At 71.2% G+C, this 56,033-nt stretch carries 59 protein-coding genes; 35 read left to right on the forward strand and 24 right to left on the reverse strand.

The window, feature by feature from the left end:
- Positions 1–8: 8 nt before the first annotated feature.
- From ACZ619_RS42410 to ACZ619_RS42435, 6 genes are all read right to left on the reverse strand, one after another.
- Positions 9–1,427 (reverse strand): ATP-binding protein, encoded by a 1,419-nt coding sequence (locus tag ACZ619_RS42410; protein ID WP_469611139.1) that lies wholly within the window; start codon positions 1,425–1,427, stop codon positions 9–11.
- 130 nt (positions 1,428–1,557) lie between these two features.
- The gene (locus tag ACZ619_RS42415; protein WP_469611140.1) at positions 1,558–3,000 is read right to left on the reverse strand and encodes an SCO6880 family protein; all 1,443 of its coding nucleotides are present in this window, start codon (positions 2,998–3,000) and stop codon (positions 1,558–1,560) included.
- A 2-nt stretch (positions 3,001–3,002) separates the two neighbouring features.
- Complete coding sequence (locus tag ACZ619_RS42420) at positions 3,003–4,598, reverse strand: hypothetical protein (protein ID WP_469611142.1); 1,596 nt, start codon at positions 4,596–4,598, stop codon at positions 3,003–3,005.
- On the reverse strand, positions 4,595–5,359 hold the full coding sequence (locus tag ACZ619_RS42425; protein ID WP_469611144.1) for a hypothetical protein: 765 nt from the start codon (positions 5,357–5,359) through the stop codon (positions 4,595–4,597). The genes ACZ619_RS42420 and ACZ619_RS42425 overlap by 4 nt, the downstream gene beginning before the upstream one ends.
- A gap of 4 nt (positions 5,360–5,363) precedes the next feature.
- Positions 5,364–5,654, reverse strand: a complete 291-nt coding sequence (locus tag ACZ619_RS42430) for a hypothetical protein (RefSeq protein ID WP_469611146.1) — start codon at positions 5,652–5,654, stop codon at positions 5,364–5,366.
- Between the two features lie 14 nt (positions 5,655–5,668).
- Complete coding sequence (locus tag ACZ619_RS42435; RefSeq protein ID WP_469611148.1) at positions 5,669–5,911, reverse strand: hypothetical protein; 243 nt, start codon at positions 5,909–5,911, stop codon at positions 5,669–5,671.
- Between the two features lie 313 nt (positions 5,912–6,224).
- Here ACZ619_RS42435 and ACZ619_RS42440 point away from each other — a divergent pair, with 313 nt between their 5' ends.
- Both ACZ619_RS42440 and ACZ619_RS42445 read left to right on the forward strand, forming a co-directional pair.
- Complete coding sequence (locus ACZ619_RS42440) at positions 6,225–6,758, forward strand: helix-turn-helix domain-containing protein (RefSeq protein WP_469611150.1); 534 nt, start codon at positions 6,225–6,227, stop codon at positions 6,756–6,758.
- An 11-nt stretch (positions 6,759–6,769) separates the two neighbouring features.
- Positions 6,770–7,759 (forward strand): C40 family peptidase, encoded by a 990-nt coding sequence (locus ACZ619_RS42445; RefSeq protein WP_469611152.1) that lies wholly within the window; start codon positions 6,770–6,772, stop codon positions 7,757–7,759.
- An 82-nt stretch (positions 7,760–7,841) separates the two neighbouring features.
- Here ACZ619_RS42445 and ACZ619_RS42450 read toward each other — a convergent pair whose 3' ends face one another.
- Entirely contained in the window at positions 7,842–8,144 is a 303-nt protein-coding gene (locus tag ACZ619_RS42450) for a hypothetical protein (protein WP_469611153.1), read from the reverse strand.
- Between the two features lie 332 nt (positions 8,145–8,476).
- Between ACZ619_RS42450 and ACZ619_RS42455 the strand changes: the two genes are divergently transcribed.
- The 4 genes from ACZ619_RS42455 (at position 8,477) to ACZ619_RS42470 (ending at position 12,352) form a co-directional block, all read left to right on the forward strand.
- Entirely contained in the window at positions 8,477–9,232 is a 756-nt protein-coding gene (locus ACZ619_RS42455; protein ID WP_469611155.1) for a hypothetical protein, read from the forward strand.
- On the forward strand, positions 9,229–9,570 hold the full coding sequence (locus ACZ619_RS42460) for a hypothetical protein (RefSeq protein WP_469611157.1): 342 nt from the start codon (positions 9,229–9,231) through the stop codon (positions 9,568–9,570). The genes ACZ619_RS42455 and ACZ619_RS42460 overlap by 4 nt, the downstream gene beginning before the upstream one ends.
- Before the next feature lie 163 nt (positions 9,571–9,733).
- The gene (locus ACZ619_RS42465) at positions 9,734–11,227 is read left to right on the forward strand and encodes a hypothetical protein (protein WP_469611158.1); all 1,494 of its coding nucleotides are present in this window, start codon (positions 9,734–9,736) and stop codon (positions 11,225–11,227) included.
- Between the two features lie 189 nt (positions 11,228–11,416).
- A complete protein-coding gene (locus ACZ619_RS42470) occupies positions 11,417–12,352 on the forward strand; it encodes a hypothetical protein (RefSeq protein WP_469611160.1) in 936 nt (311 codons plus the stop codon).
- Positions 12,353–12,400: 48 nt separating this feature from the next.
- On the opposite strand, the gene ACZ619_RS42475 is transcribed toward ACZ619_RS42470, so the two are convergent.
- Genes ACZ619_RS42475 through ACZ619_RS42490 form a run of 4 tightly spaced genes read right to left on the reverse strand, consistent with a single transcriptional unit; the run spans position 12,401 to position 15,461 of the window.
- Positions 12,401–13,249 carry a hypothetical protein gene (locus ACZ619_RS42475; protein ID WP_469611162.1) on the reverse strand — a complete coding sequence of 283 codons (849 nt, stop codon included), beginning with the start codon at positions 13,247–13,249 and terminating at the stop codon, positions 12,401–12,403.
- Positions 13,230–14,132: an aldo/keto reductase gene (locus ACZ619_RS42480; RefSeq protein ID WP_469611164.1), complete on the reverse strand. Its 903-nt coding sequence runs from the start codon at positions 14,130–14,132 to the stop codon at positions 13,230–13,232. Before ACZ619_RS42480 ends, ACZ619_RS42475 begins: the two co-directional genes overlap by 20 nt.
- Positions 14,129–15,301 (reverse strand): cupin domain-containing protein, encoded by a 1,173-nt coding sequence (locus ACZ619_RS42485; protein WP_469611166.1) that lies wholly within the window; start codon positions 15,299–15,301, stop codon positions 14,129–14,131. Before ACZ619_RS42485 ends, ACZ619_RS42480 begins: the two co-directional genes overlap by 4 nt.
- A 19-nt stretch (positions 15,302–15,320) precedes the next feature.
- A complete protein-coding gene (locus ACZ619_RS42490) occupies positions 15,321–15,461 on the reverse strand; it encodes a hypothetical protein (RefSeq protein WP_469611168.1) in 141 nt (46 codons plus the stop codon).
- Positions 15,462–15,627: 166 nt separating this feature from the next.
- On the opposite strand from ACZ619_RS42490, the gene ACZ619_RS42495 reads away from it, so the two are divergent.
- Positions 15,628–16,944, forward strand: a complete 1,317-nt coding sequence (locus ACZ619_RS42495) for a hypothetical protein (RefSeq protein ID WP_469611170.1) — start codon at positions 15,628–15,630, stop codon at positions 16,942–16,944.
- A 108-nt stretch (positions 16,945–17,052) separates the two neighbouring features.
- Here the strand turns inward: ACZ619_RS42495 and ACZ619_RS42500 are convergent, their stop codons facing one another.
- Positions 17,053–17,271: a DUF397 domain-containing protein gene (locus tag ACZ619_RS42500; protein WP_469611171.1), complete on the reverse strand. Its 219-nt coding sequence runs from the start codon at positions 17,269–17,271 to the stop codon at positions 17,053–17,055.
- Entirely contained in the window at positions 17,268–18,152 is an 885-nt protein-coding gene (locus ACZ619_RS42505) for a helix-turn-helix domain-containing protein (RefSeq protein WP_469611173.1), read from the reverse strand. Before ACZ619_RS42505 ends, ACZ619_RS42500 begins: the two co-directional genes overlap by 4 nt.
- 488 nt (positions 18,153–18,640) lie before the next feature.
- On the opposite strand from ACZ619_RS42505, the gene ACZ619_RS42510 reads away from it, so the two are divergent.
- The 6 genes from ACZ619_RS42510 to ACZ619_RS42535 all read left to right on the forward strand — a co-directional run bounded on the left by ACZ619_RS42510 (position 18,641) and on the right by ACZ619_RS42535 (position 23,187).
- Complete coding sequence (locus ACZ619_RS42510; protein ID WP_469611175.1) at positions 18,641–19,162, forward strand: hypothetical protein; 522 nt, start codon at positions 18,641–18,643, stop codon at positions 19,160–19,162.
- Entirely contained in the window at positions 19,159–19,761 is a 603-nt protein-coding gene (locus tag ACZ619_RS42515; RefSeq protein ID WP_469611177.1) for an ATP-binding protein, read from the forward strand. The genes ACZ619_RS42510 and ACZ619_RS42515 overlap by 4 nt, the downstream gene beginning before the upstream one ends.
- Positions 19,739–20,638 (forward strand): hypothetical protein, encoded by a 900-nt coding sequence (locus ACZ619_RS42520; RefSeq protein ID WP_469611179.1) that lies wholly within the window; start codon positions 19,739–19,741, stop codon positions 20,636–20,638. The genes ACZ619_RS42515 and ACZ619_RS42520 overlap by 23 nt, the downstream gene beginning before the upstream one ends.
- Before the next feature lie 95 nt (positions 20,639–20,733).
- On the forward strand, positions 20,734–21,468 hold the full coding sequence (locus ACZ619_RS42525; protein ID WP_469611180.1) for a hypothetical protein: 735 nt from the start codon (positions 20,734–20,736) through the stop codon (positions 21,466–21,468).
- Between the two features lie 123 nt (positions 21,469–21,591).
- Positions 21,592–22,329, forward strand: a complete 738-nt coding sequence (locus tag ACZ619_RS42530; protein WP_469611182.1) for a hypothetical protein — start codon at positions 21,592–21,594, stop codon at positions 22,327–22,329.
- 90 nt (positions 22,330–22,419) lie between these two features.
- Positions 22,420–23,187: an SAM-dependent methyltransferase gene (locus ACZ619_RS42535; protein ID WP_469611184.1), complete on the forward strand. Its 768-nt coding sequence runs from the start codon at positions 22,420–22,422 to the stop codon at positions 23,185–23,187.
- Positions 23,188–24,303: 1,116 nt separating this feature from the next.
- Here the strand turns inward: ACZ619_RS42535 and ACZ619_RS42540 are convergent.
- From ACZ619_RS42540 to ACZ619_RS42555, 4 genes are all read right to left on the reverse strand, one after another.
- Positions 24,304–24,639 carry a hypothetical protein gene (locus ACZ619_RS42540; protein WP_469611186.1) on the reverse strand — a complete coding sequence of 112 codons (336 nt, stop codon included), beginning with the start codon at positions 24,637–24,639 and terminating at the stop codon, positions 24,304–24,306.
- Positions 24,636–24,914 (reverse strand): hypothetical protein, encoded by a 279-nt coding sequence (locus ACZ619_RS42545; RefSeq protein WP_469611188.1) that lies wholly within the window; start codon positions 24,912–24,914, stop codon positions 24,636–24,638. Before ACZ619_RS42545 ends, ACZ619_RS42540 begins: the two co-directional genes overlap by 4 nt.
- Before the next feature lie 83 nt (positions 24,915–24,997).
- Complete coding sequence (locus ACZ619_RS42550) at positions 24,998–25,807, reverse strand: hypothetical protein (RefSeq protein WP_469611190.1); 810 nt, start codon at positions 25,805–25,807, stop codon at positions 24,998–25,000.
- 69 nt (positions 25,808–25,876) lie between these two features.
- Complete coding sequence (locus tag ACZ619_RS42555) at positions 25,877–26,416, reverse strand: hypothetical protein (RefSeq protein ID WP_469611192.1); 540 nt, start codon at positions 26,414–26,416, stop codon at positions 25,877–25,879.
- Positions 26,417–27,054: 638 nt separating this feature from the next.
- Here ACZ619_RS42555 and ACZ619_RS42560 point away from each other — a divergent pair.
- Positions 27,055–27,915, forward strand: coding sequence for a recombinase family protein (locus ACZ619_RS42560; RefSeq protein WP_469611194.1), 861 nt, complete (start codon positions 27,055–27,057; stop codon positions 27,913–27,915).
- A 9-nt stretch (positions 27,916–27,924) separates the two neighbouring features.
- Here the strand turns inward: ACZ619_RS42560 and ACZ619_RS42565 are convergent, their stop codons facing one another.
- Entirely contained in the window at positions 27,925–28,668 is a 744-nt protein-coding gene (locus ACZ619_RS42565) for an AbiV family abortive infection protein (protein WP_469611196.1), read from the reverse strand.
- 590 nt (positions 28,669–29,258) lie between these two features.
- On the opposite strand from ACZ619_RS42565, the gene ACZ619_RS42570 reads away from it, so the two are divergent.
- From ACZ619_RS42570 to ACZ619_RS42580, 3 genes are all read left to right on the forward strand, one after another.
- Positions 29,259–30,437 carry a hypothetical protein gene (locus ACZ619_RS42570; RefSeq protein WP_469611197.1) on the forward strand — a complete coding sequence of 393 codons (1,179 nt, stop codon included), beginning with the start codon at positions 29,259–29,261 and terminating at the stop codon, positions 30,435–30,437.
- 434 nt (positions 30,438–30,871) lie between these two features.
- A complete protein-coding gene (locus ACZ619_RS42575; RefSeq protein ID WP_469611199.1) occupies positions 30,872–31,447 on the forward strand; it encodes a P-loop NTPase family protein in 576 nt (191 codons plus the stop codon).
- Positions 31,448–31,545: 98 nt separating this feature from the next.
- A complete protein-coding gene (locus ACZ619_RS42580) occupies positions 31,546–32,151 on the forward strand; it encodes a DNA-binding protein (RefSeq protein WP_469611200.1) in 606 nt (201 codons plus the stop codon).
- Positions 32,152–32,192: 41 nt separating this feature from the next.
- Here ACZ619_RS42580 and ACZ619_RS42585 read toward each other — a convergent pair whose 3' ends face one another.
- Positions 32,193–32,423, reverse strand: coding sequence for a hypothetical protein (locus ACZ619_RS42585; protein ID WP_469611202.1), 231 nt, complete (start codon positions 32,421–32,423; stop codon positions 32,193–32,195).
- Between the two features lie 895 nt (positions 32,424–33,318).
- Between ACZ619_RS42585 and ACZ619_RS42590 the strand changes: the two genes are divergently transcribed.
- From ACZ619_RS42590 to ACZ619_RS42655, 14 genes are all read left to right on the forward strand, one after another.
- Positions 33,319–33,762, forward strand: a complete 444-nt coding sequence (locus tag ACZ619_RS42590) for a hypothetical protein (RefSeq protein ID WP_469611204.1) — start codon at positions 33,319–33,321, stop codon at positions 33,760–33,762.
- A 247-nt stretch (positions 33,763–34,009) separates the two neighbouring features.
- Positions 34,010–34,306 carry a hypothetical protein gene (locus ACZ619_RS42595; protein ID WP_469611206.1) on the forward strand — a complete coding sequence of 99 codons (297 nt, stop codon included), beginning with the start codon at positions 34,010–34,012 and terminating at the stop codon, positions 34,304–34,306.
- A gap of 80 nt (positions 34,307–34,386) precedes the next feature.
- A complete protein-coding gene (locus ACZ619_RS42600) occupies positions 34,387–34,677 on the forward strand; it encodes a hypothetical protein (protein WP_469611208.1) in 291 nt (96 codons plus the stop codon).
- A gap of 193 nt (positions 34,678–34,870) precedes the next feature.
- Positions 34,871–35,701, forward strand: a complete 831-nt coding sequence (locus ACZ619_RS42605) for a hypothetical protein (protein ID WP_469611210.1) — start codon at positions 34,871–34,873, stop codon at positions 35,699–35,701.
- Between the two features lie 309 nt (positions 35,702–36,010).
- Positions 36,011–36,616: a helix-turn-helix domain-containing protein gene (locus ACZ619_RS42610; RefSeq protein ID WP_469611211.1), complete on the forward strand. Its 606-nt coding sequence runs from the start codon at positions 36,011–36,013 to the stop codon at positions 36,614–36,616.
- A 79-nt stretch (positions 36,617–36,695) separates the two neighbouring features.
- The gene (locus ACZ619_RS42615; protein ID WP_469611213.1) at positions 36,696–37,214 is read left to right on the forward strand and encodes a hypothetical protein; all 519 of its coding nucleotides are present in this window, start codon (positions 36,696–36,698) and stop codon (positions 37,212–37,214) included.
- A gap of 133 nt (positions 37,215–37,347) precedes the next feature.
- Positions 37,348–37,533: a hypothetical protein gene (locus tag ACZ619_RS42620; RefSeq protein ID WP_469611215.1), complete on the forward strand. Its 186-nt coding sequence runs from the start codon at positions 37,348–37,350 to the stop codon at positions 37,531–37,533.
- A 71-nt stretch (positions 37,534–37,604) separates the two neighbouring features.
- The gene (locus ACZ619_RS42625; protein WP_469611217.1) at positions 37,605–37,892 is read left to right on the forward strand and encodes a hypothetical protein; all 288 of its coding nucleotides are present in this window, start codon (positions 37,605–37,607) and stop codon (positions 37,890–37,892) included.
- Between the two features lie 583 nt (positions 37,893–38,475).
- Positions 38,476–39,372 (forward strand): hypothetical protein, encoded by an 897-nt coding sequence (locus ACZ619_RS42630; RefSeq protein ID WP_469611219.1) that lies wholly within the window; start codon positions 38,476–38,478, stop codon positions 39,370–39,372.
- A gap of 308 nt (positions 39,373–39,680) precedes the next feature.
- Positions 39,681–39,965 carry a hypothetical protein gene (locus tag ACZ619_RS42635; protein ID WP_469611221.1) on the forward strand — a complete coding sequence of 95 codons (285 nt, stop codon included), beginning with the start codon at positions 39,681–39,683 and terminating at the stop codon, positions 39,963–39,965.
- Between the two features lie 340 nt (positions 39,966–40,305).
- The gene (locus tag ACZ619_RS42640; RefSeq protein ID WP_469611223.1) at positions 40,306–42,666 is read left to right on the forward strand and encodes a zinc finger domain-containing protein; all 2,361 of its coding nucleotides are present in this window, start codon (positions 40,306–40,308) and stop codon (positions 42,664–42,666) included.
- Between the two features lie 367 nt (positions 42,667–43,033).
- Positions 43,034–44,158, forward strand: coding sequence for a hypothetical protein (locus ACZ619_RS42645; RefSeq protein WP_469611225.1), 1,125 nt, complete (start codon positions 43,034–43,036; stop codon positions 44,156–44,158).
- Positions 44,155–45,726, forward strand: a complete 1,572-nt coding sequence (locus tag ACZ619_RS42650; protein ID WP_469611227.1) for a hypothetical protein — start codon at positions 44,155–44,157, stop codon at positions 45,724–45,726. Before ACZ619_RS42645 ends, ACZ619_RS42650 begins: the two co-directional genes overlap by 4 nt.
- Complete coding sequence (locus ACZ619_RS42655) at positions 45,723–46,223, forward strand: hypothetical protein (RefSeq protein ID WP_469611229.1); 501 nt, start codon at positions 45,723–45,725, stop codon at positions 46,221–46,223. Before ACZ619_RS42650 ends, ACZ619_RS42655 begins: the two co-directional genes overlap by 4 nt.
- 365 nt (positions 46,224–46,588) lie before the next feature.
- Here ACZ619_RS42655 and ACZ619_RS42660 read toward each other — a convergent pair whose 3' ends face one another.
- The 3 genes from ACZ619_RS42660 to ACZ619_RS42670 all read right to left on the reverse strand — a co-directional run bounded on the left by ACZ619_RS42660 (position 46,589) and on the right by ACZ619_RS42670 (position 48,867).
- Complete coding sequence (locus tag ACZ619_RS42660) at positions 46,589–47,701, reverse strand: hypothetical protein (protein ID WP_469611231.1); 1,113 nt, start codon at positions 47,699–47,701, stop codon at positions 46,589–46,591.
- 169 nt (positions 47,702–47,870) lie between these two features.
- Entirely contained in the window at positions 47,871–48,452 is a 582-nt protein-coding gene (locus tag ACZ619_RS42665; protein ID WP_469611233.1) for a hypothetical protein, read from the reverse strand.
- A gap of 76 nt (positions 48,453–48,528) precedes the next feature.
- A complete protein-coding gene (locus tag ACZ619_RS42670; RefSeq protein WP_469611235.1) occupies positions 48,529–48,867 on the reverse strand; it encodes a hypothetical protein in 339 nt (112 codons plus the stop codon).
- Positions 48,868–49,172: 305 nt separating this feature from the next.
- Between ACZ619_RS42670 and mobC the strand changes: the two genes are divergently transcribed.
- The 4 genes from mobC to ACZ619_RS42690 all read left to right on the forward strand — a co-directional run bounded on the left by mobC (position 49,173) and on the right by ACZ619_RS42690 (position 53,516).
- Entirely contained in the window at positions 49,173–49,577 is a 405-nt protein-coding gene (gene mobC / locus ACZ619_RS42675; protein ID WP_469611237.1) for a plasmid mobilization relaxosome protein MobC, read from the forward strand.
- The gene (locus ACZ619_RS42680; RefSeq protein WP_469611238.1) at positions 49,574–51,796 is read left to right on the forward strand and encodes a relaxase/mobilization nuclease domain-containing protein; all 2,223 of its coding nucleotides are present in this window, start codon (positions 49,574–49,576) and stop codon (positions 51,794–51,796) included. The genes mobC and ACZ619_RS42680 overlap by 4 nt, the downstream gene beginning before the upstream one ends.
- A gap of 127 nt (positions 51,797–51,923) precedes the next feature.
- Positions 51,924–53,030: a hypothetical protein gene (locus ACZ619_RS42685; RefSeq protein WP_469611240.1), complete on the forward strand. Its 1,107-nt coding sequence runs from the start codon at positions 51,924–51,926 to the stop codon at positions 53,028–53,030.
- Positions 53,031–53,054: 24 nt separating this feature from the next.
- On the forward strand, positions 53,055–53,516 hold the full coding sequence (locus ACZ619_RS42690) for a hypothetical protein (RefSeq protein WP_469611242.1): 462 nt from the start codon (positions 53,055–53,057) through the stop codon (positions 53,514–53,516).
- Positions 53,517–53,578: 62 nt separating this feature from the next.
- On the opposite strand, the gene ACZ619_RS42695 is transcribed toward ACZ619_RS42690, so the two are convergent.
- Both ACZ619_RS42695 and ACZ619_RS42700 read right to left on the reverse strand, forming a co-directional pair.
- A complete protein-coding gene (locus ACZ619_RS42695; RefSeq protein WP_469611244.1) occupies positions 53,579–54,184 on the reverse strand; it encodes a DUF4913 domain-containing protein in 606 nt (201 codons plus the stop codon).
- Positions 54,181–55,950: a type IV secretory system conjugative DNA transfer family protein gene (locus tag ACZ619_RS42700; RefSeq protein ID WP_469611246.1), complete on the reverse strand. Its 1,770-nt coding sequence runs from the start codon at positions 55,948–55,950 to the stop codon at positions 54,181–54,183. The genes ACZ619_RS42695 and ACZ619_RS42700 overlap by 4 nt, the downstream gene beginning before the upstream one ends.
- Positions 55,951–56,033: the final 83 nt, after the last annotated feature.

Here is a 56,033-nt window from a genome sequence, read left to right on the forward strand (position 1 = left end):
GTTGTCGTTCACTCGCTCACCTTCCGCCGCATCGCCTTGTCCGTGTCGTACAGCTCGATTTCCGCCTCGGTCAGGTCGAGGCGGGCCGGGGCCCCGGCCCGGGTGCCGATCTTGATCAAGTACTTGCCCCGGCCGGGGTGGCGCTGGTTGGTTCCGTCCACGCCCGTGATGCTCGGCGCGGACCAGGAGGCCACGAGGCTCTGTTCCTCGGAGGTGAGGGGCCGTTGGGCGTTGACGCGCTCCAGCTCGCCCGCCGACAGCGCGCCCAGGATGAGCGAGTCGCACCGGTCCATCAGGCCCAAGGCCTTGGCACGATCCTCCGGGTTCGGCAGCGACTCGGGGTCGCGCAGACTATGCGTGACCATGATCGTCACCTCACCTTTGTTCCGGTTGAGGCGGGTCATGCCGTCCATGGCCTCCACCATCCCCGGCCCGGCCCGCAGGGCTCTCCACATCTCATCGAGCGGCAGCACCAACGGGCGGTCCATCATGCCCAGGGCCCTGGCGGAGTCGATGGCGCCGTACGCGTACGACCAGGTCGCCAACAGGCCCGCGGCCACGACCTGATCACCGGCCGTCAGGAGCGCTGACAGGTCCACGCTCACGGCCGGGGCGTCCAGGTTGAGCGGCTGTGTGGTCGGGCCGTCGAACAGACCGGCCAACGGGCCCTGACACAGGTTCTCCAGCGCCAGCGTGACCTCCCGGACCAGCGACCGGTAGTCGTCCACGTTGTCCACGAGCAGCTTGTTCCACAGCTCTTTGGGACCCTCCCGCAGGACCCGCACCACGTCCGGGATCACCGGGTCATCGGCCAGGGCCTCGGAGACCCGTTCTACCGCCGCGCCCACCACGTTGGCCTCGGGCGCCGTGGGCCGCCGGCCGAGGCCGTGCGGGGTGGCGAGGAGGGCATGGAGCAGGTCGGCCCGGCGTCCGTTGATCTCCGCTTGCAGGACCCTTTGCTGTTCCTCGGGCATCAGGTGCAGCCGGCGCCGCAGGGGCCCGGAGTCGAGCGGGTTGAGCCGGTCGAGGCCTCGGCCGATGCGGACGACCTGGCCGCCGAGCCCCCGCACCAGGGGCGCGTACTCGCCCTTGACGTCGCCGGGGACCACGATCATCGAGCCGTACGAGGAGTACACGAGCGCGATGCGTTTGGTGATCGCGGACTTCCCGGCGCCGGGCTGAGCCATGATCCAAACGCCGGGGTTCTGGACGAGCCGCCCGACCCAGCCCTGAGGGTCGAAGCACACCATTTCGCGGGTGAGCAGGTCGGTGCCGACCGGCACCCCCTCGGCCGGCAGCGGGGCCCCCAGGACGAAGGGGAACAGGCCGGCTACCTCGGTTGTGGTGCCGAGGTAGACCGCGCCACGGTCGGTGTGCGGACTGCGCCCGGACCCGGCTCCGCGCCAGCCTCGGCGCGGAGCGATCACCTTTCCGTTCAGCCGCCACGCGGTAGGCTCCGCCTCGGCGGTCCCGGCTTCCTCATAAAGCCGGGACCGCTGTGCGTCCTGCGCCGGGCGGTTCTTTCGCCTGATCATCAGTTCCTTTCTGGGGTCAGGGTCAGGCGAGCGGGTGCACGCCGACCGGCAGGCCCGCCACGAACGCGGCGGCCTGGCCGCCGTATGCGTACCGGAACCGCAGGCCACCGGCCCGCTTTGCGATCTGCTCGACCTCCCGCCGGGCGGCGGTGAGGTCTGCCGGGTTGGTCACGGTCGTGGTGATGTAGATCGTCCACTGTGTGAAGCCGGCGCCGTACGCTTCCTGTTCGGCGTTGCGCTCGGCGGCCGCCGCGTCGGCCCGCTCGCGGCGGGTGGTGGTGCGCTGCGAGCGGCGGCGGTACTCCTCCCGGGCGTCGGAGGCGTTCAGTTCGCGCTCCACCACCGCGGCCGCTTCCTCGGTCGGCAGGACGCGGTACCCGATGGTGATCCGCCGCACGAACTTGCCCGGCGCCATCAGCGGCAACAGCACGTCGTACGTCACCGGCTTGCGGGGAGCCTCCCGCAGCACCCAGGACACGGACACGGCGCCATCGTGGCGGTAGTCGGTCCATCCGTCCTCGGCGGCCGCCGGCCCCGCATCATCCCAGTTCAGCGCTTCCATGTCCTTTTCGGAGGCGTCCGCGTCCTCGGGCCGGAACGCACCCCTGACGAGGCGGATGAGATCCGTGTCCGTGGCCCGCCGCAGCACGTCCGCGCCCGCTCCGGTCAGGTCGACGCCATCGAGCCGCCGCAGCGTCTCGGCCGCCGCTTCCTCCGGGGAGGCGGGGCGGTCGACCGCCCGGCCCGGCGAGGTCACGAGGGTGAGCCACGCCGCCAGTTGCGTACTGGCACGCGGCGCACTCCTGACGAGTTCCGTCACCGTGGCCCTGGCCAGGTCCGGCGACTTGCTGTCGACCCGCCCCCGCACGTGATCGCCCAGCGCCGTGCCCGAGGCCGGGGTGATCTGGAGTGTCACCGTGGCCGCGTCCACGCTGTCCTCATTGGCGAGCGCGGCCAGCGCGTCCCCCCAGCTCGCCACGTTGGCGTTCACCTGGGAGCGGTTGGCCAGCAGCGCGCCGCCCGGCGACAGCAGGAGCGTGGCCGCCATCTGGCCCGTCGCCTGATTCCAGATCAGGCCCGCCCGTCCCCCGCCGGAGTCCTCCACTTGCAGGAGCTTGGTCGGCGCCAGCACGCCCGGCAGGTCCAGTGCCTTGGGGTGCGGCAGGTACAGACCGCGATAGCTGGTCTCTCCCCGCCAGGCCGCCCACTGCCAGCGTGCCCGGCCCATCATCAGGTCCAGCAGCGGCATTCCGTGCCGCTGCCAGCAGGCCAGCACGATGACCACCAGGGCGATGGGCCCGGACACCAGGACGGTGCGCAGCCCCGCCGCGTTGGCGATCAGGATCGGCACGATGATGCTGGTGACGATGACGAGCGTCTGCCCGCCGTTGAGAAGACCGATCCCGAGGGAGCGGGACCGGCGCCACCCGCCGTACAGGCGGGGAGGCTGTTCCGTGGCCGACATGCTTACTGCCCTCCGTTGTTGTGGCCGGGACCGCGGGCCCCGTTGTGTCCGGCCTCGGACGCGCGGACGGCGATCGTCACGCCGTTGCCTGCCGAGTTGTTCGCGGCACCGGCAGCCGAGCCGCCGCCCGCACTCGCGCCGGCACCGGCCGGAGCCGATCCGCCGTCCCGGCCCTGGCCGTCGCGTCCGCCCGCAGACCGGCTGTCGGGGCCGCCTTGCTGCTGCGGGACACCGCCTTGCTGGCCGCCCATGGCGCCGCCGGCCGTGTCCACGGCCCCCTTGGCCGCCTGCACAGCCGCCAGGGAGGGGTTTGCCCCAGCAGCCCCGTTGGGCCCGCCAGTGGGGTTGATCTTGTCCATCTGCTGTGCGTGCTTCGTGGCGGTCGTCGGGGAATCCTTGCCGTCGCTCTTGCCGAACTTGTCCATCAGTCCGGCCACGCCACCGGCCGCAGACAGGGCATTGGCGAAACCGCCGCTCGAAGCCCCGGCCATGGAGGCACCCAGAGGCGCGAACAGCGCCAGGAGGTACTTCAGCGCGAAGACGGACAGGACCAGGGTCACCAAGCCTCTGAACCAGTCCACGAATTCGTCACCGTTGGCGACTTCAACGAACCCGGCCGAGATGATCAGCGCGGCCGCAGGCTTGTAGACGATCACGACGCCGATACTCGTGTAGATCCGTGGGAGCCACTGCTTTGCCTTTTCTCCGCCGATCTGCCCCGCGCCCGCAATCGGCAGCATCAGGGACTGCACCGGGATTGCCGCCTGGCGGAGGAAGTTCAGCACGAATTGAGCGCCGCCGACCAGGAAGACAATGCACGCCATGACCAGCAGGCCCATGGGATTGAAGCCCTGCGGCAGCAGCATGGCCACCACGCGGTCCGTGAGTTTGTCATCCCCTTGGAACGCCACATTGATAATCGCCGACGTGAGCTGATCCGAGGCGATCAGCAGAGAGTCGATGACGGTGACGCCCAGCACGCACACCAACACGTTGATGACGAGGCCCTGGAGCGCGTCAGCCAGTGGCTTTCCCTTGCGCTGGACCATGGCCCGGATGCCTTGCATCATCACCAGGAGAATGGCGATCATTTCGCCGACGCCGAGCATGATGGCTTGCAGCGAGAATGTGACTGTCGAGCCGTCAGGCATTTTCCCTGTCTGGGAGTCCGTGACTCCGGAGTCCTTTACCTGAATGCTCGGAGTCGTCAGCCACCAGGTGAGCCCGACTTTGAGCATCTGGGTCACGAATTCGGACATGCCGTCAGCCATGGGTTTGACGACCGTGCTTGTGAGGGCATCCGAAACGGCCGCTGTGGCCTTTGGCGCGACGACCTTTCCGGCGACACAGGCCGCACTTCCCAGACCGCCGAGAGGCGGCGTCAGCACGGCGTTACAGGCCACGTCCCACCAGCCGATGCCGTCGGCGAGTGGCCGGGCGGGAACGGACGCCGGTACGGCGGCCGCCACGGAGGCGGGCGCGACAGCGGGTGCCACGGCGGGCACGGCCCCGGCCGGAGTCGCCGCCATCGCCGGGGCAGCGGCAGGCAGCAGCAGCGCCAGGACCACGGCGACGAACAGGCCGCGCAACGTCCTCATCGCGTGTCCCCTTCCTGGAGGGCGGACCATCCGGCGGTGTTGAAGCCGGCGGTGCCCAGGTCGGACGGGTCGGGGCTGGTCTGCGGGGCGCCTGTCTTGGAGTGCCAGTCGTTCGCGGTCCATACGTAGGTGTTCGTAGTCGCCAGGAGCTGAGTCTTTTCGGCCGTGCCGCTGCCGGGGGTGTAGACGACCCGCGCGAGGACGGACACCGTCACCGAGTCGGCGGAGGACGCCGTGTACTGCACGCCGATGACGAAGACGTTCATGTGGGCCCCGGAGGGCAGGGCGCCGGTTCCGGGCACGCCCGCGCTCAGGCGTGAGCTGGTGGTGGACTGCCGCGCCTCTTGCTGCACGGTGGCCGCCTCGGAGGGCACGGCGTACACGGCGGCGGCCGTCGCGGCGGCATCGGGGTCCCAGGTCCAGCCGTAGCGGACGCTGGACACGGCGGCAGCGGCAGCGCCCTCGGGGGTGTGCCCGAACTGGACCGGCAGCCCGCTCTTCTTGCTCTTGCCGGAGGGCAGGACCGCCCACTTCTGCGGCGCGACGTATCCGCCGTCCGAGGACTGCGTGGGCAGCGGCGAGGCCGAGGCGGACGAGGAGGCCGCCGCCGACGAGGAGGGACCCGGGGAGGCGGAGGGGGATCCGCCGTGGTTGACCGCCAGGGCGACCACCACGCCCGCCAGGGCCACGATCACGCCGCCGGCGGCGAACAGCAGCCGGCGCATACGCCGGGCCGCCGCGCGTTGCAGGTCGAGGGTCATCGGGTCAGCCGCCCATCAGCGCGGTGACGATGCTCACCGAGAGCGTGACGATCGAGCCGCCCGCGATGACCCACACCAGGCCGCTCGCGCCCTCGGCCGCCAGGTGGGACCGGTTGCGGCGGCCGACCATCATCATCACGCCGCAGGCGATGAGGCCCATCACCCCGGCGAACATGCCGATGTACTTCGCCCACGAGATCCAGTCGGAGAAGGTCCCTCCCATCCCGGGCGGGGTGGCCGGGGCCGGGTTGGGGAGACCGTCCGCCAGGACCGTCACGTGGTGCAGATCGAGCACGATGTTTCCTTCCATCAGTCGGAGAAGCCGAGGCAGGCCCGCAGGTTGCGACCGGCCTTGGACACCGGAGCGTGCGTCAGGGCCTCGGCGGGATCGTCAACCAGCCGCAGCCGGTAGAGGTACGGCACATGGGCGATGCCCAGGGTGCGCGTGGCCACGGTCCGCAGCCGGTAGCGGACAGGCATCGGAGGCCGCAGCGGGGCGTCACGGATGACGACCAGCCACGGCCTCGGGATGTCCGGGTGCCACCGGTTCAAAAGTTCTTGTGTCCTGTGCAACCCATAAGCAGTTGAACGGGTCACCACAACAGGGATGTAGTTGTGGGGCAGGTGTTGCCCAGGGGACAACTCCACTGCCCAGCCCTGGCTTTGAGGGTCGAGCAGACGCACGACCGTGGAGATTCCCGCCCCTCCGTGCGCTCCCAGGACGGCGAGCCCGTGTTGGGGAGCGGTCGGGGAGGCGGGAGTTCGACGTGCCATCACATCCCCCTCGTTACTTGCAGAATACGGATCATCACTGAGAGGCTAACATGAGTTACTGCTAGAAACTACTTATAAAAGTTGGCGATCGATGAGCTCAAAGCCCGCCGGAGTCTTCCGGCCCTCCGTGCTCGCAGGCCTGCGGCAACGGGCCCAACTCAGCCGCGCGGAACTGGCGTTGCTCGCCAGCGTCAGCCCCGAGACCGTGCGGGCGGCCGAGACCGGGAAGCGCTCTCCCTCGGCCCGGGTGCTGCACGCTCTCGCCCAGGCCCTGGCCGTCCCCGTCGACCAGCTCTCTCCGGTCGGGACAACGACGCCGACGCTCAAGCAGCTACGGGGCCGTACCGGACGGACCCAGAAGGAGACCGCCGAGGCGATCGGCGTAAGCGGCCAGATGGTCAGCCGAGTTGAGGCAGGCGTGTACGGGGTGCGTGACCCGGTTCGGTGGGCGGCCGGCTACCAGGTCAGCCCTGAGGAGTGGACAGCCGCGTGGGAGGCCGGCAAGGAGGCGCGGCGCAAGGAGATCAAGACCAAGGCGAAGCCGGGACGGACGCCGGGACGAAGGGGAGGGACCGCGTGTCAGGCAAGCTCGCAGCCGGAGCAGCCGCAGCAGTCGGAGGGTTGATCCTGGCGAGCGTGATCGGTGCCGCCGCCGTGGGAGGTACGCCCGCCTCGGCCGCCAGCGCGACCGGCATCAAGGCGGGGAAGGTGCCCGCGGCCTTTCTCCCGTGGGTGATGAAGGCCGGTGCCCTGTGCGCCGACGAGTCGCCCGCGCTCATCGCCGCCCAGCTCTACCAGGAGAGCCATTTCGACGCGGCCGCCGTGGGACCGGAGACCAGCTCAGGCACGGCCAAGGGGGCGGCGCAGTTCACCGACTCCTCATGGGGAACATGGGGGCGTGACGACGACGGCAGCGGAACAGCCTCCCCCTACGACATAGGCGACGCCGTGATGGCCCAGGGCCGGTACATGTGCGCCCTGATCGAGCGGGCGAAGGGCAGCGGGTACCCCGGCGGCGCCGTGGCCCTGGCCCTGGCCGGCTACAACGCCGGGTGGGGACGCGTCGACCAGTTCGGGGGCGTGCCGCCGGAGTCGTTCGCGCAGGGCCAGACGTACAACTACGTGCACGACATCATCGACCGGGCCGCCGAGTGGGCGGACGCTGTGCCGGCCGTCACCGGGACCGGCTCCGGAGCCGACGCGGTCAGGAAGGCCTCCGTATACCTGGGGCTTCCGTACGTGTGGGGAGGCGGAACCCCCGAGGGGCCGTCGGCGGGTTTCTGTTCCGGCAACAACGGCTATTTGAACGGGACTTGCTTCGCCGCCAGCCACGAGGGGTTCGACTGTTCCAGCCTCACACAGAACGCGTGGTGGTCGTCCACCCACCTCCCCCGTACCGCCGCCGACCAGTACAACGCCACCGCCTCACACCCCGTCAGCATGGACGCCCTACAGGCCGGAGACCTGATCTTCTACTCTCACACCGGCAGCGGCAGCGACGCGTACCACGTCGTCATGTACTACGGGGACGGGAAGATCATCGAGGCCCCCAAGACCGGCAAAAATGTGCAAATAGTCAATCTCTACCGCACGGGCGGATTGGTCGGAGCCACCCGACCCGCTTAGCGTGCACACGCGAACTCCGGACACGCCGCACGACGAGGCGCCCGCCGTCCCGAAGGACGGCGGGCGCCTCGGTCCAGTTGGACTACGCGGCCGAGGTAGCCGCCGTGGCCTCGGGGCGCGCGTCGAAGTACACCGCCGGTCCGGTGCGGTTCAATGCCACCAGCAGCGCCACCAGATCGTCACCCTCCGTCGGAACGACCGCCCGGTAGGCCGGGGGTGCGTCGACCTCCGCGACGTCGACCAGTTCGACCGCCGCCGCAGACTCGACGTCGACCGGCGCCGGGGGCAGCACCGCCCATCCCCCGGCCGGCTCCCGGGGAGCGAGCGGAGACCCCTTCGCGCCAGCAGCCTGCACCGACGTATCCGACGACTCACGTACAGTCATGGCAGATCCTCCAAACAGGATCGAGACCCGGACGACGAGACGCAGAACGCCGCCCGTGGTCGGTGGTCTGCGGGGTCAGGTGGCTGCCTGACCCCGCAGTTTGCGGTAAGGGCGGTTGCCCCGGTGCACAACCTAACTTCAAGAGTCTTGAAGTTCAAGACTCTTGAAGTTAGGTTGTGGCGTGTGTCGCCGAGTCGACATCTGCCAGACTCGGGCGCACAACAGGCGGCATCGGTGCCGCCGCGAGGAAGTCAAAGACTTCAAGAGACTTGAAGTCTCGTAGTTTTGTAGTCCATGACTTCAAGACTCTTGATGTGTGGAGGTTCAAGAGAGTGGAACTACCAGGAACGTTCCTCGCGGGCCCGCGCGCCCAAGGTCCGTACTCGGTCTCTGTCTGGGGCGGCAAAGGCGGCATCGGGAAGACGACCGACGCGTTCGAGGCCGCCTACATGCTCGGTCTGGTCGGCCCCACGCTTCTGATCAACGCCGACAAGAAGCAGATTGAGGGCGGCAGCGACGAACTGTATGGAGCCCTCCGCAAGACGCTGGAGTCGCAGCAGCCGCCCGCGCGCCCGCACTTCGACTACACCGAGACGGAGAGCGCCGCAGATCTGGCAAGCATCCGGAAACTGCGGCAGTACCGCTTTGTGGTCACGGATCACGCGCCGTACCGCGATGAGGCCAAGCTGAAGCAGGCCGCGCAGTCTGATCTGACCATCGTGCCCATCCCGCCGCGCCGTCTCGACTCGAAGGCAGTGCTCGGAAGTGTCGGCAAGTACCTGGCCGGCACCCCGTACCGCATCCATCTGACGATGGTCAGGCACGTGGACAAAAGCCGGGCCGCGTCCATGAAGCGCAGTCTCGAAGACCTCGGCCTACCCGTGTTCCGGGGATGGCTGAGGGTCTACAACGCCCACGAGATGTTGAACGGGCACGCGATCTTCGAGAACGCCACGACCGACGAGCAGGCGGCGAAGGCCGCCGCGGATGCCTACATGTTCGGTGACGAGATCCTTCGACACCTCGGCGAGCCCCACGAGGTGCCGAAGTTCGACGGCTGGAAGGGCTACGAGGCATACGCGCGATGAGCAGCGGAGGAGTGCAGGACTTCGGCAACCTGTTCGGAGATGCGGCGGCTGGCCTGGCCTCGGCACCCAGCCGGAAGCCAGGAAAGGTCAGGCCCAAGTACACGCAGATCAGGGATGATCAGTGGTCGGAGCTTGACGACCTTGCGCGGGAGCTGATGGACGCTCGGTCGGAGAAGGGACGCCGGATCACCTCAAACTCCCTGATCAGGGTGGCGATTGACGCGCTTCTGGCCCAGCGACAGCACCTTTACGGCGACGACGAGGACGCGATCAGGGCCAATTATTTCGAGACTCTTGGAGTTCAAGACACTGAAACATCGGGACATCAAGAGTCTTGATGTCTTGGAGTTCCAGGCAGCGCGGCCCCGGTCCGCCTTCCCAAGCAAGACCCGGGGCCACTCACCGAGGAGGAGACCTCCCCATGTACGACCAGAGTAAGGCCCACCAGGGCAGAGCCGACACCACACGAGCGACGACCGGCCAGGTCACGGGAGAGCGCCGATGATCCGCGACCAGCTCACCCAGTGGGCGCCGACCGGACTCACGACCGCCGTTGTGGCGGGCGTCGGCATCGTGGGCGCCGTTCTGGCCGCCCGTCGGCTCAAGGCGGCCGCGCAGGCCGAGCGCCGTAAGTTCTCGGCGGGGACGCTTGCGGCGGTTGTCGCGTTCGTGATCTGCACGTCCGTATCGCTGAACACGAGTTACCGGTTCACGCTGGACGGCCTCGGGATGACCGGGACGCCGGAACGCATCCTGTCGTGTGCCGCGTTCGAGAGCCTGTTGGCCATGTGCGTTCTCGGCGCCCGTGAACGGATGGCAGGCCCGGACAAGTCCCCCGGATGGTACGGCGGCGCCGTCTGGGCCTTTGCCGCCCTGTCGGCCGTACCTGCATGGCACGAGGGCGACGGTCTGACGACCGGCACGGCCGTCCGTATCATCATCGGTTCCTTCGGGTCTGCCCTGGCCGCACACAGCGCCCTCGGCCTGGACCTGAAGCACCGCAGCGGCGACGAGAGCCAAGCGCCGCTCGCGCAGATCACCCGGGACCTCCGCGAACGCCTCATGGCGCGACTCGGCCTCAGCCACCGCAACCGCACCGCGACGGAGATTGCGCGGGACCGCGCACTGTCGAAGGCCATCGACCTGGCCGACCGGCACGACCGGCTGAAGCCCGAAGACAAGACCAAGCGCCGCGGTGCCCGGATCGCCCGTCGACTGGCGAAGTGGCAGGACCGCGCCGGCATCGCGTTGGACCCGGCACAGGCCGAGGCCTACCGGGCACGGCTGGCACAACGGCGATTCTCTACCTCCGTGGAGATCTCCGAGAACGAGTCGCCGTGGCACAAGGCTTCCGTCATCGAGGAGGCACAGGAGGCAGCGGACACGGCGCGCCAAGAGGCCGACGAACTGCGTGGTGATCTCCAGACGGCACAGGAGCAGGCCGAGAGCCTGCGCCAGCAGCTTGACGAGGCACAGGCGGAGTACGTCCGGCACATCGAGGAACTCGCCGCGCGCGTGGAGGCACAGCTGTTGGCGCACCTTGGCACATCTGCCGTTCCTGGCCCACGCGTCGAGGCGTACACCGACGACGAGGAGGAGCCGGCCGAATGCGTCGAGCCCTCGGAAGCGGGCGAAGCCAGCCAGTACGGCACTGCGGCGGCACAAGGGACGCGTGCCCGTGCCGAGGCCCGCGTGCCGCAGGCCGAGCCTGACGAGGACGAGCACCAGGACCAGGACCAGCACGAGGCTTCCGCACTCCGCCCCCTGGCGAGCTACCCGACCAGGAAGGCCGCGATCCAAGCCCTGTACAGGGCCCGTATCCAGCGCGGCGACAACCGCAACGTCAACCAGATCACAGACGCGCTTCTGGCCGAGTTCCGGGCTGAGGGCATCGGGTACGACCGAGGACCGGCACACCGGGCGGTTTCCGAGTTGCACGCCCCTGCCGACCACGCCCACGCGGACGTTCGACAGGCCGAGTTGGCCGGGGTCTGACCCCACCGCAGGCATACGCCGGGGCACAGCGTGATCGTGTCCCGGCACACCTGGCGGCACAACGCGTGCCGCTCCGGCCCCACGGGCCAACAGAGGCGCAGAGTCCAAGACTTCGGAACTCCTGAACTTTCGGTGTCCTGAAGTCTCATAGTCCAGAACTTCAAGACTCTTGAAGTGGGGAGTGTGACCATGACCACCGGGGCCGAGGCACAAGAGCAGCCGTTAGACCCGGCAAGCCCCAACGCCGTGCCAGCGTCCAGGGGGAGCGGGCACAACGAGCACCTCGCGCACGCGCAAGGGCGCCTTGCCCGTGTTCTCGACGTCCATACGGTCGTGCGGGACGCCCAGCAGGAAGCGGAGTCGGCCCGCCGTACGGCTGGAGAGGCACAACAGCACAAGGCCGAAGCCGTCGAACAAGCCCGGCACATGGAAGACGCGGCAAACGCGGCACACGAGGCCGCAGAGGCCGCAGAGGCGAGGGCGGAGAACCTGCGCACCGAGCTGAGAGAAGCTCGCGAGGACACCGCGACACTGCGCCGCCAACTCACCGACGAGCAGCAGGCACGTGGGACAGCCGAGGAGGCACAGCAGCAGGCCGAGGGTGGGCGTGCCGCGGCGGTGCAGCTCGCCGAACAGGCACAGCACGCCGCCCAGCGCGCCCAGGCCGAGGCCGGCGCCGTACGCCAGCAGCTCGCCGAGGCGTCTCGCGAGCGCGACGCCCTACGCGAGGCACTGAGGCGGGCCGAGCAGCAGAACGGGCGATACCAGGAGGCACAGCAGCAGGCCGAGGGTGGGCGTGCCGCGGCGGTGCAGCTCGCCGGACAGGCACAGCACGCCGCCCAGCGCGCCCAGGCCGAGGCCGGCGCCGTACGCCAGCAACTCGCCGCCGAGCGAGAGGCACACGAGGCCACACAGGCAGCACGCGAACAGGAGCACACGGACGCTCGGCGCGCCGTGGAATCGGCACACCAGGAGGCTCGCGCGGCACGCGATGAAGCGGAGATGCTGCGCCGGCAACTGGACGCGGCACAGGACACGACAGCCGACGAGGCAGTTGTGCCCGAGAGCGGCACACCGGCACAGAAGCGCGTCCAGCCCAAACGGCGCAGGCGTAAAGGCCGGTAGATCAAACACGCAGGGGGCCGCTCACAAGCGGCCCCCTGCGTGTTTGATCTAGGAACCAAGGCGCCGAGCGCGCAGGTCCTCGGCCCATGTCCGTAGCGGGTGTTCGAGGGCGAGGTTGTCGCCCCGGTCGACGGTTTGCAGCAGCATGGCGCACACGGTCGCCTCCGCGGCGAGTCCCTCCGGGCGGCCAAGGACGGGGAAGGTCTCGCGGACGTGGTCGGCGACGTTTGGACGCGGCAGCGAGTAGGCGTAGAGCATGGCCGCATCGAACCCGATCGGGGCGGTGCCCCAGCCCTCCCAGTCGAGGATCATCAGCCGGGGGCCGGTCAGGTTCGCCCAGTGCAGATCACCGTGCGAGCTCGCCCAGCTGGTCACCTGTGGTGCGGGCATGCCGACGTACTGCGGGATCGCCCGCGCCATGTACTGCGGGCGGGCCGCCACACGGTCCGTGGGGACTGTCGCGAGTTTCTGGAGAGCCTCGGCCAGCTCTGCCCACCAGGCGGCGGGTAGGTCGAGGTCACGGTGCAGGATCGGGACGGCGGAGAGCACCGGAGTGCTGACGCGTACGGAGAGTTCGGCGCGGTAGGCGGTGCCGTCCTCAGTCTCGTCGTGCAGGCCGATCAGCGCGGGCCGGTGTCCGTCGAGGTCGCCGAGCGCCTGTTGCGCGTCGATCGCGCCGTTCCACAGCTTGCCGGAGGCCCTGGCGGCCGGTTCGGCGACCAGCCGCAGCCACACGGGGGTGCCGGCGGTGGTCAGGGCCGGGGCACCCAGGGTGCGCCCGGCCCATCCCCAGAACTCCCCGCCCGCCTGCACGGTCGCGCTCAGGGCCTGCGCCGCCCGTTGGTGGTGGGCGCGCATGCGTTGGGCGACGGCCGGGTCAGACGGAGGCGAGTACACCAGTGATCTCCCGCAAACGGGCTGTGTCCAGCGGAGGTTGAGCGACGGCATCGGCCGCCTCCCGCCAGTGTGGCGCACTGGAGGCCGCCACCAGGACCCGCGTCACCCCTGGGCATGACGCCGCCGTGAGGATGCAGGCCTGCGCCGGGGTCAGGCCGGGCCGGATGAGGTCGAGGAGTTCTGTGCCGACCATCGCGACCAGCTCGCCGCCGTGCAGCGGAGCCGACGCCATGACCTCCAGCCCCGCCTCAGCGGCGGCCCGCACCGGGCCGTGCCCGTCGAGGGACTGCACGATCGGGGTCATCATCACCAGACTGACGGGCAGTTGGACGGCCGCCAGATGGTGATCCGGCCCGCCGGCCGCCTCGGCGGCCAGGGCGAGGAGTTCGGGCACGGCGAACGCGCCGTCGGTCAGCCCGTGCCAGGTGGCCACCCCGTACCCGGCGATGAGTCCGGTGGACGCCTCCGCCTCCAGGACCGCGAAGGCCTCCCGGATCGCCGTATGGAGGGCGGCACGGTCCCCGTGGCCGGCCCGCTCCGGGTTGTGGAGCAGGACGGCCCCCAGGCTCCGCCGCCCCAGTTCGGCGGCATTGCGGCGGGTCTGCCAGCGCACGTACGCGGGCGCGAGGCTGTGACCGTCCGCAGCCGCCTGCGGGGTGAGGGCCCCGGCGTCGACCGCCGCGGTGCCGGTGACGTACCCGACCTTGGTGGAGACCCCCACGCCCGGGTGCGTGGCCAGCACCTCGGCCAACTCGGTCTGTGCCCGGCCGTGGGCGTAGTTGGGGGCGGTGTCGATCCAGGTCACGCCGGAGGCGGCCGCACGGGCGGCCGCCTCCGGGATGTGCCGGCACCGGTAGGTGCCCAGGGCCAGCGAGGCCGTCACGGCATGCTCCCCACCACCGCGGCCTGGCCGGTCACGAGTTCCTGGACGAGCCCGGCGACCGACTCGACGTCGAGGTCTGCGGCGGCCGCGAGGGTGGCCAGGGCGACGGTCTCGCCCTTCACCAGCCACCGCAGCACCGGAGCGGCGGCCGGGGCGAATTCGTAGGTACTGCCGGCCGCCGCCAGCGTCGCCGCGTCGTCGGTGACGTCGAGGGTGGCCAGGGCGGTGGTCAGCCTCACCCGCAGGTCGCCGTCAGCAGGGATGCCGCCGACGTACGGCAGACTCGGCACCATCCGCCCGGGGGCCCGGCCGCCCATCGCCTCGGTGTACCGGGCGATCAGCCGCGGGTCGTCGAGCTGTTCGAGCAGCAGTTTCCGCAACCCGTGCAGGGCCTCCGCCTGGACGGCCGGGGGCGCGAGCTGGGGCAGGTCACGCCGCCATTCCTCCTGTTCGAGCAGCGTTTCACCGACCCAGGCGAGCAGGTCAGAGGCCGTGTGCGTGTGGAGACCGTAGGTGACGTGCAGGGAGCGGGCGCCCTGGTCGGCGGCGACCGCATGCCAGACGCCGCGCGGCACGTACAGCACGTCCCCGGGGTCGAGGACGAGTTCGGCGACCGGCTCGGCGGGCGGGTCGGCCGGGGTCTCGACGTCACGGTGCAGCGGGTACGGCCGCGTACTGCCGTACAGGCACCAGCGTTTACGGCCGTCCACCTGGACGACCAGGGTGTCATGATCGTCCCAGTGGACGTTGAACCCCTGCGCCTCGGTCCAGGACGCGTACAGGTTCGCCTGTACCCGGGTACGGAGCGCGCGTTCGATGTCCTCGGCGAGCCGGGCGATCGGCCGGTGCATCTCGTCCACGGAGTCCAGGACGAGCGAGGCACCGTCAGCGAGACGGGCGTGCAGCTCTGCGGGCTGGAGCCGCCGCCACACGGTGTGCCGGCGGGTCGTCAGGGGCTCGGTGTAGGCGGTCACCTGGAGCGGGGGCCCGTCCTTGTGCAGCCGCATACGGGGCGGCTCCAGGCGCTGAGTGGCCAACAGGGCGTTGAGGTCATCCCAGGTCATCAGCCCGGCGACGTCTACGGCGCCCGGGAAGTGCCGGTATTCGCGGTGAAGTGCCTGGGCGGGAAAGTCCCCGCCCAGGCACGCCGCGATGGACGGTGTCGTCATCGCGAGTGATCCGCCCTTGTCAGTCGTTGCTGTCCGAGACGCCGGACGAACCGCCGTCGCTCGGGGTGGCGGTACGCGACCGGGCGGCGGTGATCTGCTGACGGGAACGCAGCAGGCCACCGGACGACGGGGCCGACTGGGGCGTGACGGGAACCGGCATGGTTCCTCCCTCACTGGTAGGGCGGCCGGGCCTGGACGGCTCGGCCAGGGCACACGCCAGTCAACCCGGGCGAGCGGAGGCCGGTAATGGCCATCGTGGGGACCCCATCACGGGGGGTATCGTCTGCGCCGACGCTCCGTCACTCTGCGAGAGCCGAGGGGGACTCGTGGACGTTTTACCGACGTCACCGGCCCAGGTGCCGCCCCATCTGCTGCACGACCCACGGTTTGTGCAGGCCGCCCGCGCCCGCGACTTCCCCACGCTGTTCGCGATGGCCCACGGCCACGGGGTGAGCTACTACCGGATCAGCGAAGCGTGCGGCATCAAGCCGCAGCGGGTATCCCTGATCGCACGGGGCGAGGCGACCGTGACCACGCTGGAGGCAATCGAACGGGTCGTTGACGCGTTGCGGATTCCGGGTGCCTTTCTCGGGCTTGCTGCGCGACCCTGGGAGAGCAGCACCCCTGACGAGGGAGACGACCCCATGAACCGCCGCAGCCTGCTGCGCGGTGCGCTCGCCGCCGGTCTCACCGGGGCGGCCCTGACCGCGCTCACCGACACCCGCCGCTCCCTGGAGATGACGCTGACCGGCGACACCGGCACCGCCGAGCTCGCCGACCTGGAGGCGGCCGCCGAGACGTACGGCTACGGCTACCACGGCCAGGCCCCGGCACTGTTCCTCGCCGACCTGGCGGAGGACTTCGCCCGCCTGCGCCCCCTGCTGAGCACCCCTCAGCCGGTCGCCACCCGTGTCCGGGTGTGCCGAACGGCCGGGCAGATGGCCGGTATGGCGGCCATCGTGCTGCACGACCTCGGCTCCCGGACCGAGGCCCGCCGATGGTTCGCCCTGGCCGCCATGGCGGCCCGCGAGTCCGGTGACAGCCAGCTGCACGCGTGGACGCTGGCCCGCGAGGCGATGGTGCCGCTCAACTACGGCGCGCCGACGACGGCGGCCCGGCTCGCCGAGCAGGCCCGGCAGGTGGCCGGGGACCGGCCGACCGCCGCGGCGACCCTCGCGGCCGCCGTCGCCGCCCGCGCCTACGCCCTCGGCCGCCAGCCCGAGCAGGCGCGCGACGCGCTCGCGGCCGCCGAGGCGTCCATGGAGCGACTCGACGCCGGCGCGCGGGCCGACACGTGGCTGACCCACGGCGAGCAGAAGCACCACGTGCATCTGTCCCACGCGTTGACCGCGCTCGGCGACACCGGCCGGGCCCGCGAGAGCCAGGCCCGCGCGCTGGAGCTGTCCGCGCCGACCAGCACCATGACGCGGAGCCTGCTGACCATCGACGCGGCCGCGTGCGTCCACCACGACGGCGACACCGAGGAGGCATGCCGGCGGACCGTCGCCGTGATGGCCTCCCTCCCCGACGCCTTCCGTACCGGACTCGTCCACCGCCGTGCGCTGGACGTGTACCGCTCGATCCCCGCCCAGCACCACGGCGAGCCCGCCGTACGGCAATTGCGTGACGTCCTGGCCGCCTAACTCACGGGCGCGGGCGCGATCTTCGCGTGCACACGCTAAACGGCAGGTCGGGCCATGGAACACCGAAGGGGGGCCGCTCCAGAGCGGCCCCCCTCGTTCGTTGCGCGGTCAGACGGTCCCGTTGGCAACACCGTCGAGGAGCGCGGCGAAGGCCTGCGCGCCAACGATCAGATTGGGCCCACCGGTGTGCACCTTGGAATCGCGTACAGCGATCCACGAGGGGAAGACCGCCAGTTCCACGCACTCGTTGTTCGCGGCGCTGTACGTGCTCTTCGTCCACGCTGCGGCCGCGATCTGCGCGGGGGACGGTGGCGGGTTGAGGGTCATGCAAACTCCGTTCGTGCGTCGGCCAGCATGTGCAGGCTGGTCGACGTGTCGGCCGCTTTGGAACGGGCATAGTCAAACATCAACTTGTATGCCTGGACGTCCTCGGGTGCGTCGAGGTAGACGCCACGGCGGTGCAGTTCGAGGTACACCACACCCATCGCGTCTGCGGCCTCCCGCGCATCGTCACGGCCGAGAATCAGGTAGTGCCCGCCCGACCCCGCCGAGTGGCCGGCGCTGAACGGCAGCACCTGAATATCGACGTTGGGACGCTGCGCGAGGTCTTCCAGGTGCCCGATCTGCTCGGCCATCACCTTGTTGTCGTCCGACGGCCGGCGCCTGAGCGCCGACTCATCGAGCACGGCCCACACATGGAGCGCGGGCGACCGGTCCAAGATCGCCTGACGCTTGAGCCGTGCCTCAACCTTGCGTTCGATCTCGTCGGCGTCCGCGCGGGGATCCTGGGCCTGATGGAGAGCGAGGGCGTAACCACGCGTTTGCAGCAGGCCCGGCACCAGGTTGTTGGCGTAGATGTGCTCGTACTCCGCGTAGTCCTCGAACGACAACAACGGGTCCATCCACTCCGGGAACCCGGGTTGCCCGACCCACCAGCCATCCAGCTGTGTACGCACCAGCTGTTCCAGCGCCTCGCGTTCCTCCGCCGAAGCCTGGCAGGCCACGGCCAGAGACCGGATGGTGGGCACGGTCAGTTTGGCCCGGTCCTGCCAGTCGAGATACCGGTTGACCGTGCCGACCGAGACCCCGGCGGCCTTCGCCCACTCGGTCTGTGTGAGCCCGGCCCGGCTACGGAGGCGTCGCAGTCCGCGGGCGATCAACATTCGCCCGGCCGGTCCGGCCGTTCCCCTCGCGGCCATCAGGCCCATCCCTCCTGTTCGCCCATCACCGTCGTTGTGCCCAACGGCAAGGTCATCACGCAGAGGGTACGCGGCAGCAGTCACCTGGGTCCCCTTCCGGACTGGCCACTCTCCCGACTGGAAATTCAGTGATTTTCACTGGCTCGGGTACACATCATTGAAATTCAATGGCATGGTGTTCAACAAGAAGCCCCGCGCACACGGTCGGTCGCCTGTGGTGACTTTGACAGGGGCTCAGGTTCTCGATGTTCGAGAGGCCCACCCATGCCGACGGTGCCGACGTCCGCCGATGATGTACGCGCGGCCGTATTAGACCCGCTGTCGATGACGGCGCAGCAGACCCGGCAGATCCAGGGCAAAAGCTGTGCCCGCTGCCCCAGAACCGATGAGTTACGCCCGGGTGGGATGGCGTATGTGCGGAGTGGCCCGGACGGTACCGGCCGCCTCGGGCACCCCGTCAAGGTCTGTCCGGACCACGTGAACACCGGGGGGACGTGGTGAGCGCGGCCACCACGTCCCTGCGGTGGGCGGAGCCCCTGGAGACGTGGACGCCGGGCACTTCGGCCGGGCCCCGCCTGCGGGCCGCGTGGTCGGTCCGCCGTGCGCTGCCGGTACGGATAACCGGGACCGACATCGTTCGGATCACGTCGAGCACCTGGGGCGAGACCAAGAGGTATCTCACCGAGCACCGGGTGCCCGTCGGTCCGGTGCTGGTCGTCGTCCCCCGCGCGTGCGTCGAGGTGGTCGTGCCGGCCGGCACCGCCGCCGCTTGGCCCGCGCTGCCGTCCACGGTCTGTGTGTCCGGCGCCGTCGTGCGCTGCCCGGCCCCGACCGTCTACGCCGCCAGCGGGCTGCCCCCGGTCGGCGGCCGCCTGTGGGTAGTCCCCCCGATCCTCGGCCATCCCGAGGACGTGACCTGCGCCGACGCACTCGCCGAGGCGGTCGGCGCGGCCCTGCTGCGCTGCGCGCGCTGGACGCGCGCGGCACTGACCGCTCATTCCCGGGAGGCACAGTCATGAGCGACCCCACGAGGCCCGAGGTCTGCGCCGTGGACGTCGACTGGGGGGCACTGCCCGCGCTGCGGCAGGTCCCCCCGCAGGGCACGGCCCGCCCCGCCGTCCAGCCCCGCTACGAGCCCCCGTTGAGCGAGTCCTGGACACTGCCGGGGACGGACCCGGGCACCCCCAGGCAGGCCCGTGCGAGCGTCGCGGCCGCCTGCCGTCACTGGCGCCTGCCCCGCCAACTGGACGAGTCGGTTGCCCTGGTCACCAGCGAGCTGGTGACCAACGCCGTGGTCCACGCCCACGGGACCACGGTCACCGTCACGGTCTATCTCTCCGCGCGGCACCTGTGGGTCGTTGTCGATGACGAGGGCAGTCCCCGCCAGGAGATCAAGGCACGCGCGGCCGACGCCGACGCCCTCGGCGGCCGCGGGCTCCAGCTGATCGGGGCCATCGCCGCCAACTGGCAGGCCGCCGCGACCAGCACCGGAAGCCGCGTGTGGGCAGCCCTGGACATCCCCCCGTACCGCGAGCCCGACGCCCACGGCGCCGCCACGGACGACGCTACCCCCCACCCCCACGACGAGGACGCCGATGTACCCCGCAGCCACGCATGACCCCGCCGTCTCCGCCCCCGAGCCGTCGGCGCCGGGGTGGAACATCCGTTGGACCTGGCCCGTGCCCGACCCTCAGTTGTACGACCGGATCCGGCAGGTGGTGTCCGAGGCGTACGAGTCGATGGGCGCCCGCCCCCACCAGGCCGACACCCTCTCCGATCTCGCCGCCGACCTGGCCCAGCAGGTCATCACCCAGACACCGGGCATCGCGTTCGTCAACGTGACGGCGACGATCGAGGGCGCCGCCGCCATCGTCAGCGCCGTCCCGTCCGCGACCCAGGACGCCGGCATGTCCGCGCCCCTGTACCTGCGCGAGCCGTCGGCCGAGGAGCCGAGCACGGTGACTCACCAGGTGGCCGCCGGGATCCTGATCGTCTCCACGGTCCCGATAGAGGTCCGCAGGCGGCCCAACCGCGACCTCGGCCGGTCGGTGAGCCACCGCTACCGCACCGACGACCCCGACGCCCCGGAGCGCGCACACAACAACTCCGCGCTCGCGCTGGGCGTTTGGGGCGCCAGGCAGGAGCTCGCCGTGACGCTCGGCCAGGAGGCACGCGCACTCGTCGCCTCGGCGGTCGCCGCCGGAACCGCCGAGGTCTGGGTGATCACCGCGACCGATGGCCACCGTCGGGCCAGCGTGCACGCTTTCACCATGGCCTGCGCCGCCGGTCACCCCCCGGGTCTGCTGTTCGACCGGAACACGGCCGCCGCCCTGCGCCAGGCCGCCCACCTGGACGCCGATGCGTGTCCCTGCGTGGCCATGGCACTGCCAGACCCGGACTGGGCAGGCCGACCGCTCTTCGTCAGCCCGGCCGTGGCTGCCGACCCCGTGCCCGCCGACCCGGTGCCCGCCGAGCCCGTGCCCGCGGCCCTTTGACCCGCAGGCCCGCGCCTCCCCCGACGCGGCCCCTGCGGCGTGCCCCCGCCCGTACCGGGCGGGGGCACCGCACGTTCGAACCGGAGAGAGAGTTCATGCCCCGCTCAGAGATCACCGCCACCGCCCCGCTCAACGCGGGTCTCGACGCCCTGTTGATCCTGCTCGACTGGCAGCAGCACGAGCCGGCCGACGTCCTGAGGGCGCTCACGGAGGCCCCCGACCACCTGCGCCAGGCACTCGTCACCGCCCGCCTGTGGCGCCTCATGGCCCCGGTCGACCACGCCGACGTCTACGCGCTCCAGGTCGTCGCCGAGGATCTCGCCCGCCACGGCCCGGCCGTCCTGGACCAGCACGGCGCCGCCCACGTCACGCCGATCGCGGAGGAGTGCTCATACCTGGCCCGCCTGGCCGGGGGCACGGGCCGTTGGCCCGAGCCCGTCGACCGCCGCAGGTCCGTGCGCGCCGCCCGCGTCCGCCTGGACGCCTACCAGGAACTCAGCCCGACCCGGCAGGCCGTCGTACTCTCCCGGCTGACGCCGCCGGAGGAGACTTCCACCCGGTTGCTGCGGGCCCTGGCCGACAGCACCCCGGCCGCCCCCGACCCGGCCCGGGGCGCCCGCCTTGAGAGGACCCTGGCCGAGGCCGCCACCTCCGCCGTCCAGGACGAACGACCCAGCCGCCATGCCGAGTTCGTACGCGAGCAGCTCGCCGAACTCCCCCGGCCCTGGCAGCAGCACGTGATGCGCCGCATCGGCGCCGGCACCACCCCCACCGACGCGGTCACCGTCGCGCGGCTCGCCCGCAGCCGGTACGCGCCCACGAGCGCGTAACCCCCAGGCTCCGCAGGGACAGGACCTGCGGACGGCGCCCGCCGCCCTGATCGTCTCCCTGGCGGGCGCCACCCCCAACCTCCCCCGCACACGCGGGAATCCGCTACCGACCCCGGAGGCCTCATGGAGACGCTCACCGGCCATCTCGCCACGGCGGCCGCCAGCCTGCGCATCCTGGACGAGCCCGACCAGCACCCGATGAGCGAGCTGGTCACCGCAGCCGAGACGGCACCGCTGGAGGTGTTCAGGGCCGTACTCGCACAGGAGCTGTGGCCGACCCTCACCGCGGTCGACCGCCTCGGCCTGGCCGTCGTCGTTGCCGACGGCCGCCGCCTGGCCCTGGCGCGCACGGCCGCGCGGATCCGCACCGAGACGGCGCGGCTGCCCGCGCTCATCACCACCACCCGGCACTACGCGGCCGCCTGCGACCCCTCCGGCCCCTGGACCGCCGACCCCGACCGGCCCGCCCAACTCGACCGCGCCACCGACTACCTCACCGTCTGGCGGGCACTGCGGCCGACGTGGCAGACCTACGTACTCGCCACGCTCACCCGCCGCGACGAGACGCCCGCGGCCCTGCCCCCGCTTGAGGACGTCCTGGCGTACGCCGCCAAGTACAGCGCCGACGCCACGGTCCCCGGCGATCTCCGGCACGGAGCACACGCGCGCGTCCAGGTCAGCCAGATGCCCCAGGAATGGCAGATCCACGTCATGAGGGCCCTGGACGCCGGCGCCACGGTCCCGCAGGTGATGACCGACGTGGCCATGGCCCGCGCCATCGCCCACAACCAGTACGGCATCACCACCACCAGCATCACCGAGGGCACACCTCCGGTCCCCGTCGGCCCGCACCGGCACTGACCCCCGCCCCGCCCGGCGCACACCCGGGCGGGGCCTCCCTCCCCCGCCCGACCGGCCGCCAGCCCTACGGCCCCGCCCACCGGAGACCCCATGACCGCCCGTACCGTCACCGTCCGCCCGCGAATCGACGTGAACCGGCCCGCTCACGCCCGGATCATCGACCACCTCATGGGCGGCACCGACACCTACGAGGCCGACCGGGACGCCGCCGCCGTTCTCCTCCAGGTCCACCCCGGCGCCTGCCTCCAGGCCCGGCAGGCCCGCCTGTTCGTACACGCAGTCCTCGGCCGGCTCGCCACGGACGGCACCCGCCAGCTACTCGACCTGTCGTGCGGCATGCCGTGGCGCCCGCACCTCCACCACACGATGCAGGACCGGCAGCCGGACGCCCGCACCCTCTACTGCGCCGCCGACCCCGCCGCCCTGGCCCACGCCCGCATGATCCTCGCCGAGGAGCCCACCGAGACGACCGCCGACCTGGACCCCGGCGCCCCCGGAGTCCTGGACCACCCAGCCGTCCGCGCCCATCTCGACCTGGCCGAGCCGGTCGCCGTGGTCGCCGCCGGATTGCTCGACCGGCTCGACGACGCCGCCGCCCGCCGACTCCTGCGCGAACTCGCCGCCCTCCCCGCCGGAAGCTCGCTCATCCTCAGCACCACCGTGTGCGCCGATACCGTCCAGGCCCGCCTCATCACCATGACCATGGAGGCCGCTGCACCCGGACAGTGGGGCACCCTGCGCACGCCGGCCCAGGTCATAGCGCTGCACCCCGCCCTCAACTCCCGGTTCCGCGCCGTCCACGGCAACGCCGCGCCCCAGCTCGCCACGGCCGTGGTCGACACCGCCGAGCTGACCTAGACCCGCTGCCCGCGCACGCCGCTCAGCGCGGGCAGCCACCACCCGGCGGCACCCTCCGGCCGCCGGAACCGGCCCCGCCGCGCACCCGTGCGCGGCGGGGCCGACGCGTTCCCCGCTCCGCCCGGCGGACCGGTTCGCGTGTGCGCGCCAAGGAATCGGCATCGTTGAAGGGACGCGAGGTCCCAAATAGGCCAGCGAACAAGGAACTCCGCAACCGCGAAAGAGAAATACGCAGGTCAGGACCTCCGCAATTGAGAAGCCGTGACAAGGGGGAAGGGATCGTTCCGCAAGGGTGAAGGTGGATCAGTTCGCGGCGCGACGAGGGGAGTTGACTTGAAGCACCCCCGGGCGTACCTTCTTTTCCAAGCGCAGCACCAATGCTGTCGCTCAGTACTACGCGCACCATCCGAGCACGCTGTCCCCGAGGGGACTAGTGCACCCTGAACCCGTATTGGTTCAAAGGGGACTCGGGTGTCTTTTTTTACCCAAGCGGCAGAAGTCGCTTTAGGCATGTCCGAAAACAAACGATTTCTCGGGAGGACCACCGTGAGCGACCCCCGAACCGACAAGACCCTTCACATCTCGTGCGGGCGATTGAGCATCCGCACACCGCTACCGACCGCACGCACCATAAAGGCCACTGCCGTAATTCTCGTTTCTGTGGCGACGTTGTGGATTCACCCGTACCAGATTGCAGGCGCCCTTGATCAGAATTCTCCGTCGTACAAGCCACCCGCCGCCACGGCGCCGGACACCTCAATTTCACGGACGAGTCAGAGGTAGGAATTCCACCAGGAATTTCAGACGACCGTGAAGCTGCGCGCTTCGCGGATTTTTTTGTACCCTCACGCCCCACATTTGTGCAGGTATGTACACATGTGGGGCGTGAGGGGTGCATGTCCCAGGGGCTCTCCCGGACACCGGTGAAGCCGGCGCCGGAGCCCTGCCGTTGGGCGCCACGGCTACGTACGCACCCACTTCCAGGGGCGTTCGTCGCGGCCGCACGCGACTTCATCGACCGCACGCACTGTGCTCGCCGCCTGACCACAACCCCCTGTAACCGCCGTTGCCCCCGCCCGCGAGCTGCGGACGAGGGCAACGGCATACCTGACGGTGTTACGCGCTCTTAGGCGGCCGGATGGTCGTCACCGTGATCACGGGCGGCTCAGTGGCGGGGCTCACCATGTACGTGACCGCCAACGCGCCGAGCAGGCCCGTACGGTCGTCCTCCGCCCCGGCAGTCCGAGCCAGGGTCGGCCCGCCGTACGGATCGGCGGCCAGCGCCTCCAGGTCCTCCAGCAGCGTGCCCAGCGTCGTGCCGGCGAGCAGCGCGCGCATCGCCTCCCGGGACAGAGCACCAGGGGCGATCTGCGCCAGCCGCTCCGCGCCGTCCAGCTCGCGCAAAGCAGCACGGGCGGTGTCCGTGAAGACCACCCGATAGCGTCGCGTCACAGCATCCCCGCCAGCGCGGGGAACACGTCACCGATCTCGTACGTGGCCGCAGCCGCGGACCGGACCATGTCGGCCGCCGCATCAGCGCCCGCATCGGAGGCCGTCTGCGCGACCGCCCCCCACAGCGCCACCAGCGCGAACAAATCCGCAGGGTCCGCGTCATCCAACGCCGTCTGGAAGCGCGCACGCAGCTCAGGCGGCAGCGCACGGCGGATCGTACCGACCGTACGAGGCCGGTCCATCGGCCCCACATGGCCGAGGGGCTCAGCTGACATTGGGCAACCTCCCGATTCAATGCCTCCCCAGACTACGCGGGCAGACTCGGCAGCGTCAGGCCCTCCGGCGCGGGACCGGGCCGTCACCCCTCCCGGCCGCCCGGCGGCCACCAGGTCGCCAGGAACGCGGCCAGGGCCTCCCTCTGGCGGGTTTCCTCGGCCAGCACCTCACGCAGCCGCTCGCGGTCGATGTGCGGCCGGACCGCTGCCATGACCAGGCGCCGCAGGTCGGCCGGCTCCAGCGCTTCCACCTCCCATTGCACCGGGCGGGCCGGATCGAGTCCGTGCCGCTCGGCGAAGGCCGGCCACCGCGGATCGGTGCTCTTGCCCACCGCCGGCGGAAGTTCGTACCGGATCACCTGATCAACGGTCAGCGCCACCCGCTCCACCGTCGCCCAACAGCCCGCCGTACGGTCCACCCAATCCCGTTCGATCGATTCCCCGGACGCGTCCAGGTCACCGACGTAAAGCAACCGGGCCGGCCGGGGATCAAGGCCCGCGCGCTCCCTCACTAGCGCGGCGTACGACTCCGAGGCGAATCCCCGCACCACCAGGACGGGAATGCCCAACGGCCCGAGCCAACCGGAGAGTTGCACCCTCAGCGTGTCCTTTTCCGCGCACACCCACAGGGCTTCCGCCTGGCCGGCCGTGCGGTCGAGGCGGAACAGGTCGGGCACCGCTGCCAGCAGCTCGCCCACGTCCGCGTACGCCGGCGGTTGGTGGATCTCCCGTAGCGCGTCCACCAGGTCCGGGAACCGTCCCTCCCGGCGAGCCCGCGCCAGGTGGGAGGAGAGGCGCCGGTACATCGAGGCCCGGTTGGGCAGCGCTCCCGCCGAGATCAGCCGGTACCAGCACTGGCGGAGCGTGACCTCACCGCCGTACTCGGCGACCACGGCCCGAGCCCGTTCCTCCACCTCCGACCAGCGCACCCGCATACCGGTACATGTACCCGTCGAGGCCCGCTAGGCCGGGATGGGGCGGCCGACGTCGACCAGGAGCCCGGCCGGGACGCCGTCGCGGAACCAGTCTCGGGCCAGTTCCGAAGCCATGCCCACGGCCCCGTACAGCAGCGGCCCGGCCCGATCGCCCATCGTGCGGGCCGCGTACTCGGCATCGACGGGCAAGCCCAGGTAGGCCCGTCCGGGCGTTGGCCAGGTGAGATCCCGGGCCCGGCCGTCGGCTCCGGCACACCACGCGTGCTCAACAGGCCAGGCGACATCCCAGGCCAGGCCCTCGACGTATGCGAGCTCACCCGACGAGGCCCACGCCCAGGAGACCGACTCGACATAGCACCGGCCCGGCTCCCCGGGCGGAGGCCCGTCCCCGGGCCAGGGGGCCGGGACGAACAGCCGGCCGCAGGCCAGCAGCAGCGCGGCCAGGCCGGAGTGAGCCCAGCCCGGCCGCGCGGGTGTCGTATCGGCCTGCCACCGCAGGTGACCGATGAGTTCGGCTTCCGCCTCGGCGAGCGCGGCCGCGCCCTCGGCGCCGCTGGTCTGACTCACGCGCCCCACCGTACGGGCCCCAACTCACCAGAAGGCCCAGAACGGACCGACCTCAGCGCAGTAGCAGCCATCACACCGGGTACAGACACCGCAACCGGTGTCACAGAGGTCGGTCCGCAGGTGGCCGCACGCCGGGTTGATCGGGACTTCCCCCGGCATCGGGCAATAGCACTCACCATCCGGGCAGCCGCGCCGACACTCCCACTCCGGTCCCAAGTCAGGTGGCAGGCCGCACTTCCCCGCGTGACCCCTGATCTGCGGGCAAGGACGGCTGACACCATCAATCCAGATCGAGCAATACATGGTGAACAGCCCGCCGGGCGGGATGTACCAGCGCTCATCCTCACGCCGTTGTCGCTCCGCCCACCCGGCCGCCAGTTGGCTGTACCAGTCCTCGGCCACCGGCTCAGTCGACATGACCGCCACCGTAGCGGCCGCGGCTCACCACCCGGCCGCGACTCGGGAAGACACGAGCGAAAGCACCTTAGCGTGCACACGCTAAGGCGTCCCGAAAACGGTCGGTTTTGGGACGGTAGCCGCGACGAGCCGACACGCCGCGCGGGTGTGTCCCGAAACCCGTCCCGAAAACCGGGGGGTCCGAGCACAATTCGAGACGGGTTTTTGGGACACTCACGCCTATGCCCACGAATCCGAACGACCAGGCGCAGGCCGAGGAGGCCGCGCGGGCCGCATTGGTCGAGCAGCAGGAGTGCCCGCGGTGCGAGGTTCCGCCCGGTTCGCCGTGCCGGACCCGTACCGGCACGGTGGCGACCGTGTATCACTCGGTGCGGTATGACAACGTGCCCACCCTCCGATCCGGACCGCCGATCCGGACCCCGAAGGACCGCGCGCCCGGCAAGGCCTGGCGGCCCGGTGTCCGACTCGACGTTGCCCCGCCTCCCGCCGACCGGGTCGGCGACCGGATCGGGTACGGGCGGGTGAGCACCCGTGGCCAGGATCTCGAAACGCAAGAGCGGTTGCTCAGGGCGGCCGGGTGCATCGAGCCTCTCTACGTCGAGACGATCAGCACCCGCCAGCCGGACCGGCCGAAGTATGCGGCCGCCCTGGCTGCTCTACGCCCGGCCGACATCCTGACCGTCACCATGCTCGACAGACTCGGCCGCAACATGGTGGAGCTGATCACCAGCGCCCAGGACATCGAGCACCGGGGTAACCGGCTGGAGATCCTGCAAGGCCCGATGGCCGGCATCTATGACCCCCGGGGCGCGGGGAAGATCGTGTTCGCGATGTTCGCGGCGTTCGCCGAGGCAGAGAGAGAGTTCATCCGGGACCGGTCGTTGGAGGGGTTGGAGACGGCCTCGGCCCACGGGAGGTTCGGCGGCCGCCCCCGTGCACTCGATGACGACGCTCTTGCCGTTGCGCGCGACCGTCGGCGCCGCACCCCGCCGCAGTCCATTACCGCCATCGCCCGAGACCTCGGCGTGGGGCGTTCAACGCTGTACCGGGCACTCGCCGAGGACTGCCAGGAACAGACGTAGTGACGGCCGTCAGGGCTGCGGAGCGCCATTCCGCGGAGGCTCCCCCGTGCCGGTAAGGGCGCGAAGAGCATCGGCCATCCAGGACGGCGGCGCCGTCAACGGGGCCTGGACCGCGGCGCGCAGCTGTCGAAACCAGAGGTCCGGATCTGCTTCGAAGGCGGCCCCGATCGCGTCGGCGTCGATGTCCTCCCGGAACTGGAGGAGGAACGTCAGGAAGCCAGGGTCCCGGCCGACCTCGGCGCACATCGGACTCATCCAGTTGTGCAGCGTCTGCAGGCGGTCCACCATCCAGCGGGCGTCGGCCTCGGCGACGTCGCTGGGGTGCAGCAGCGTCCCGTCTGCGCCCAGGTCGACGTACAGGCCGCGGAACTTGGTGGTGTTGGTCTGGGCGGCCGCCGCTGTTGCATCGGCCAGCATGTCGCTCACGGCAGCCGGCGTGTCCTGGTCGACCAGGCCGCGCAGCACGAGGTGCCCGAAAGCCGCCTTGGCTCCGTGGCCGTTGAACATCTCGGAGAACTCGCGAGGTGACAGTTCGCTGCGGTACCGCGTGGGGATCATCACCACCACCAGGCACAGGTGCGCCTTGCCCAGCTCTTCGAAGCCGAGGGCGGCGTTGTAGTACGCCTCCGCCCACTGCTGCGCTCCCAGGAGCAGCGTGGCCGCCTTGAGCTTGCTCCCGGCGCTCTCGCATGCCGCGGCAGCCACTCGGGCGAGTTCGCTGTCGTCCGGCACCCGGACGCTCTTCTTGTTCATGCGCCACCCTGGCACTGGAACGGCGAGCATCTCAACGGGTTTCGGACCACTCGCACCGCCGATTCCTCATCCGGTGCACGCTGCGGAGCACAGGGCCCCGGGCTGATCGACCGCCATATCCCAGCAGGCCAACACATCCTTCGGGTTCCACCACTCCACACATCTGCCTACTTCTGTTTTGGCCCGGTGGGGGTGGCGGTAGCGGGCCACAGGCCGGGTGGAGACGCCCCGGAGGGCCTGGCGGCCCTCCGGGATGGTCTGGCGGGCGCCTTCGGCGCGTTCACCGCCAGACCATCCCGCGCAAGCGCGGGACGCCAGGCCGGGCGCCTTCGGCGCGTTCACCGGCCTGGTGGCTGGTCCTGCGCAGCAAGCTGCGCGCACCGGACCAGCCATCTCCGCCCTCCCTGCGGCCCGCTACCGCCACCCCCACCCGTCGACAGCGGGCGCAGCCTTCGTGAAACAGCATCAAAACCCTTCCTGAGCTGGGATTTTACGTAGAAAGATGAGCCGAGATGCTGTAAAGTTAGTCATGTCGGAAGGGGCGGCACACCCCGACCGGCGACCAACATCACCGAGGGAAGGAAGACCCGATGACCCAGTTGTTGCCGTCGGCGCTGGAAGGCCGACGCGGGAATGTCCGCGTGGTGGACTCGCTGGCCGCCAAGGGCTACCCGGGTTACGTGAACGGGGTTCAGCGGATGGGGACCGTGAGCGACGTCTACGGGTGGACCAAGGTCCACGCGCACATCAACCTCTCGCCGGACGAGGCGTACGCACTGACCGACAAGCGGTCACCGCACGCCCTGTACGAACTCATGCTGATGTCCGCCGGGACCACGCACCGGCCGGGGTTGCACGACCACTCGCCCGAGTTCGCGAAGGCGCTCGGTGTGGTCGCCGCGTGCTTCGCCGAGCACTGCCGCGCCTACGAGCTGAGCCCCGTGGTGTCGTGGAGCTACGACCCGAAGACCTTGGACCGCGAGTCGATCCAGGGCGAGAAGCGGTTTCACGCCCACCTCGTCGGACGGACCCAGAAGGACCGCACGGAGGTCGCGGGGCGGGCCGTACGGGTGGCGGACCTCTCCGCAGTCCGCGCCCGCCGGATCGTTGAGGAGGCGTCCGTACTAGGCGCCCTGCTGAGCGCGGACGTCGTGGACCGCGACGCCTTGCGGGTGCTCCAGCCCGTTCCGGCGCTCTCCACCCACGCGGCCACGGCCACGGCACAGTTCCTGTTGCCGCAGGGGTGGCAGAGCCTCACCGACCCGGAGATCTACGCCGATCTCGTCTACATCCACCGCAAGCTGCGGAAGATGTATGACGAAGTGCTGCGCACCTGCACCACCGGCACATCCGGACTGTGGCGGCGCCCCGCCGTCCGGGATTTCGACCCGGAGAGCATCGACATACCGTTGCGCACCGCGACCCGCGCGACGCTCGCGCACTACCTGCGCGCGCTGCGCCCGGAGATCCTCTCCGGGCCGGTCGAGCGGTCCCGCACCGCGCACGTCTACCCGCTGGCCGATCTGGCCTACGCGGTCACCATCGCCGAGCAGGAAGGACGGGTGTACCTGCACCTGCGTACCAACGTGTTCTCCGACCTCGGAGGCGCGGGGATCAGCATCATCGACGGAGTCATAGTGAAGACAAAGAAGGGAGTAGGAGACATGCGCGTCGATGAGATCGCGGCCCGAAGCGCGTTCCAAGCCGACTTCCTGCGCGGACTCCACCTGCACCCGATGGCAGCAGGGGCCCTGTTCCCCAGGCTGTGACAGCCAGGGGTGCCGGACCCGGTAACGGGCCCGGCACCCCACCGCCCCACCCGTACGGCCCGCCCACAGGCGGGCCGTACGGCGCGGAAAAGGACAGCCGCAAGCGGCTGGGGCCCGCCCCCTTGAGCGCCCTTCGGGCGCGGGGCGGACTAGCGGAAACGCCGCCCCCTGAGTGGCCTTCGGCCACGGGCGGCTTTTCTCTGCCCTTCGGGCAGGCGCTGCGCGCCGGGCCCCCTAAGCGCCCTTCGGGCGCGGGCCCGCCCCTGCGGGGCTAAGGAGCCGCCTTCGGCGGCCGGCCCCCATGTCCCGGGCGCTCTCCGGTGGTGAGCCTGAATGCTGTAAGGTTCGATATGGCGAAACTGGATGTGAGGCGACGCCATCGCCGGCCGAAGACCCGGCCGGTCCGGACACCGCTCCCCGAAGGCAAGGAACCCATGCGGAAGATCGCACTCTTCGGACCGCCCGCCACGGGGAAATCCACCCTGGCCAAGTGGCTTTCCGTGCAGCTGGGCGCCTCGCACACAGACCTTGACGACATCCTCTTCACCCCGGGCGGCCCCCTGCCGCTGCCGGAGTTCCGCCGGCAGGCGGGAGAGATCACCCAGCAAGACGCGTGGATCGTCGAAGGGAACTTCTCCAAGCTCGCTGACGTGGTCTGGTACCGCGCCGACGTGCTCGTGTGGCTGGACTTCCCGCTGCCCCTGATCCTCTACCGCATCGTTCGCCGCAGCCTGCGCCAGCTCAACGGCCGCGACGACAGCCCGCAGGCAAAGCGGCTGACCTGGAGCAAAGCATTCTTCGGTCGCCGCTCACTGCTGCGCACCGCCATCCGCAAGTACCGCAACAACCGGCCCCGCTACGCCGAGCAGGTAGCCGAGACAGCCGGCCGGGGCGTCGAAGTGGTCAGGCTCCGCACCCCGCGCGAAGTCGCCCGCTGGAGGAGCGAACTGATGAAAGGGCCGGCGGAGGGCCACCCACAAGGAGCGACCCGGCACACCGCCGGCCACTAACCAACATCTCCGCGCCGGCACAAGGCCAGCGTGAGGAAGTACCACCAGCCTACAAGGCACCCCCGTCCGCGACCGACAGCCGCTCAAGGAACACCATCGTGATCCCCCGCAACCGGCCAGTGATCAACGAGGCCGACATTGCCCAGCAGGCAGGCGTACCCATCGCCACATGGCGGCGTCGAGACGCCCCCGCGTTCCGCCAGCGCGTGGCGAGCCTCTTCCCCGGCAGCCGAGTCCTGATCTACGACCTGGCCCAGGCCCGTGCCTGCCTCGCGGGCACGCCCATTCCCGCGCTGCCCGCCGGAGAACACCCCGACGACCTTCTCAATGACGAAGAGACGGCCGCCGTCCTCGGCGTCACGGCTAGCACCGTCCGCGCCTACGCGGCTCAGGGCTACCTCTCACGAGGCAAAACCCTCTACAGCGTCCGCGTCTGGCCCCGCCGCGACATCGAAGAACGCCTCAACAACCCGCCCGGACAGGGAAAGGGAGGGGGCCGACCACCAGGTACGGGAACAGGCCCGCGGAAGGCGCACGCCTACGAGGACGATCCCCGCCTGCGCACCGCGGCCTCAGCCCTTAGCAGTGCTGGCGACACCCCGCGCCATCACATCGCGGCATCCCTCGCCCAGCAGCACGGCGGGTCAGCACGCACCTGGGAACGTCTCCTTACCCAGGCCAGCCAGACCTCCCCGCCTGACTGATCAGGTGATGATACGGGCGGAGTTGTCGGACTGCGCCCAGCTCACCGCCGTTTCGCGCACGTCACCGGCAGCTGACCGCCCCTGACCACGAACCAGTCCGTACCCCACTGCCCGCACTGCCGGTACTGCTCGCCCCGCCACGCGATCCGGCAGGACGTCAGGACCTCCCCCTTACGCGCGTACCTGACCAGGGGGGATCGCACCGTGGCCACCGGGTTGTCGTTCCACGCAGGCCGGCGGATCGCCGCTCTCTCCTTCACCTTCACCGTCACGCACGTGCCCCTTGCCGCTCCAGCGGCCGGACCAGCAGCGGACGCGGACACCGCCGGCGCCAGCGACACCAGCACCGACGCGGCCACCGCCACGCACCTTGTCAACATCGTCATACCCGCCCAACCCCCGCGCGGGCGCACGGAGTCACGGCACGGGCCCCACGATCACCCCTGCGTGCGACGCAACCGCCCGAAGTCCCCAGCGGGCCGCACGGCCAGGACGCGCACCATCCTGGCGAAGACAAAGCGGTGCGGCACCGACGGGGGAACGGTGCCGCACCAGCCCCCCAGCGTAGAGCCGGCCCGGCCGGCACACGGCCGGCACACACCGGAATAGCCAGAAGCAGCCGTGGTGCAGAACCTTCGAGAACGCGGCATCCCGCCGGGGTTTACATGGCGGGCCGCATGCCGGCCGCCGCCATCGTCGTTGTGCGCGACCCCATGAGCGACGGGGAGGGGAGCGGCGGCCGCCCGAGCTTCGGTCGCCGTCCCCCGGGACCGCCCGGGGCCGGTCGCCGTACTGCCGCCGTCACGGACGCGCGTGCGTGAGCAGACCGCACCGCCCGGCCGTGGCTGGCGGGGGGCACCTGCTGCCGCGCCGTGGCCGGGGCCGGTGTGGTCACTCCGTGTCGGCGCGGGCATCGTCGTGGCCGGGAAGCGTGCCGACCACGGCACACGTGGCCGGGGCCGACGCGCCGCCGCCGACCTCCCCGAGATCACTTCGCGTGTACACGCTAAGCGAGGCGGAAACTCCGTAGAAAAATGCCCCTGACCTGCGGAAACGCAGGCTCGCCTACTTGCCCCGCTGTCACGGAATGCTGTAAAGTTGTTCTTGTTCGGAGGGGGCGGCACCCCGACCGGACACCCCCTCAACTCCCACCCGAAGGAGCCCGGCATGGCCAGCCTGTTCCCCGCCTACGCCCCCACCGTGACCCGCATCGGGTTCGCCCAGGTAACCCGGTTCGACCCCGCCACCTGCACCGAGGAGGACGTGCCGTTGGTCCTGGTCGGCATGACGGTTGCCGAGACCGATCAGTGGGAGTGGATCACCGACACCCTCGTCCCCACGGGCCGCGAAGTCCGCGGGACGAAGGTCTATCTCAACAGCGGTGAACTACTCGGCGTGACGCTCACCGTGGGGAGCGGATGGCACGTCGAGCACCACGACACGGTCTTGACCGGCGACTTCGTCACCGTCCCGTTCCCCGGCCGCCGGGGCACAGCCCGCACGGAGCGGATGGCCCTCCAGCAGCTCTACAACGCCCGACTCTCCGCCGTACGGCAGGCCTGCGCCGAGAGCGAGCAGCGCCGCCGGGCGCGCGAGGCCGCCGCGGCGTAGGCCCTCACGGCCCGGGGCGGGACGGCACCCGCCCGGGGCCGGCGGCCCCCCGAACGCCGTCGACCCGGGGTTAGCGTGTGCACGCTAACCCCGGGAGAAGCTCCGAAAAGTTCTCTGACCCGCGAAAACACGGGCACGTCAAGTTGTCCCGATGTCACGAGTTGCTGTAAAATTGTTCTTGTTCGGAAGGGGGCGGCACCCCGACCGGACACCCCATCAACTCCCCCACCACCGAAAGGAAGTTCTGATGACCATTCACGAGGCGGCAGCCGTTGTTCAGGCCCTCGGCTACGACGATCTGTCGGCCCGGTCCGTGGCCTACCTCGGTTCGCCGAGCGGCTGGCAGTTGCTCGCGTTCCTGGACGACGGCACGTCGGTCCGGGTCGACCTGGACGCCAGCCGCCGCAACGCCAGCGTTGCCGTAGGGGACAGCGAGACCGAGCGTTTCACCCTGACGGAAGAGCCGTGGTGGATCCAGTCCGGCCGCATCGCCCATGTCGCCAACCGGCTGTGGTCGAAGCAGCGCGACCAGGCCGCCGAGTAACTCCCACGCCCGGGGCGGGACGGCACCCGCCCCGGGCGGCACCCCATCAACCACCCACGCCCGCAAGGAACGGAGCCACCATGGCCATGATCATGACCGCGATCCCCAACGCGATGACCACATGGGTCGCCATCTACGGATGGGGCTGTGAGACGGACGCCCCCGCTCTCGTCATCTACGCGACCGCGACCACCGAGGAGACCGCGCGGAAGCTCGCCGACCAGGCCGCCGAGCAGTTCGGGTGCGAGGAGGTACCCGAGGGCAGCGACCAGGAGCCGCAGCTGTGGGCCGTATTGCGCGTCCCCGGCGGGAACCTCCCGCCGGAGGCCGACGAGTACGCGGCCGTCCTGTACGTCAGCGAAGGCGACTGAACACCACCGGGGCCCGGCCAGCGGGCCGGGCCCCGGCCCGCTCGCCCGACTCGAAAAGGTGTGTGACCTGCGGTTTTCCGGGCATCGCAATTTGCCTTGCGTCATGGGTTGCTGTAAAGTTGTTCTTGTTCGGGAGGGGGCGGCACCCCGACCGGACACCCCATCAACTCCCCCACCATCGAAGGGACATCCGATGACGACGAACAGCGCGCAGGCCGCCATTCAGGCCGAGATCACCGCACTCGCCGAGCGGCTGTGGACCCCCGGTATCACCCATCTGTCGTTCGTCCTCCCGGTGCGCGGCCACCTCGGCACCTACGGCGTACGGGCCGCCGGTCGCGGCTGGATGGGCATCCCCGCCGTGGCGTACGCGCCGGTTGACGGCAGCCGCCTGCGGCTCGCCGAGTTGCTCGCCGCCCTCACCACCGAGCACGCCGACTGTGACGCCCTGGCCGTCGAGGACGGCAGCCGCCGCGCCCGTCTCGCGCTGTACCCGGCGCCCGGCCAGCGCGAGGACGCCCGCCAGGCCGCCTACCCCACCGGCACGATCCTGGAGGACCCCGAGGACCGCCGGGCCCGGGTCGGCGGCCGGATCGTCGCCCAGTTCCTGCACCTTCAGGCCGGACTCACCAAGGGCATGGTGGCCCAGCAGGGCGCGGAGCTTGTCGCGCTGCACCGCCGTCTGACCGGCGAGACCGGCAACGAGACTCAGGCGACGATGATTGCGGACACCGTGGCCAGCGTGCTGCACCACGCCGACGGATGGGTGAAGGCCTCCACCGTGCTGGACCGCGCCTTTGGGATCCACTGGACGGCCCTCACGCCCAAGGTTCGCACCGAGGCCCCGCAGTACGGCAGCGACACCCGCAGCCGGGACGCCCTGGCCGGGACGGTCGCCGCCCTGTTCGCGGCGGCCGCCACGCACGACATCGCCGACCAGGAGATTGCCGACAGGGCAGAGACCGACTTTCTCGACGAGGTCGAGGACGCCCGATGGGAGGCCGTCCACGCCGCCCGCAGCTGAGCGACAGTGACCAGGCCCCGGCCAGCCAGGCCGGGGCCGCGCTTGCGGCGGTTCCCGCCACAAGCGGGAGCCGCCCGGCGGCCGGCCCCCACCGGCTCCGGGCGCCGGCCCCTGCGGCCCGAAACGTAAACGGGCCGACGGTTCACCCCCCGAAGGGGGCGACGGCATCCGTCGGCCCAACCCCATCAACCCCGCACCCGAAGGGCGAGCGTCGATGATGTACCGGAGTGTAGCGCGGCAGCCCATACCGGCGGCCCGCAGCAGCGCAGACCAGGAGTGTGACCCCCGATGATCCCCCAGGGCCGAGACGTGCGGACCGAAGCCGACGTTGCCGAGGCACTCGGCATCCCCCTGCACACGTGGCGCCGCAAGGAACGCGCGACGTTCGAGACGAGGGTGACCCGGGTCAACCCCGAGGAGGGGCGCGTACGGCTCTACGACGCCGCCCAGGCCGACGCCTACACCAACGGCCGCCCGATCCCGCCCGGCCCAGACCTTGAAGCCGAGCACGGCGACGACCTGTTGACCGACAAGGAGGCGGCCGCCGTCCTCGGTGTCGACCCGTCCACCGTCCGCAGCTACGCCGCCACCGGCTACCTCCCCGGCGGGGTCGAGGAGCACGGCCGCAGGTGGCCGCGCCGCGACGTCACCGCCAGGAGCGAGCAGGGCGACCAGCGCGAGCACCCCGGGGAGACCGGCGCCGGTCGACCCCGCAGCACCGCAGAGCGCCCCAACCGAGGCCGCGCCGGAGGAGCCCCTGACCCGCGCGTCGCCGAGCTCGCCGACGAGCTCGCGCGCACCGCCGACGCGTCGGGACTCACCGGCGCCAAGGTCGCCGAGCGGTACGGGGTCAGCAGGACGACCGGCGCGAACATCCTGCGGGCCGCACGCGAGCGTGTGGCGGCCGAGGGCTGACCCGCCGGCCCTCACCCCATCCAGTGGTGTGATCGCGCGCCAGCGGCCAACGCAGCGCCGCGTGCGGCACGGTGAGGAGATGCACCGCCGTTTCCTCCCCCTCGTTCTGGCCGTGGCCGCAGTGTTCGCCGTCCCCGGGTGCGTGTCGGTGAGTCCCGACATCACCCGGCCGCCCAAGGCGCCCAGCCTGGCCCCCGCCGCCCTGCGCATGGTCCCCGTGCCCGCCGTCGAGGAGAACGCCGCCCGCGCCCTGGACGACCCCCAGCCGTCCGCGCGGACCGAGCTGGTCGACACCGCCCCGCGGCCCCCGCACCCCCACCACGACCGACGGCACCACGAGGCGCCCCGCCACACCGAGCAGCCCGCACCGGCCCACCGACGGCACCCAGACCACCCCCGCGCCGTCGACCCGCGCCCGACGTACCGCCACCAGGCACCCCGGCCCGCACCCCGACACCGCGCCCAGCCACGCCCCCAGCGTCGGACGCCCAACGCCGGACCGGCCGGAGGCGTCGACATGCGGACACTGTGCCGTGCGGCCGCCGACCAGCAGGTGAACCCGGGGATCGTCAGCATGTGCCACAACACCTACGGGTGACCTGACACGCCGCCATCGTGGCCGGCGTGTCATTTGATTGCTGTTACGAACCGCTGTAAAGTTGTTCTTGTTCGGGAGGGACGGCACCCCCCGGACACCCCATCAACCCCCGCGCACGAAGGGACAGCTGTACATGAACGAGCACCAGGAGCAGCACCAGGACCACGGAGACGACCTGTTGAGGGACGGCGATTACCTGGACGGCGAGGACACCCACGAGCGCGCCATTCCGCGCATCACCGGCATCCCCCGCCAGGGCCGCGCCGCCGCCCCGCTCGGCCGGCGCGCACCCCGCCAGCGCGACCGCCGCGACCAGTAAGGCCCACGCGGCCGGGGGCGCGCCACGCCCCCGGCCCGCCGCCCCCTTCGCTCGAACCCCCAGGAGAACCCGTGATCTTCCTGTATCTGGTCGCCGGAGTCGTCGTCAGCTTGTCGTACGACGTCATGCCCACCGACGGCCGGTTTGACCTCCAGGCCGACCCCTCCCGCCGCCCGACGTCGGGTGAACTCTCCGCCGCTGTCGCCCTGTGGTGTCTCGCCGTCGCGGTGTGGCCCCTCATGGTCGTCGCCCGCGCACTCACCGCCATGCGAGACAGGCGCACCCCACGACAGTACGAGCCGGGGACGGACATCCCGGGACAGCGCCGCCGAGTCGAGGAGGCCCACCCGCACCGGTAGCCAGCCGGAACCCGCGACGCACCAGAACAGGGGGCGCACCCGATACGGGGGCGCCCCCCCAGTGCGTCCGCGGGTTTCGTTGTGGTGTGTGTGGGGGCGCTGCCCCCACGCCCCCGGCCACCAGTCCCAGAGGGGCCCATGGTCGGTCGGGTGCGGGCCGGTGGTGGGTCGGCGGGGAGGGGGTCCCTCCGGTCCGGTCGACCCTCCGCACCATGCCGCACGGCCGCCCGGGGCGCAACGAAAGACGTGTTGCACCCCGAACGACCGCACGGCCCACCGTGAGTGCCGCCCAGACCGGAGGGACCCCCTCGGCCCCCGCCTTGCGCGAGGACGCGCCGAGGCGGACGGGGGCTCACCCACCGTCGGCGGCCGCCCCTTCGGGCGACATCCGACACGGCGTCACGTCTAGCGTGCACACGCTAAGTTCCTGGGAAGATTCCCCGAAAAAGGTCTCTGACCTGCGGAAACGCGAGGTGTGTCATTTGATCTGTGGCACGACATGCTGTAAAGTTGTTCTTGTTCGGAGGGGGCGGCACCCCGAAGAACCCCCACCAACTCCCCACCACACGATAGGAAGTGCGCGATGACCACCACCGCGACCGCCACCATCCCGACCCAGCAGGTACAGCCGCAGACCTCGGCCAACACCGAGCACGGCAGCCGGATCATCGCCGCCCTGGAGGGCGCGTGGGCCGCGATCCGCGCGGCTCACCCCGAGGTGCCGCAGGTCGTCATGATCACCGGGACCGGCCGCACCACCACCGGCATCAAGTGGGGGCACTTCGGAGCCGACTTCTGGACGGTCGAGGAGGGGGCGAAGAAGGGCCGTGCCCCCGAACTGTTCGCGGGTGGCGAGCTGTTGAGCCTCGGCGGCCGCCGCACCATGCAGACGCTCATCCACGAGGCCGCCCACGCCGTCGCTCACGTCCGGAAGGTCAAGGACACCAGCAGCGCGGGCCGCTACCACAACCGGCGGTTTGCCAAGATCGCCGAAGAGCTTGGGCTCACCTCCCCGACGCAGCCCGAGAGTGTGCGCGGTTTCTCGGACTGCCGCATCACCGACGAGACCGCCAACCGCTACGCCGCAGCGATCGAGGCCCTGGACATCGCCCGCCTCCCGTACGTCCACGACCCGTTGGCCATCAGCCTCGGCGGCGGCACCGACCGCCCCATCGGCGGCGGCACCGAGGGCGAGGACGACGACGAGGGGAACGGCGAGGAAGGGCAGCCGGGCAACGGCGGCACCGAGGAGCCGGAGCCCGTGGCGAGGCCCGCGAAGCGCCCGCCCACGCGGTTCCTGGTCATCTGCGGATGCACCAAGCCCGGCAAGGACGGCACGCCCGAGCCCGCCCGCCGCATCCAGATCAGCCGCGCCTCATGGGAGTTCGGCCAGGAGGACGGCGACGACGACGGCGGGATGATGTGTGGACGCTGCGGCCAGCCGTTCCGGAAGGCCCAGGACGACAACGACGCCGGGTGACACAACCGGGGCGGCTCCCAACGGGAGCCGCCCCTTGGCCCAGCGGACAGGCCGGCGGCGCGGGCCGCAGCGCGCAACCGCGACGACCGCCCCGCAGGCTCCGCCCCGCCGCTCGCCGCAGGTCACGGGCCCTGCGATCGAGCGTCGATCCCAGAGACTTGGCCCCGCCGGCCGCGCCGACATCCGGGCGGCCCCGGCCGTGACACCACGTCAAACAGCGCCCACAGGCGCCGCGTCGGACGACACGCGCAAGAAAAGTGCAGCACTGACGTGATTACCGCAGCACTAATGTGGCATGATCACGGGCCATGAAGGATCAACAGGGCCGTGGACGCGGATTGCCGCGCGGGACGAGGTATGCCGCCCCGACCTACGACCCGGCCACGGGCAAGCCGTACCGTCCGGGAACCCACTTCGATCCAGAGACCGCAGAGAAGCTGATCAGCATGTGCGAGCGGCTGAACCTGTCGGTCTCGGGCTTCCTTACGGAGCTTGTTGCCGCTGTGCAGGTCGATCCCGAGACCGGTAAGCCGGTTGGGTGGCCAGGGGCCGTGACGTTGCGGGAAGTCCCGAAGTTGAAGGAGGCCGGATGATCTAACCGGCCGAGCATGCGCCCGGACTTCCTACCCGGACGCGCGTAAGGCCCCTAAGCCGGGATCTCAGCCCTCCCTCGGTTCGCCAACCAGAGGCCGAGACCCCTCACAACCTCAAATGAGCACGTAGCGAGCTGTTGGTTTCCTAGGCCAACGGCGGGCTTTCGTGCTCCCTCTGACGCCGAGGAGCGTTGCCATCGTAGCAGCGAGCCACGGTGGCGGTAGAGGCTTGCCTCAGACCGGTGTGTCATCGGCGCTTTATCAACAAAGCGACCTTTTTACTGCCATCGCCACGCCCGCATTCCCCCCTGGGACCGTAGGACGGCCAGGGGTTTCTAGCGTGCACACGCTAGAAACGGTGCAGGCCAGGAACCTGACGCGGTTCCTCGGCGTGCTGTCTCCGCGTGCCCGCGTACGGGCCGCCATGGGGACGCCCGGCGCCTGGCAGAACGTCTACCCGGACACCGTGGCGGTAGCCGAGGTGGACCCGGACCGGCCAGTTGCGATGTACCTCACACGCGTCGCCCGGGGCGCGTACCGCTTCACGTTGGTTGCGCTGGACTGCGACGCCAAGCGCGTGCCCGCCGCCCAGGCCGCCGCCGACGCCGAGCTGTTGGCCTGCGCCGCCCGTGCCGAGGGCATCGAGCCCGTGCCCACCGAGTCCGGCCCGAACGGCGGCCGCCACGTGTGGATCGGGTGCGCCGAGGGGGTGCCCGTCGCCACGGTGCGGAGGATCGCCCGCGCCGCCCGCACCCTGTGCCCGTCCGTCGACATCGCGCCCCTGATGAACCCGAAGGCCGGCGCGGTCCGCCCGCCCGGCGCCGCCCACCGCCTCGGCGGGCACAACGAGTTGACCGCACACACCATCGAGCAGGCCGTGAAGGCCCTCGGCTCCGCCTCGGCCCCGGCCGAGGCGTTCGAGCGCCTGGCCGCCCGGCTGGAGTCGATGGCCGCCGCCCGCACCGTCGAGCGGCCCACGAGGACCGCCCCGGCCGCCGTCGACCGCCGCCGCGCCGCCGAGGACGACGAGCACCAGGACGCCGCCGTACCCCCGTCGATCCAGCAGCGCGGGCCGATCCAGCGCCCCGTCATCACCGACGCCGCCGGGTGCCCGCAGCTCGCCGTACCGTGGCGCCCCCTCGGCGAGCGCGCCATGAAGGGGCTCCGGCGGAAACTGACGCGCCATCACGACCACTCGCAGCAGGCCCATGCCCCCGCCCGATCCATGGCCCTGGCCGGATGGACCCAGGCCGAAGGTCTCGCCGTGGTGCGCGACGCCCAGTCGTCCCCTGCGCTGGAATGGCTCCGCAGCGAGCGCCAGCCGGACGGCACCCGTGCCCCCCGCGCCGAGGAGGACACCGCCCGCCTGTGGGCCCGGGTGTGGTGGCTCGCCGTCCAGGACGCCGCCCGGATGCCCCGCAGGCCCGAGGACGACGGCGGCCGCCACGAGCGGACCGAGGCCGAGGTGGCCGTGGCCGATTTGTTCGCCCGGATGCGGGCCGCCGGCCCCGCACGGTGGGGACGGGAGTCCGGCCCCGCAGACGCCGCGATCCTGGCCGCCGTGGCCTGGCTCATGCTCACCTCCGGCACCACCGACGTAAGCGCCAACGTCCGCCGCCTCGGCGTGCTCGCCGGGTACAGCCGCCAGACGGCATCCCTGGCCTTGTGGCGTCTCTTCCGGGACGGATGGCTCAGCGTCACGGCCGAGGCCGACCGCAGGGCAGGCAGGGCCCGCCGGGTGACCCTGGCGACCGAGCACCAGTGCCCCGACCACGACGGCCACCGATGCGCCATCTACCAGGCCCCCGATCACGTTCCACCAGCTCACCCGGGGTCGGACAGAAGGCGGAACGCCGCCGCGCCCCCCACCCCCCACAACCTCTCCGTCGACCTCCCGGCCCAGCTCCGGACCCTCATCACCCACCAGCAGGCAGACGTCTGGCACTCCCTCGGCCACCACGCGGCCCGCACCCTGAGGGAGATCCAGCAGCAGGACCGTCCCACCCTGGCCCACCTCACCACCGCCACCGGCTACGGCCGCCGCGCCACCCTCCGGCACCTCCACCAGCTCCAGGCCCTCCAGCTCGCCACCACCGCCCGCCCGCGCCGAGGAGAGCCCACGTACGCCGCCACGGCCCGCCCGCTGTACGAGGCGGCCCAGGAGACCAGGACGGCCGGACGCGTGGCCGGCCTGGCCGTGGACGCGCGCGTGGACCAGGCCGCGCACGAGTGGTGGGCGGCCGAGGAGGAGTGGAGCGCGCTGCCCCGCGCCGAGAAGCGAGCCCGCGGCCCCCGCCCCGGCCCGGACCAGATCGTCATCCCCGGCCTGGCCCCCGGGGCCCGCGCCTACCCGCGCCGCCACGGCGGCCGCCCCGACCACCGCCGCGCCCGCCAGATCGAGGCCCAGCGCATCAACGCCGCCGGTCTGCTCGCCCACGCCCAGCAGCTCGCCCAGGCCGGACACCTCATCGACCCCGCCCACCTCAGCGCCGCCGGAGCCGAGCAGCCCCAGCCCCGACGCCGCACGCGCCCCGTCCTCCCCGCCCGCCAGCACTGCCGACACTGCCATGCCGCCCCCGGCGAACGGTGCGTGACCTGGCGGGGCACCCCGGCCGCCGAGTGGCACGCCGCGCGCCGGGCCGCTGCCGAGGAGGAGGCCGCCGAGGCCCCGGCACGCGGAGGGCAGCAGAACAGCGCGTGAGCCGCCCGGACGCGGTAGAGTCGCCCCCACGGCGGAACGGAGCCGGGCACCCCGACCACCACGGCGGAGAAGCCCAGGAATCGCCCCGCCGGACCGGCAGCCCCAGCCGAACCGCCCACCGGGCGGACGCGCCGGCCCCCGCACAGCGGGAGCCCGCCAAGGCCAGGGAAACCTAGCGTGCACACGCTAGAACTGTCGTCACGGGCACCGCCCGCCCGCAGCGGCCGCAGCCGCCGGGGGCGGAGCCCCCGAGCAGGACCAGCCGGCGAGAAGCCGCCCTCCCCCACCCCGGAAATTGGCGCCCTCTTGTCAACGGCTAATTTCTGGAATACTAGAAACAGTAATCCGGAAATGATAGGCTGAGGTCATGACGGAGACCACCGAGACGAACCGCGACCCCTACGCGTACGTCGTTGACGGCCGCGTGCCCGCCGCCCCGTACACCGGCCGCCTGGCCGAGGCCGAGGGCCGCATGGGCATCGACGGCACGGCCACGCTCACGGTGCGGGTGCACGACGCCGGCCAGCACGGCGTCACCCGCCGCGAGGCCGCCGAGCGCCTGGCGTGGGGGTACGGCGTCCGCACCCGCCGCGTGTACGCCGACCTGTTGGCGGACCGGCTGGACCGGCACGCGCTCCGGATCGAGGGCGACCCGCTCGCCGTCGCCCGGTTCGCCGCCGACCTCCCCGGGTTGCTCGCCGCCATCGAGGCCGCCGCCACGGCGATGATGCGCCGGCTCGCCGGATGGATGCGCGACTCAGCCCACGGCCAGCGCTGGACCGAGTACCACGGCCCGCAGGACTGGCGGACCGAACGCCGGTCCTGGCGCCGCGCGTTCATCCGGCACCTGGCCGCTTTCGTCGGCCCCTACGCGCCGCAGGTCGACGCGCCGATGCCGGATTGGTCCGAGAACTGGTTGGGCATCCCGGCCCGGATCGCCCAGGCCACCGCCCGCACCATCGACACCAGGGCCGTGCGCGACCACATGGCCGAAGCCCTCATTTTCGCCCAGGCGGTCACCGCCGAGCCCCGCATCATCGAGCCGACGCCGGAACCGCGCACCCGGTACGCCAGCGTGTACGACGCGATCAACGCCCCGCAGGAGTACAGCCAGGAACTCGGCGACGTCGTGACCACGTACGGCCCCGACCCGGACGCCGGCACCGAGCTGGACACCGCGGCCGCCGTCGCGGCCGAGGACGACGAGCGCCAGGCCGAGGCGGACGACCAGGTGACGGCGGCCGCCGTCGAGGCCCGCGCCGAGCTCACCGAGCCGACCACCGCGCCGCAGGTCAGCGCGTTGCCCACGGACCACCCGGCACCGGATCGAGTGGCGGCCGCGCCGCGGATTGTCCGCCGCCGCCGTCCGTACGGCAGCATCAGGACCCACACCCGCCCGCAGGCCCGCGCCCGGGGCCGGCTCAGGCCGCCCCAGCGGCCCGGCCCGGCCGCCCGTCCCGCCAGCACCACCAGGAAGGCCGCCCGCCCGTGACCACAAACGACAGCCAGCCGACCGACGACCCGTTGGCGCACCTGTCGAACCGGCTTGCCGGCCTCGGCATCGAGATTCCCGGCATGCCCGCGCGGGAGGCGGCCGGAGAGGCCGGCGAGGAAGAGGCGCCGCACGGCTACTGGCCGGAGCCGTGCGCCAACTGCGGGAAGCTCATCCCCCGGGCCAAGCCGGCCGGCGCCGGGCGACCGCCGGAATACTGCGACAGCACCTGTCAGAACGAGCGCAAGGCGGCCCGCGCCCGCGAGCGCAACGCGCCCGGCCTGCCGGGGCAACTCCTCCGCGTCGAGGAGACCGTCACCAGGATGGAACAGGTCGCCGCGGACATGCGGTTGGAGCTGTCGAAAATCAACAGCCCCGAGGGCATCGAGGCCCGTCTAGCGGCAGCCCGCGCAGCCAACGCCAACGACGTGGCACAGGCCAACCAGGAGACCGTACAGGCGAAGGCGGACGCCGCCGCCGCCCGCTCGGAAGCCTCCCAGGCCCGCGCCGACCGGGAGGCCGCCGAGGCCGCCGCCGCCCGCGACCGCACCGCGCGCGAGGCCGCCGACGACGCCCGGGAAGTCGCCCAGCAAGAGGCCCGCGCCGCCGAGCGCCGCCGGGACCAGGCGGAGCAGAAGGCAGCGGACGCCGCCGCCGCCCAGCAACTCGCCGAGGAAGAACGCGCCGCCGCCACCGACCGGGCCGAGCGTGCCGAGCACGAGGCCGCCGAGGCGATCGAGCAGCGCGACACCGCCACCGAGCAGCGCGACGAGGCACGCCAGGACGCCGCCGCCGCTCAGGCCCGCGCCGAAGCCGCCGAGCGCGAACGAGCCCGCGCCGAGGAAAGGGCCCGCGATGCCGAGCGCGCACGCGAGGCCGCCGAGCGGGAACGGGACGGCGCCCGCCAGGACGCGGCACAGGCCGCCGCCGAGGCGTCCGAGGCCCGGACGGCCCAGCAGCTCGCCGAGGAGCGGGCCCGCCGGGCGGAGACGGAAAAGGACGAGTTCCAGGCCGGATACACCCAGGCTCTCGCGGACACCAAGGAGGCCAAGCGTCAGCGCGACGAGGCCGCCGGCCAGACCACCGAGGCCAACCGGCAGCGCGCCGCCGCCGAGGAGCGCGCGACCAAGGCCGAGGAAGGCCGGACGCAGGCGGAAAACCGCGCGGACCGGGCCGAGGCGCGCGCAGAGCGCCGCATCGGCGACGCCGAGAAGCGCCGGGACGACCTGGCGGCCCAGCTCGCCGCCGAGTCGACCGCGCGGCAGCAGGCCGAGCAGGGACGGGCGGCCGCAGTCCAGCGCGCCGACGACGCCCAGGACCGCGCCGAACGAGCCGAGAGGGACCGGGACGAGACCGCCCGGCAACTCGCCGAGGCTCGCACCCAGCTTGCCGCCGCCCAGGCCCGCGCCGAGGCCCGCGCCGAGGCGGAGAAGTCGGCCCAGGGCAAGGAGCGCAAGCCGGCCAGGCGAGGCAGGAGGCCGGCCGAGGAGGAGGCGCCGCCCGAGCCGATTCCCGGGCAGACCGCCGTACCGCTGTCGAACGAGACCGACGAGGAGCCCACCACATGAGCAACCCGACCGTCACCCCCGTCCCGTTGCCCGCCCCGCTCCGAATCCTCCAGGCGGACGAGTACGACCGTGCCGTGAAGGCCGGCGTACGCGCGGCCCGCTCTGTCAGGCGGGCAACCGTCGAGGAGATCACGGATGCTGTGCTCGCCGAGTTCGGTCTTTTCCCGCCGCCCATCGAGCCGGACGAACTTGACCCGGAGTGCTGCACCGCTCAGTGCCTCCCCTTCGAGCCCGAGACGGGCGACGCACACAGCCTCGGCCAGTGGCAGCAGTGCGGCGACGAGCCCGGCCACGACGGTGACAAAGCCACGACAACGCCGAGTTCACTTGGAGCGATGGCCGACCCGGCACCGTACCCGCCCGTCACGGGACGGCATGACGACGAGCACCAGGCCGTGAATCGTGCCCCCGGACGAGCACCGGGGGTACTGCCATGCCCGGGAGGAATACACAGCGCTGGGGCGCCTGAAAAGGGCATCCCGGGGCCGCACTTTTAGCGTGTGCACGCTAGCCCCTGTGCGGCGGCCGGCACCGCCTCGGCCTTGCGCCATGGGCCGGGCCTGAGCGGGGGTCCCTCCGGAGGGGCGGCAGGGCTCGCCCCTAGCGCGCCGTGCGTCGGGGTGTCCAGGATCTTGACCGCTTGCGGCGGCCGTAGGCCGTCCTGGACGCCCCGGCGTGCGGTGTGCTGGCCTCCGGTGCCGCTCCTCCGGAGGGACCCCCCGCGACCCGCGACCACCCCCCACCGGCCCGCACCCGAAAAACAGGGGGCCCCTCTGGAAGGTGGCCGGGGGCGTGGGTGGCGGAGCCCCCACACCACCACCCAACCACCCGCACGGAAAACCCCGGCGGAAAGGGGGACCGGTCAGTATTCGTAGCCGTACCGGTCGTACTGGTCGTCCCCGTCGTCGTCCGACCAGGGACCGCGCTCCGACTCAGGCAGTCGAGGAGCCGTGCCGTCAGCCAGCTCGCGCAGCAGCCGAGCCGCGCCGGCCGCGTCCGAGGGCGCACGGTGGTCCCCGTACGGGAGTTTCTGCCAGGTGTAGTTCTGCCAGTACGGATGCCACTGCCCGTACCACTCGGCGTACGGATGCATGAGGTCTGCCCAGCGCGCCCGCCCGAGCCACGTCCGCGTGTACTCCACCGCCTCGGCGCCGACCAGGCCGACGACCGTACGCGCGTGCCGGTGCACCTCCCGGGCGATGCTGTGCAGGTCATACCCGAGGTTGTAAACCACGACCGTGCGCCCGTGGATCGCCCGCCCCAGGGTGTCCATCACGTCTGAGAAAACCGGTGCTTCGGCCTCGGCCAGAACGTTGGTCGTGATGCCGTGCACCTTGACCGCGCCCGCCGCCAGGGGCGCCCGCGGATCGACCAGAGACGAGAGCACCGGACGGCCGTCACTGTCGCACAAGCCCAGTTCCAGGACCCAGCGGTGAAGGTCGGTGGACTCCGTGTCGAGCACTACGACCGGCCCGGAGTCGAGCACGGCCGCCGCCCACTCCTGTGGCCCGAGGGGCGTTGTCGGCAGCACCCCGGGAAGGGTTTCCCGCAGGACGGGCGCGAGCGCCGGCAGATCAACGGCGGCCCACGCCTCGGCACGGAACCGGCCGCAGGGGGCACACGTTCCGGTCTCCCCGACGTCCGGCCGGCCGCCGTCGTTCACCAGCTCGCCGCAGTCGAAGCACCGCCACGCATGCAGGACGAACCGAGCCCTTGTGAGCGCCGCGAGCTGGGCAGGACTCGCGACCCGCTTAGGCCGGGCACCCCGCTTGCGGAACAGAGGCGCGTATCCCGTCTGCCCGTAGTACCGCCAGTACGCGTACGCCTGCGGCCGCTGCCGAGGCGAGACCGCCAGGCCCTCCCGCTTGAGTTGGCGAGGAGTGAGCAGGCCCGGGGGAAGGTCCCAGAACCGGTACACCGCCCGGCCGCGATACGTGCCGTACACCTTGTGCCCATCGGCCGCTTTCGCAGGCATTGAGAACCCCTTTCCGATTGCCCGTCGCCAGGGATATTACACAGTATCCACGCGCAATAAACGAGCATTAGGATTCGACCACAAGCCCCGGAATTTGACCTTTCCGCACGGAATGCGTTCTAACTACCTTGTTTAAATGCGCTCCGATTTATCCACCCGCTTCCCGGTTCTATCCATCGCCCAGAAGCGTGGCGATGGACTCGCGTGCAATCCGGCCCACGGTATAGATCTGTTCCTGAAGTTCGAGCCTGCGCGCTCGCGCCCGCTTGGACCGCGAAGGCCGTAGGCCGATGAGGTTTTCTTCCCGGAGAGACCTCACCGCCGGCTCGCTCACCCGGTAGGCCGCGAGCCGTGCGACGTCGACCACATCGGCGGCAATGTCCAGCATCAGTTTCGCGCCGAAGCGCTCATTCGGGGAGCCCGTCCTACGACCCGAAAGCCGCTGCGCCTGTGCTTCCTCGGCAGTGAACGGAGGCCAGGGGCCGGCCAGGTCCGGCAGCGCGAGCCTGGCACGCATCGCCGTTTCTGCGAGCTGTCCCATCCGTGGCCACAGGTCCGGCCGCAGCGTCAGCAGGGACACCCGAATTTCCTCGGGTGTCGGCTCGCTTTTCGGCAACCCAAGACGCTGCCTTTGCTCGGCAAGCCACTGCCATTCGGCGAAGTCGTTTTCTCCAGCAAGCGCGGCCAATCCCTCAGCATGCAAGGGATGAAGCCACACGAGCGTGTTGACCTTGGCGACAGCACTCATCATCTAACTACCTATTTAGATAGCAGACCCTTCCGGCACTGCCGCGAAGCAGGCCGGAAGGGTGCGGGTTGGAAGGTGGTCAGGATGCGTCCGAGGACGAAGGGGCAGAGGCGGAGCCCGTGGTTTGTTCGGTGTCGGACCGGACCCGACGGGTACGTGAACCCTTGGGCCGGCCTTGAGGCCGCCGGGTGGGTTCTTCCGCCCCCATACGACGGAGTTCGTCCGGGCTCCAGCCCGCAGCCGACGCCGCCGCGTATGCAGCGCCGTACGACTTGTCTGCGTCATCGAGCAGTGTTTGGAGCCGCTTGCGTTCGGCGATGGCCGAGGCCAGGGGTTTGATCACCTCCAGACGTGAGGCGAGCATGTTTTCCGCCGTGGTCAGCATGGGTGACGTGGTGTCGTCGGAAGGTGTGGTCATGGTCGCCATGGTAGCGGCCGGCGCCCGCCGCGCACACGAGATCTTCCGCCGTCAGGCGACTTGCGGTCGAGGCCCCGGGGATGCTCCCCGGACCCCCAGTCGCGGCGAAGCCGCGAGCCGCCCTAGAAGCCCGGCACCCCAGCCCAACTACCCTCCTACGTCGGAGTCGGAGCAAGTTAGTGGTTATTGTTCCAATAACTAGGTACGGCGGTCCCTGCCTCGCTATGCTCGGCGCATCGGGGCTGCCTTTTCGGTCCGGGCACGGACCGACGGTTGGGGCTGTCCCTCGAACGGGAACAGGGGAAATGACCAGCGACGCACCACGCGCCCGCCGCCGTGAACGACGATCCGACAACCCGCGCACGCACCGCGTGAACCTGGCCTACAACGACGCAGAGTTGGCGATCATTCTCATGGCCGCTGTCGCAGCCGGCTTGAAACCTGCTGCATACGCCGCGCGTGCTGCACTCGCTGTCGCGAAGGACGAGGTGTCCCCGGTGCCGGTCGACCTGAAAGAGCGATTGCGGATGCTGAACGATGCCCGGGTGTCCGTGGACCGGATCGGCACGAACATGAACCAGATTACTCGCGTACTCAACTCCAACGGTGTGGAGACCCCGGAGCGGTTTGACGCCGTCCTGGAGCGTGTAGAGCGAGCCGTCCGGAGGCTGGACGAAGCCACCATTGCCGTGATGGAAGGCTTGGAGTGATTCCGAAGAAGGCGAAGCCCGGCGCTCGCACTGCCGGGTTGCTGTACTACCTGTACGGGCCAGGCCGGGCGAACGAGCACACCGACCCCCACATGGTCGCCGCATGGGGTGGCGGAGTGCTGGACCCGGCACGGAGTTCCGGAGCGACCATCCCGAGCCTGGCCATGTTGCTGGACGCTCCGGTTTTTGGGCTCGAAGGCAAGGCGCCGGATCAGCATGTCTATCACGTTCCGGTACGACTCGACCCAGGTGACCGGATCTTGACGGATGAGGAATGGGGGGACGTTGCGCGCGAGATCATGGACGCCTCAGGTATCGCGAAGAAGGGCGATGCCATGGGCGCCCGATGGGTGGCCGTTCGGCACGCCGATGACCATATTCACATCGTGGCGACGCTTGCCCGTCAGGACGGTCGAGTACCCGATGTACGACGGGACATGGTCAGGATGCAGGCCCGTGCTCGGGAACTGGAGATCCGTTATGGACTCCGGCGGCTGAAGAGCGGCGACAAGACCGCGAACCGGTGGCCAACGACTGCGGAACTGGAGAAGGGGAAGCGCATGGGCCGCACGGAGCCGCCCAGGGTGACCCTGCAAGCGAGGGTCAGGAAGGCCGCAGCCGGCGCCCGATCCGATGCCGATTTCTTTACCGCCGTCGAACGCGCGGGACTCCGGCTCAAGAAGCGCACCGCGTCCGACGGGAACGTGACCGGCTATGCGGTAGCCCTGCCAGGCGACCGCACCGCCGGAGGCCGAGCCGTATGGTTTTCCGGCAGCCAGCTTGCCCCCGATCTGTCCCTTCCCCGAGTTCGGGAACGCTGGACCGGTGTGCCCGCCTCGGCCTTGGTTGCCAAGGCCGGGAAGATCGAGAGCCGCGCCGCCGCATGGCAGCTTGCCGCCGAGCACGTGCACCAGGCCGCTGCCGTCCTCGGCCAGGCAGGCAACGAGGCCGGGGCCGGGGAAATGGTCGCCCTGGCCGACTTCCTTTCAACCTACGCTGCCGAGGCACCCGCAACCGTTCGTGACGAGCTACGGGACGCAGCCCGCGCGTTCGAGCGAGCCGGACGCGCCCCGACCAGCCGCCGTATGGACAGCCAGGCGAGCGCCCACCTGCGGGCAGCCACCCAGCTACTCACCATGGGGGCCGCCATTGCGGCGGGCGGAGGAGAAGCAACCGCGGCCATCGCCGTTTTGGTCGCAGTCGCCCTGGCCGTCGCCGCCGCGATGACGTGGCACCAGGCAGCCCAGCACGAGGCACAGGAACGCGCGGCAGCCCAGGCCGGCACTCACCTTCGTGCCGCCACCGAAGTGGCCCACGGCGCGAGCGCAGGCACCCGCACGGGGCGAGGACACCGGAGCACCTGGCAGCGCACGACCATGCAGCCCGGCGGACCCGCTCTTGTCGAGGCGTACGCGCCCGTCGTGAGAGAGGCCATCCCGCACCTTGCGGAAACCGTCCTCGGCGAGGCCGCATGGCCAGCTCTGGCCGCCACACTCCGGCAGGCCGAAAACGCCGGATACAACCCGGCCCGCGTACTCGCCGAGGTCACCGCACTGCGCAGCCTCGGCGACGCGCAGAGCACGGCCGAGGTACTGGTGTGGCGACTGCAACGGCGGATGGACAGCGACACACGCAGCAACTCCAGCCAGCTCCAGGAACAGACCCCGCAGACGCCGACCACGCTCCCCGACACGACCGGCGCCACCGGGGACGCCCGTCCACCCGCTCCGCCGACGGAAAAGGAGGAGGACGACGGCGAGGAGACCCCCGCCGCACCGACCGCCCCGCCACCTGTCCTCGGTCGAGGCCCGGCGGCCGAGGCCACACCCCTCGGCGGCCCCGACGTGCCGACGTTCGGCGAAGCCGTGCGCCAGGCCGTCCCGGCGTACGCCACCGCAGTACTCGCCGACGCCGCCTCGGCGACCCTCGCGGCCTACCTCATCAGGGCGACGCACGAGGGACACCAGCCAGCGGAACTACTCGCCGAAGTAGCAGGCGCCCACGACCTGGCCGACGCCCACAGCGTTGCCCAAGTGCTCGCCTGGCGGTTGAAGGGACGGTTGGGACGCGACGGACAGTCAGCCCCGCTCCCCCGCGCGACCGGAAGGACGACCGAGCCGACACCGACGAGGCCGAACACGGGCGAGCGAACAGCCGCAGAGCGGGCGGCCCAGGAGGCGGCACAGCAGCGGAACCAGGCCCGTGGAAGAGGGCGGTAAACCGGATCCCCGTAAGGCAGTCCGGAAGCCGAAAAGGCCGCGTGTCGGTAGGTCTCAGGAGCTAGCTTCATAGGTACGAGAGCGAGCGAAACGAGGACATCATGACGCCACAGAACGAGAGGTTCGAATGAGCGACAGCACAGCTTTCGAGCAGGCAGCCAGCCACACCGGGCAGACTGCCGTCATTGCTCTGCAAGTTCTCGTCATGGCGGCCCAGGCCCTGCGCGAGCACCAGGAGCGCGAGGCGGCCCGAACAGCCGCCGCCCCGGCCCCCGCCACCGAGCCCGACAAGCCGCCTACACCCGACCCCGTACAGGATCCGGACCGGGACCGGTACGCCGAGATGGTCCGGGACATCGTGGAGCCGTCCGCAGTCGCCGAAGCCATGGTGAACGCGCCGCAATGGCCCCGGCTCGCGGACGAACTCCGGCGACTGGAAAACTCCGGGGTGGACGTACGCCAATTCCTTACCGACGCCACGCCCGTGATTGCGCGTATCGACGCCGACATGCGCACGGGAGCGCAGAACCCCGGCGTCACGGCCACGGCCACCACACCCCGCGACCCGTGGGCGACATCTGCCGACGACACCGGCCGCGACCGCGAGGGCCCCAGCCTGGCCGAGCGCATCGTGGAATGGGTCAAGAAGTTCGTAGAGGCCGTCAAGGAATGGTTCAAGAAGGTGACCGGCCGGGGCGATGACTCGGCCCTCGGCGACCGCGAAAAGGGTCTCGTCAGGCACGGGGGCACCCCCCAGGAAAACGCTCGACTCGTGATCACGGCGCGCGAGGCCCTGGCCGACGAGAAGCTGTTGGGCCAGTTGGTCACCTCCCGCGAGTGGCCAGCCATCGCCGAGCAGATGAAGACGCTCCGGGCGGCCGGACACGACCCGCGCGAGGCCCTGGCGGGCGTGCCCGCTCGGATGAGGCAGGCCGCCGACGCCGGCATCAGTCTCAGCCCGGCCGAGGCCGCCCGCGGGTTGCTCAACGACCAGGCGAAGGCGCCCGTTCCGGCCCGCACCGTCACGGCGCCGGCACCCGCCAGCAGCGCCCCGGCCGCCACCAAGGCGGCACCGGCGAGTCCGGCCCGTGCGGCGTACGCGGCGGGGCGCGCCGCAGCGGCCAACGCGCAGTCCACCACGGCCACCCCGGGAGCCAGCCCGGCCCCCGGCCCGCAGGCGTCCACGACAGCCGCAACCCCGGCCCCCACCCAGGTACACGGGCGTACGCGCTGACGCGCACACGGAGGACAGAGACCGATGGAGATGAACTCACGCACGCCCGCGCCGGGCGGCGGCACCGAGCCCGCCCGCAGGCCGCAGCGCAACGCCACGAGCCAGGCCGGGGACAGCGGCGCGGGTGCCCCGGAAGCGCTGCGCCTGGCGGCCGCCCTCGGCCGCAGCAGCGCGGATCACGAGGCCCGTGCTGACGCCGCCCTCGGGGAGGCCGACGCGGCCCGGGGCCGCGCCGGGGCGGCCGATGCCGGGGGCGACCTCGGTACGGCGAACGCCGAGTGGAGCGACGCGGCGGGGTTGGACGGGCTCGCCGCTCATGAGGCCACCACGGCCGGAATCGAGGCCCGCGCCGCTGCGGCCACGGCGACTTCCACCACCGTGCCGGCTCCCGCCCGAGGAGGCGCCACGGGCGGGCCCGCAGCCACAGGGCAGGGCCGGGGCCAGGCGGCGGCCGCCGCTTCACCGCCGCGCCGCGCCGTCCAGTAGCCCGCACATGCCAAGGGCCGGAGAGGAATCCCTCTCCGGCCCTTGGCGTGCACACGCTAACTCTAGGAGGTCGCCGGTTCCGGCACGGCCTCGGCGGCCGCCGCGCGACCCGGCAGCGGTTCCGCCGGAGGCACCGGCAGATCGGTGTGCTGGTGCCGCTCCGGGTTGGTCATGCAGCCCCCGAACGGACCGGAGGCATCCCGGAGTTGGGCCACCATCGGATCGAGGTGGTCACGGTGCCACACGGACGGCCCGGTACGGCCGCAGGTCTCCGGATCGGTGAGTTCCTGCCAGGCCAGCCACGCGGCGTGAAGCCGGGCGATTGCCGCCGGGTGCGCCCACCAGCTCGCGCACCAGGTCGCCGACGAGGAGACCTCGGAGAGGTACGTGGGCACCAGCAGGTTGGCCACCCAGTCGGCGAGCGCGGCCAACTCGGTTTCGTACTCGGCACCCGCCAACCGCAGGATGAACGGCGGTGTCTTGGGCTTTTCTTCCTTTTTCTCTTTGCCGCCGTCCTGGCCTTTCTCCCGCTGCCGGGCGGCATCTGCGGCGAGCTGGTCGACCACGCTGGTGTTGTGCTCCAGCTGAGTGGCGAAGCCGGTCACGGTGGCCCGCAGGTCTGCGACGTCCTCGGCGACGGCATCCAGCGTCGGGGTGTCCTCATTCATGCGTCGATCACCTTCCGAGAGGCCCGCTCGGCGATCCGGCGGGTTTCTGCCTTGGCTGCCGCCGTCCGCTCGGCCGCGCCCGGTTCGAGGTACCAGGGCCGCAGCCGGATCATGGCGACCCGTACGCCCGTCGCCAGCAGCAGAGCCCGCCCCTTGGGCAGCGCCCGGATTTCGGCGGCTTCCATGACCCGCTCGCGACGGCGCGAGGTGCTGACGCTGCGGCCGGCCGAACCGTGGCTCACCGAGGATTCGTGGACCTTGTGGTCACCCACGAGACGGCTGACGTCCTCGGCGAAATCCGCGTCGTCCAGGCCGCTGCCCAGGGCCTTGACCGTGGCGGCCGACCACAGCGCATCCATGCCCGCCTCCCCCCACACCCGGACGCCCTGGCGGTAGCTCTGGAGGATGGTCAGGGGGACGATGCCACGCGAGCCGAGGTGCGAGTACAGGTCGGGGAGATCCTCGATCCGGCACACGTTCGCGGCCTCATCGAGCACCGCGACCAACGGGGCATCGAGCCGCCCCCCGGCCCGCTCGGCGGCCGCCATCGCCGCCCGGAGCACGGCATCGGCGGCCGCCGCGATGACACCGGCCGCCGATCCGCCGCCGTCCTTGGACAGCAGATAGAGGGTGTCCCGGGTGCGCACGAACTCCGACGGCCGGAACTCCCGGGCCCCGGCGTCGGGGGTGACCCACGCCAGGGTCTCCGGGTCGAGGAGGCAGGCGACGCACTGACGGGCCGTCTCATAGATGCCGTCCCGGGTGTCCGACGCGCCTGCCACGGTGCTTGCGAGTTGCTGGGCCAGCGCCTCTTTCCGGGCCGCCTTGAGTGCGCTGACCGGCCCTCGGTCCGAGGGGGTGGACAGCCAGGCCAGCACGTCCGCCACCGAGCCGTCCGAGACGGCAGCCGCGTGGAACAGGGCCGTCAGCAGGTTCTTTGCGGCACCCATCCAGAAGTCACCGCGCGACTTCTCATCGGTGGTCGCCGCGATGAAGTGGCTTGCGAGCCGACCGGCCCCCTCGATCGTCCGGGCCCCGGCGAGCATGTTCCACCACAGCGTGCGGTCGGCGTGCGTGATGCCCTGCGGGTCGATCGTCCAGACCGTCCCCACCAGGTCCCGCTCAGCTTTGGTGACGTTGTAGACCTCCCGTTCACCGATCTTGTTACTCGTGAACAGGACGGCGCCCGGCGCCCGTTGGACGGCGGGGATGGCCAGCGCGGTCGACTTGCCCGAACGGGGCGCCATGATCGCCAGAATCACGTCTTCCCACGACGCCCGGAGTTCGGGGCCGTGCGGCTGGTCGAGGTTGCCGAGCAACACCCCCGTGTCATCCGGCGGCAGAGTCGGCGTCTGCCCGTCGTCGTCCAGTGAGGGCCGCAGCTCACGGGCGCGTGCCGCCATGGCCCGGGGCGACAGGGGCGCCATCTCCCGCAGGCCGGCCAGGCCGGGCCGGGCGGAGAACCACCGACGCCAGACGTACCAGCCGCCCGCGACGAGGAGCGCGAGCACCAGGACCAGGAGCACGACCATGCCGACTGCGGCGGCCGTCGCGTGCCCCGGCCACAGGGCACCGGGGCCGTGGTCCAGGAGGCGGAGCACGGACTTGAGCGAGGAGTCGGGCCAGGCCCAGCCGCCGCCGACGACGGCGACGCCGAGGGTGCCGCCCAGGCAGCCGGCCAGGTAGAGCCCTCCCCCGCCGAAGATCACGCCCACAATGGCCGCGGGGGCGGCAATGCCGCCCCCGGACCCTGCGTTGTCGTTCACTCGCTCACCTTCCGCCGCATCGCCTTGTCCGTGTCGTACAGCTCGATTTCCGCCTCGGTCAGGTCGAGGCGGGCCGGGGCCCC

The organism is Streptomyces sp. NPDC104367 (assembly GCF_055583825.1).

What these genes read in the sequence shown, in the direction of transcription:
- ACZ619_RS42415 (WP_469611140.1), bottom strand. Translation starts at nt 3,000, where the DNA reads ATGTCGGCCACGGAACAGCCTCCCCGCCTGTACGGCGGGTGGCGCCGG.
- ACZ619_RS42420 (WP_469611142.1), bottom strand. Translation starts at nt 4,598, where the DNA reads ATGAGGACGTTGCGCGGCCTGTTCGTCGCCGTGGTCCTGGCGCTGCTG.
- ACZ619_RS42425 (WP_469611144.1), bottom strand. Translation starts at nt 5,359, where the DNA reads ATGACCCTCGACCTGCAACGCGCGGCGGCCCGGCGTATGCGCCGGCTG.
- ACZ619_RS42440 (WP_469611150.1), top strand. Translation starts at nt 6,225, where the DNA reads ATGAGCTCAAAGCCCGCCGGAGTCTTCCGGCCCTCCGTGCTCGCAGGC.
- ACZ619_RS42450 (WP_469611153.1), bottom strand. Translation starts at nt 8,144, where the DNA reads ATGACTGTACGTGAGTCGTCGGATACGTCGGTGCAGGCTGCTGGCGCG.
- ACZ619_RS42460 (WP_469611157.1), top strand. Translation starts at nt 9,229, where the DNA reads ATGAGCAGCGGAGGAGTGCAGGACTTCGGCAACCTGTTCGGAGATGCG.
- ACZ619_RS42465 (WP_469611158.1), top strand. Translation starts at nt 9,734, where the DNA reads ATGATCCGCGACCAGCTCACCCAGTGGGCGCCGACCGGACTCACGACC.
- ACZ619_RS42470 (WP_469611160.1), top strand. Translation starts at nt 11,417, where the DNA reads ATGACCACCGGGGCCGAGGCACAAGAGCAGCCGTTAGACCCGGCAAGC.
- ACZ619_RS42485 (WP_469611166.1), bottom strand. Translation starts at nt 15,301, where the DNA reads ATGACGACACCGTCCATCGCGGCGTGCCTGGGCGGGGACTTTCCCGCC.
- ACZ619_RS42490 (WP_469611168.1), bottom strand. Translation starts at nt 15,461, where the DNA reads ATGCCGGTTCCCGTCACGCCCCAGTCGGCCCCGTCGTCCGGTGGCCTG.
- ACZ619_RS42500 (WP_469611171.1), bottom strand. Translation starts at nt 17,271, where the DNA reads ATGACCCTCAACCCGCCACCGTCCCCCGCGCAGATCGCGGCCGCAGCG.
- ACZ619_RS42505 (WP_469611173.1), bottom strand. Translation starts at nt 18,152, where the DNA reads ATGGGCCTGATGGCCGCGAGGGGAACGGCCGGACCGGCCGGGCGAATG.
- ACZ619_RS42515 (WP_469611177.1), top strand. Translation starts at nt 19,159, where the DNA reads ATGAGCGACCCCACGAGGCCCGAGGTCTGCGCCGTGGACGTCGACTGG.
- ACZ619_RS42520 (WP_469611179.1), top strand. Translation starts at nt 19,739, where the DNA reads ATGTACCCCGCAGCCACGCATGACCCCGCCGTCTCCGCCCCCGAGCCG.
- ACZ619_RS42525 (WP_469611180.1), top strand. Translation starts at nt 20,734, where the DNA reads ATGCCCCGCTCAGAGATCACCGCCACCGCCCCGCTCAACGCGGGTCTC.
- ACZ619_RS42530 (WP_469611182.1), top strand. Translation starts at nt 21,592, where the DNA reads ATGGAGACGCTCACCGGCCATCTCGCCACGGCGGCCGCCAGCCTGCGC.
- ACZ619_RS42535 (WP_469611184.1), top strand. Translation starts at nt 22,420, where the DNA reads ATGACCGCCCGTACCGTCACCGTCCGCCCGCGAATCGACGTGAACCGG.
- ACZ619_RS42545 (WP_469611188.1), bottom strand. Translation starts at nt 24,914, where the DNA reads ATGTCAGCTGAGCCCCTCGGCCATGTGGGGCCGATGGACCGGCCTCGT.
- ACZ619_RS42560 (WP_469611194.1), top strand. Translation starts at nt 27,055, where the DNA reads ATGCCCACGAATCCGAACGACCAGGCGCAGGCCGAGGAGGCCGCGCGG.
- ACZ619_RS42565 (WP_469611196.1), bottom strand. Translation starts at nt 28,668, where the DNA reads ATGAACAAGAAGAGCGTCCGGGTGCCGGACGACAGCGAACTCGCCCGA.
- ACZ619_RS42570 (WP_469611197.1), top strand. Translation starts at nt 29,259, where the DNA reads ATGACCCAGTTGTTGCCGTCGGCGCTGGAAGGCCGACGCGGGAATGTC.
- ACZ619_RS42575 (WP_469611199.1), top strand. Translation starts at nt 30,872, where the DNA reads ATGCGGAAGATCGCACTCTTCGGACCGCCCGCCACGGGGAAATCCACC.
- ACZ619_RS42590 (WP_469611204.1), top strand. Translation starts at nt 33,319, where the DNA reads ATGGCCAGCCTGTTCCCCGCCTACGCCCCCACCGTGACCCGCATCGGG.
- ACZ619_RS42595 (WP_469611206.1), top strand. Translation starts at nt 34,010, where the DNA reads ATGACCATTCACGAGGCGGCAGCCGTTGTTCAGGCCCTCGGCTACGAC.
- ACZ619_RS42600 (WP_469611208.1), top strand. Translation starts at nt 34,387, where the DNA reads ATGGCCATGATCATGACCGCGATCCCCAACGCGATGACCACATGGGTC.
- ACZ619_RS42605 (WP_469611210.1), top strand. Translation starts at nt 34,871, where the DNA reads ATGACGACGAACAGCGCGCAGGCCGCCATTCAGGCCGAGATCACCGCA.
- ACZ619_RS42615 (WP_469611213.1), top strand. Translation starts at nt 36,696, where the DNA reads ATGCACCGCCGTTTCCTCCCCCTCGTTCTGGCCGTGGCCGCAGTGTTC.
- ACZ619_RS42620 (WP_469611215.1), top strand. Translation starts at nt 37,348, where the DNA reads ATGAACGAGCACCAGGAGCAGCACCAGGACCACGGAGACGACCTGTTG.
- ACZ619_RS42630 (WP_469611219.1), top strand. Translation starts at nt 38,476, where the DNA reads ATGACCACCACCGCGACCGCCACCATCCCGACCCAGCAGGTACAGCCG.
- ACZ619_RS42635 (WP_469611221.1), top strand. Translation starts at nt 39,681, where the DNA reads ATGAAGGATCAACAGGGCCGTGGACGCGGATTGCCGCGCGGGACGAGG.
- ACZ619_RS42645 (WP_469611225.1), top strand. Translation starts at nt 43,034, where the DNA reads ATGACGGAGACCACCGAGACGAACCGCGACCCCTACGCGTACGTCGTT.
- ACZ619_RS42655 (WP_469611229.1), top strand. Translation starts at nt 45,723, where the DNA reads ATGAGCAACCCGACCGTCACCCCCGTCCCGTTGCCCGCCCCGCTCCGA.
- ACZ619_RS42660 (WP_469611231.1), bottom strand. Translation starts at nt 47,701, where the DNA reads ATGCCTGCGAAAGCGGCCGATGGGCACAAGGTGTACGGCACGTATCGC.
- ACZ619_RS42665 (WP_469611233.1), bottom strand. Translation starts at nt 48,452, where the DNA reads ATGATGAGTGCTGTCGCCAAGGTCAACACGCTCGTGTGGCTTCATCCC.
- ACZ619_RS42670 (WP_469611235.1), bottom strand. Translation starts at nt 48,867, where the DNA reads ATGACCACACCTTCCGACGACACCACGTCACCCATGCTGACCACGGCG.
- mobC (WP_469611237.1), top strand. Translation starts at nt 49,173, where the DNA reads ATGACCAGCGACGCACCACGCGCCCGCCGCCGTGAACGACGATCCGAC.
- ACZ619_RS42685 (WP_469611240.1), top strand. Translation starts at nt 51,924, where the DNA reads ATGAGCGACAGCACAGCTTTCGAGCAGGCAGCCAGCCACACCGGGCAG.
- ACZ619_RS42690 (WP_469611242.1), top strand. Translation starts at nt 53,055, where the DNA reads ATGGAGATGAACTCACGCACGCCCGCGCCGGGCGGCGGCACCGAGCCC.
- ACZ619_RS42695 (WP_469611244.1), bottom strand. Translation starts at nt 54,184, where the DNA reads ATGAATGAGGACACCCCGACGCTGGATGCCGTCGCCGAGGACGTCGCA.